Source organism: Longimicrobium sp. (assembly GCF_036388275.1).
Taxonomy (GTDB): Bacteria; Gemmatimonadota; Gemmatimonadetes; order Longimicrobiales; family Longimicrobiaceae; genus Longimicrobium.
The window spans coordinates 1-51,195 of record NZ_DASVSF010000052.1; the positions used below are offsets into that span (position 1 = coordinate 1).

General features: G+C 69.8%; 41 protein-coding genes and 1 pseudogene. 21 read left to right on the forward strand and 21 right to left on the reverse strand.

Annotated elements, in window-relative coordinates; all coding sequences use genetic code 11:
* Positions 1-159: 159 nt before the first annotated feature.
* From VF632_RS10210 to VF632_RS10230, 5 genes are all read right to left on the reverse strand, one after another.
* On the reverse strand, positions 160-2,205 hold the full coding sequence (locus tag VF632_RS10210) for a lanthionine synthetase LanC family protein (protein ID WP_331022778.1): 2,046 nt from the start codon (positions 2,203-2,205) through the stop codon (positions 160-162).
* Between the two features lie 49 nt (positions 2,206-2,254).
* Entirely contained in the window at positions 2,255-3,229 is a 975-nt protein-coding gene (locus VF632_RS10215) for a thiopeptide-type bacteriocin biosynthesis protein (RefSeq protein ID WP_331022779.1), read from the reverse strand.
* 759 nt (positions 3,230-3,988) lie between these two features.
* Positions 3,989-7,267, reverse strand: coding sequence for a lantibiotic dehydratase (locus tag VF632_RS10220; protein WP_331022780.1), 3,279 nt, complete (start codon positions 7,265-7,267; stop codon positions 3,989-3,991).
* Between the two features lie 480 nt (positions 7,268-7,747).
* Positions 7,748-8,455 (reverse strand): GNAT family N-acetyltransferase, encoded by a 708-nt coding sequence (locus VF632_RS10225; RefSeq protein WP_331022781.1) that lies wholly within the window; start codon positions 8,453-8,455, stop codon positions 7,748-7,750.
* Positions 8,448-9,266: an amidohydrolase family protein gene (locus VF632_RS10230; protein WP_331022782.1), complete on the reverse strand. Its 819-nt coding sequence runs from the start codon at positions 9,264-9,266 to the stop codon at positions 8,448-8,450. Before VF632_RS10230 ends, VF632_RS10225 begins: the two co-directional genes overlap by 8 nt.
* A gap of 150 nt (positions 9,267-9,416) precedes the next feature.
* Here VF632_RS10230 and can point away from each other — a divergent pair, with 150 nt between their 5' ends.
* From can to VF632_RS10245, 3 genes are all read left to right on the forward strand, one after another.
* Complete coding sequence (can, locus tag VF632_RS10235) at positions 9,417-10,061, forward strand: carbonate dehydratase (protein WP_331022783.1); 645 nt, start codon at positions 9,417-9,419, stop codon at positions 10,059-10,061.
* A gap of 113 nt (positions 10,062-10,174) precedes the next feature.
* Entirely contained in the window at positions 10,175-10,735 is a 561-nt protein-coding gene (locus VF632_RS10240) for an outer membrane beta-barrel protein (RefSeq protein WP_331022784.1), read from the forward strand.
* Between the two features lie 300 nt (positions 10,736-11,035).
* A complete protein-coding gene (locus VF632_RS10245) occupies positions 11,036-11,335 on the forward strand; it encodes a hypothetical protein (RefSeq protein WP_331022785.1) in 300 nt (99 codons plus the stop codon).
* A 368-nt stretch (positions 11,336-11,703) separates the two neighbouring features.
* Here VF632_RS10245 and VF632_RS28040 read toward each other — a convergent pair.
* Positions 11,704-12,071 (reverse strand): annotated as a pseudogene (locus VF632_RS28040) (virulence RhuM family protein); the annotation flags it as partial.
* A 37-nt stretch (positions 12,072-12,108) separates the two neighbouring features.
* Here VF632_RS28040 and VF632_RS10255 point away from each other — a divergent pair.
* The 6 genes from VF632_RS10255 (at position 12,109) to VF632_RS10280 (ending at position 16,201) form a co-directional block, all read left to right on the forward strand.
* Entirely contained in the window at positions 12,109-12,876 is a 768-nt protein-coding gene (locus VF632_RS10255) for an SDR family oxidoreductase (RefSeq protein WP_331022787.1), read from the forward strand.
* 124 nt (positions 12,877-13,000) lie between these two features.
* Positions 13,001-14,068 (forward strand): hypothetical protein, encoded by a 1,068-nt coding sequence (locus tag VF632_RS10260; RefSeq protein WP_331022788.1) that lies wholly within the window; start codon positions 13,001-13,003, stop codon positions 14,066-14,068.
* On the forward strand, positions 14,038-14,562 hold the full coding sequence (locus tag VF632_RS10265) for a hypothetical protein (protein ID WP_331022789.1): 525 nt from the start codon (positions 14,038-14,040) through the stop codon (positions 14,560-14,562). Before VF632_RS10260 ends, VF632_RS10265 begins: the two co-directional genes overlap by 31 nt.
* A gap of 40 nt (positions 14,563-14,602) precedes the next feature.
* On the forward strand, positions 14,603-14,791 hold the full coding sequence (locus VF632_RS10270) for a hypothetical protein (protein WP_331022790.1): 189 nt from the start codon (positions 14,603-14,605) through the stop codon (positions 14,789-14,791).
* Positions 14,792-15,117: 326 nt separating this feature from the next.
* A complete protein-coding gene (locus VF632_RS10275) occupies positions 15,118-15,570 on the forward strand; it encodes a hypothetical protein (protein WP_331022791.1) in 453 nt (150 codons plus the stop codon).
* A 106-nt stretch (positions 15,571-15,676) separates the two neighbouring features.
* Positions 15,677-16,201, forward strand: coding sequence for a phosphatase PAP2 family protein (locus VF632_RS10280; protein ID WP_331022792.1), 525 nt, complete (start codon positions 15,677-15,679; stop codon positions 16,199-16,201).
* A gap of 76 nt (positions 16,202-16,277) precedes the next feature.
* On the opposite strand, the gene VF632_RS10285 is transcribed toward VF632_RS10280, so the two are convergent.
* The 4 genes from VF632_RS10285 to VF632_RS10300 form a co-directional block, all read right to left on the reverse strand.
* On the reverse strand, positions 16,278-16,781 hold the full coding sequence (locus VF632_RS10285; RefSeq protein WP_331022793.1) for a GAF domain-containing protein: 504 nt from the start codon (positions 16,779-16,781) through the stop codon (positions 16,278-16,280).
* Positions 16,778-17,116 (reverse strand): hypothetical protein, encoded by a 339-nt coding sequence (locus VF632_RS10290; RefSeq protein ID WP_331022794.1) that lies wholly within the window; start codon positions 17,114-17,116, stop codon positions 16,778-16,780. Before VF632_RS10290 ends, VF632_RS10285 begins: the two co-directional genes overlap by 4 nt.
* A 51-nt stretch (positions 17,117-17,167) precedes the next feature.
* Positions 17,168-18,862, reverse strand: coding sequence for a M28 family peptidase (locus VF632_RS10295; RefSeq protein ID WP_331022795.1), 1,695 nt, complete (start codon positions 18,860-18,862; stop codon positions 17,168-17,170).
* A 503-nt stretch (positions 18,863-19,365) separates the two neighbouring features.
* Positions 19,366-22,620 carry a WD40/YVTN/BNR-like repeat-containing protein gene (locus VF632_RS10300; protein WP_331022796.1) on the reverse strand — a complete coding sequence of 1,085 codons (3,255 nt, stop codon included), beginning with the start codon at positions 22,618-22,620 and terminating at the stop codon, positions 19,366-19,368.
* A gap of 134 nt (positions 22,621-22,754) precedes the next feature.
* Here VF632_RS10300 and VF632_RS10305 point away from each other — a divergent pair, with 134 nt between their 5' ends.
* The 5 genes from VF632_RS10305 to VF632_RS10325 all read left to right on the forward strand — a co-directional run bounded on the left by VF632_RS10305 (position 22,755) and on the right by VF632_RS10325 (position 26,266).
* Complete coding sequence (locus VF632_RS10305) at positions 22,755-23,309, forward strand: PepSY-associated TM helix domain-containing protein (protein WP_331022797.1); 555 nt, start codon at positions 22,755-22,757, stop codon at positions 23,307-23,309.
* On the forward strand, positions 23,306-23,578 hold the full coding sequence (locus VF632_RS10310; RefSeq protein ID WP_331022798.1) for a hypothetical protein: 273 nt from the start codon (positions 23,306-23,308) through the stop codon (positions 23,576-23,578). The genes VF632_RS10305 and VF632_RS10310 overlap by 4 nt, the downstream gene beginning before the upstream one ends.
* Positions 23,579-23,652: 74 nt before the next feature.
* On the forward strand, positions 23,653-24,252 hold the full coding sequence (locus VF632_RS10315) for a DUF1003 domain-containing protein (protein WP_331022799.1): 600 nt from the start codon (positions 23,653-23,655) through the stop codon (positions 24,250-24,252).
* Between the two features lie 43 nt (positions 24,253-24,295).
* Entirely contained in the window at positions 24,296-24,529 is a 234-nt protein-coding gene (locus VF632_RS10320) for a type II toxin-antitoxin system Phd/YefM family antitoxin (protein ID WP_331022800.1), read from the forward strand.
* A 45-nt stretch (positions 24,530-24,574) separates the two neighbouring features.
* Entirely contained in the window at positions 24,575-26,266 is a 1,692-nt protein-coding gene (locus tag VF632_RS10325) for a dipeptidyl-peptidase 3 family protein (protein WP_331022801.1), read from the forward strand.
* 110 nt (positions 26,267-26,376) lie between these two features.
* Here VF632_RS10325 and VF632_RS10330 read toward each other — a convergent pair whose 3' ends face one another.
* Positions 26,377-27,066, reverse strand: coding sequence for a L,D-transpeptidase (locus VF632_RS10330; protein WP_331022802.1), 690 nt, complete (start codon positions 27,064-27,066; stop codon positions 26,377-26,379).
* A 392-nt stretch (positions 27,067-27,458) separates the two neighbouring features.
* Between VF632_RS10330 and VF632_RS10335 the strand changes: the two genes are divergently transcribed.
* Entirely contained in the window at positions 27,459-27,797 is a 339-nt protein-coding gene (locus tag VF632_RS10335) for a hypothetical protein (protein WP_331022803.1), read from the forward strand.
* A gap of 87 nt (positions 27,798-27,884) precedes the next feature.
* On the opposite strand, the gene VF632_RS10340 is transcribed toward VF632_RS10335, so the two are convergent.
* The 5 genes from VF632_RS10340 to VF632_RS10360 all read right to left on the reverse strand — a co-directional run bounded on the left by VF632_RS10340 (position 27,885) and on the right by VF632_RS10360 (position 34,806).
* Positions 27,885-28,454, reverse strand: a complete 570-nt coding sequence (locus VF632_RS10340) for a hypothetical protein (RefSeq protein ID WP_331022804.1) — start codon at positions 28,452-28,454, stop codon at positions 27,885-27,887.
* A 115-nt stretch (positions 28,455-28,569) separates the two neighbouring features.
* Positions 28,570-30,051, reverse strand: a complete 1,482-nt coding sequence (locus VF632_RS10345) for a SusD/RagB family nutrient-binding outer membrane lipoprotein (protein WP_331022805.1) — start codon at positions 30,049-30,051, stop codon at positions 28,570-28,572.
* 29 nt (positions 30,052-30,080) lie between these two features.
* Positions 30,081-33,194 carry a SusC/RagA family TonB-linked outer membrane protein gene (locus VF632_RS10350; protein WP_331022806.1) on the reverse strand — a complete coding sequence of 1,038 codons (3,114 nt, stop codon included), beginning with the start codon at positions 33,192-33,194 and terminating at the stop codon, positions 30,081-30,083.
* A 269-nt stretch (positions 33,195-33,463) separates the two neighbouring features.
* A complete protein-coding gene (locus tag VF632_RS10355; RefSeq protein WP_331022807.1) occupies positions 33,464-34,153 on the reverse strand; it encodes a DsbA family oxidoreductase in 690 nt (229 codons plus the stop codon).
* Positions 34,154-34,188: 35 nt separating this feature from the next.
* A complete protein-coding gene (locus VF632_RS10360) occupies positions 34,189-34,806 on the reverse strand; it encodes a nitroreductase family protein (protein ID WP_331022808.1) in 618 nt (205 codons plus the stop codon).
* A gap of 99 nt (positions 34,807-34,905) precedes the next feature.
* Here VF632_RS10360 and VF632_RS10365 point away from each other — a divergent pair, with 99 nt between their 5' ends.
* Positions 34,906-35,241: a helix-turn-helix domain-containing protein gene (locus VF632_RS10365; protein WP_331022809.1), complete on the forward strand. Its 336-nt coding sequence runs from the start codon at positions 34,906-34,908 to the stop codon at positions 35,239-35,241.
* Positions 35,242-35,349: 108 nt separating this feature from the next.
* Here VF632_RS10365 and VF632_RS10370 read toward each other — a convergent pair whose 3' ends face one another.
* Together VF632_RS10370 and VF632_RS10375 are read right to left on the reverse strand one after the other, a co-directional pair.
* On the reverse strand, positions 35,350-37,422 hold the full coding sequence (locus tag VF632_RS10370; RefSeq protein ID WP_331022810.1) for a tetratricopeptide repeat protein: 2,073 nt from the start codon (positions 37,420-37,422) through the stop codon (positions 35,350-35,352).
* A gap of 542 nt (positions 37,423-37,964) precedes the next feature.
* Entirely contained in the window at positions 37,965-39,401 is a 1,437-nt protein-coding gene (locus VF632_RS10375; RefSeq protein WP_349263989.1) for an NAD(P)/FAD-dependent oxidoreductase, read from the reverse strand.
* A gap of 327 nt (positions 39,402-39,728) precedes the next feature.
* On the opposite strand from VF632_RS10375, the gene VF632_RS10380 reads away from it, so the two are divergent.
* Positions 39,729-41,513 carry an ATP-binding protein gene (locus tag VF632_RS10380; RefSeq protein WP_331022812.1) on the forward strand — a complete coding sequence of 595 codons (1,785 nt, stop codon included), beginning with the start codon at positions 39,729-39,731 and terminating at the stop codon, positions 41,511-41,513.
* A 275-nt stretch (positions 41,514-41,788) separates the two neighbouring features.
* Here the strand turns inward: VF632_RS10380 and VF632_RS10385 are convergent, their stop codons facing one another.
* Entirely contained in the window at positions 41,789-42,574 is a 786-nt protein-coding gene (locus tag VF632_RS10385) for a L,D-transpeptidase (protein WP_331022813.1), read from the reverse strand.
* A gap of 155 nt (positions 42,575-42,729) precedes the next feature.
* Between VF632_RS10385 and VF632_RS10390 the strand changes: the two genes are divergently transcribed.
* Entirely contained in the window at positions 42,730-44,373 is a 1,644-nt protein-coding gene (locus tag VF632_RS10390) for a glycosyltransferase (RefSeq protein WP_331022814.1), read from the forward strand.
* Positions 44,374-44,454: 81 nt separating this feature from the next.
* Here the strand turns inward: VF632_RS10390 and VF632_RS10395 are convergent, their stop codons facing one another.
* Positions 44,455-45,717, reverse strand: a complete 1,263-nt coding sequence (locus VF632_RS10395) for a S8 family peptidase (RefSeq protein WP_331022815.1) — start codon at positions 45,715-45,717, stop codon at positions 44,455-44,457.
* A 619-nt stretch (positions 45,718-46,336) separates the two neighbouring features.
* On the opposite strand from VF632_RS10395, the gene VF632_RS10400 reads away from it, so the two are divergent.
* Both VF632_RS10400 and VF632_RS10405 read left to right on the forward strand, forming a co-directional pair.
* A complete protein-coding gene (locus VF632_RS10400) occupies positions 46,337-47,920 on the forward strand; it encodes a S8 family serine peptidase (RefSeq protein WP_331022816.1) in 1,584 nt (527 codons plus the stop codon).
* Between the two features lie 170 nt (positions 47,921-48,090).
* Positions 48,091-48,744 (forward strand): diguanylate cyclase domain-containing protein, encoded by a 654-nt coding sequence (locus tag VF632_RS10405; RefSeq protein ID WP_331022817.1) that lies wholly within the window; start codon positions 48,091-48,093, stop codon positions 48,742-48,744.
* Positions 48,745-48,751: 7 nt separating this feature from the next.
* Here VF632_RS10405 and VF632_RS10410 read toward each other — a convergent pair whose 3' ends face one another.
* Positions 48,752-49,936, reverse strand: a complete 1,185-nt coding sequence (locus VF632_RS10410) for a GGDEF domain-containing protein (protein WP_331022818.1) — start codon at positions 49,934-49,936, stop codon at positions 48,752-48,754.
* Positions 49,937-49,945: 9 nt separating this feature from the next.
* On the opposite strand from VF632_RS10410, the gene VF632_RS10415 reads away from it, so the two are divergent.
* A complete protein-coding gene (locus VF632_RS10415) occupies positions 49,946-50,635 on the forward strand; it encodes an HAD hydrolase-like protein (RefSeq protein WP_331022819.1) in 690 nt (229 codons plus the stop codon).
* The last annotated feature ends 560 nt before the right edge of the window (positions 50,636-51,195 follow it).

The window sequence follows — 51,195 nt, forward strand, 5'->3', positions numbered from 1 at the left end:
ATGAGCGGGCGCAGCAGCTCCCACTGCGAATCGGTCAAGTCTGTCGGATATCTGAGGCTAGTCATGCCAGCCGCATACACCGTCTACTTGTGCATGTTCGCACTTTGTTCGGTTATCTCAACACCCTCTCAGGATGACAGGCGTCGGCGTCACCCTCTACTACCGCGCCGCGCCGGCCAGGCCGCGCGCCAGGTTCACGAAACCCGCACGATACGCCTGGTTCAGCTGCTGCAGGACGCGCTCTTCCAACCACTCGCGGTTCACCTCGCCTTCGCCCCCCGACAAGGCGGCATTCACCGTGTCGATCAGCTCGTCGGCGGTCGCGGGCTCGCGGACGCTCTCCAGGATCACCGCGGCGAAGGGGCTCAACGAGCGCACCACCGGCCAGCCGCCGGTGAACTGGACCAGCCAGTGAACCTCGCCTTCGTCCTCGTCCCCCGGCGGGCCGGCGGCGTCCGCGGCGGCGCGGGCGGCCCAGTCCCACCGGGTGCTCACCACGCGGACCCGGGACGAAAGCTCCACCCGGCCCTCGCGCCAGTCCACCTCCGCCGCGGGAAGCCGGGCCAGCCCGTCGAGGTACTCCGTGGTGAAGTCCGTCACCGAACGGGCCAGCTCGTAGCGCGCACGGTCCACCGCAAACGCGTCTTCCAGCCGCTCGCGCCGCGCCGGATCCGCCACGTCGCGCACGCTTCCGGCGAGCGCCTCGTACACGGCCACCACGTCCGACGTGCGCGGGGCCGGGCCCATGGGCGCCAGCGGCAGGTCCAGCGCAACGCCCATCGCGCGGAATGCGGCCAGCGTGCCGCCGAAGTGCGCGGCGACGGTGCTCTCCTGCTCGCTTCGCCAGCCCTCCTCGCCCACCGTGCCTCCGCGCGACGCCGAAACGTCCGGCGCCTCCAGGAACAGCACGGAGGGCACCCGGGGGTGGGCCAGCCGCAGCAGGAAGTGCCCGATGCCGGCTTCGCCCAGCAGCAGCCCCGGGTCGGAGGCGGCGCCGAGGGTGCCGCAGGGCCAGGGCGACGCGTCCGCCCCCTCGTGGCGCTCGACGCCGGCATAGGCGCTCTCCAGCGCCGGCTCGCGCAGCGACTCGTCGCCCAGCACCTGGGCGGCCACCATCAGTGTTTCGGCGTTGCCGCCGCGGCCGTGGCAGAGCGAGTAGTTGCCGAGGCCGTGGCCGCCCACCGTGCCCACCGTGGTTGCGCAGGCGGCCAGCACCTCGTCGCGGTACAGCGGGTCGCCCAGCAGCTGCCAGGCGCGCACGCGGCTGAGGCCGATGCCCGGCGCCCCGTGGCACCACGCGCTCATGTAGCGCATGGGCTGCGGCTCCAGGCCGCCGCCGGAGCGCAGCAGGTCGCGCAGCTCGTCCACGCGCCCCTCGTACTGGTACTCGCCCAGCTCGGTGTTGCGCAGGTCGGGCCAGTTGCCGTGCTGGGGGTTGAAGAAGGCCCGCTCGTACAGGAACGCTTGCTCGGCGCCGTAGCGGTAGCGGCCGTCCCCCGTGGCGGCGTACAGCTCCAGCAGCCCGTGGCCGATGCCGGCCGCGCCGTGGGCGTAGCCGTTCAAATTGCGGACGGCGCTGTTGCGCATGGTGCCCCACGACCAGCCCTCGGGCTCGCGCGTGGCCGTCACCATCAACTGGTCGCCCAGCCCCCGCGCGATGCCCAGGGCCAACTCCGCGTCCACGTACCGGGTCAGCTGCAGCAGGGCGGGAATGGCCCCGCCGGCCCCGGCGATCACGTCCAGCCCTGTGTCGCGGCTCTCGTTGCCCACCAGCGGCCGGAGAAGGTCTTCGGCCTGGGCGTAGAACTCGGGGTGGCCCAGCCGCTCGCCCGCCCTCGCGGCCGCGTAGGCGATCCCCACGCGGCCGCTGTGGTATCCAAAGCTGGTATCCGGCAGCGACGCGCCCTGACGCAGGGCCAGGCGGATGGCGCCCAGCGCGGTGCGGGCCACGTCGGCATCGCCCGTCACCGCGTGCAGCTCAGCCAGGAACAGCGCGATCCCCGCCGTTCCCTCGTACACCGTGCCGGTGGCGGGAGTGGGGACGGCGCGGCGAGCCGCCGGGTTCGCGCGGTCGGGCTGCATCACGTGCCAGGTGCAGGCGTCGTCCGTCCACCGCGCGCCCTGCACCAGCCGCCGGCCGATGGCCTGTGCCGCTTCCATCAGCGCTTCGGTGCGGGGCTCGTCCGTGCGGTGCTGCGTATCCATCGAGAAACGGTCCTTGCGGGTGCGGAAAAGAAGGATCGGGCCGCGGGGCTCAGGCCTCGCCCACCGCGTCGGGGCTTTGGAGCGCGCGATGGACCAGGTATCCCAGGTAGCTTTCTTCCTGGATGGTGATGCCCAGGCGGTTGTTCATCATGTGCACGTAGCTGGGGACGATGCCCCACACCACCCGCTGCCAGTCGTCCGCCGGCTCCCCGGCCACCTGTACCCGGCCTTCGTCGAACAGGCCCCGCAGCTCGGCCCGGCGCGCGTCGAGCCCCTCGCCGTAGCGGTCCAGCGTGTCGGACAGCTCCTCGCCCTCGTCCATCCGCTCCCACACCTCGTTGACGTACGCCGCGAGGGTGTCGGCCTGCTGCTCGAAACCGCGGTCGAAGGCGCTGATGAACGTCTCGCGCCCCTCGTCTTCGCGGGCGAGCGAGCGCAGGTAGTTGGTGGAGTAGGTGTGGGCGAACGTGGTGGCGCGCTCGCGGGTTTCGCAGAAGACGTGGCAGGCCATGACGGTGGAGAGCAGCCCCTTGCCCAGCCGCGACGACCGCTCGCCGCCCATGCGGGCCAGCAGCGCGTACGCCGCGTCGCTGGAGTCCTGGAACATCCGCTCGGCGACCGCCAGCGCGTCGGGGCCGCCGTAGCGCTGCGTTTCAGGCTCGTACGCCACGCGCGCCAGGTGCGTCACGCCCGGGGGCTGGTCGTCGACGCGGCTGTACGAGGGCGTCTCGGGAAGCTCGTCCACCCGCACGCTCGGATGCGACGCGCGCACGTGCTCCACCAGCGCGGGCCACACGGTCCCTTCGAGCACGTCGGTGCGTCCGTACAGGCGCAGGCGCACGTGCGGCCCGTGCTCGCTGTAGCGGATGAAGAAGTGCTGATCGGCCCAGCCTTCGGCCATGCAGCGGCGGACGAACGGCTCGACGTGCTCGATGACTACCTGGTCGCACTCGGGGGCGTAGATCCAGCCGTTGATGAACAGGTAGACGCTCAGCCAGCCGTGCTCGTGTCGCGGTTCGGTCATGTGGCGTGTGGGTCGGTGGATCACTGGACGTGGGGCGCCGGGGTGCCCCTTCCCCGGGGTTGCCCCTCCCCGCACAAACTACGTGCGGAGAGGGGGGAACTTCATACCGGTTGAGGCTGGCTGTCGTCCATGCCTCGGCGGGGCCCCTCCCCCGTCCCCTCCCCCGGCAAACTGCGCCGGGAGAGGGGGGAACTTCGATTGCGCTTCGGCTGGTTCAGTGCATGCCCGGGCCGCCCCCCATCCCCAGCCCTTCCCCCGCAAACTGCCGCGGGGGAAGGGAGCCAGCCCGGTGCTATGGGCCGAAAGCGGTGCACGGGCGAGACGGGTGGAGGTCTGTGGCACTTCGACGCTGGCCCGCGCATGCCCCGGCTGCCCTCTCCCCCGGCCCCTCTCCCGCAAGCGGGAGAGGGGAGAATTCGATCGCGCTTCCGCGGGCCTGGCGCACCCGACTCCGCATGCAGTCCGCGAAGGCGGACTTCGGGCCGTCGTTGCCGCGAATTCATTCGCCCCAGCAGGGCCGAGGCCTCGCCCACGCCTGGTGTGTACCCCCTCTCCCACGCTGTTTGTGGGAGAGGGTGGCACGCGTGTCAGCGCGGCCGGGTGAGGGCCGCACGGCAGCCGAGGCCCCCGGCTTTGGTGACCGCTGCCGCGCCCTGGCTTGTTCGTGCCCGCGGCTAGATCCTTCGGCCCGCCAGGTACGGCGTTAGGGCGAGTGCGGTGTGGCTTGGCCTCAGGATGACAAGGCCCGGCTGCGTGTCACTAGCCGGTCGCCAGCGCCGGCTCGGATGCGGCCTCGGCTGGGGTCGTGGCGGTACCGGCCGGGAAGGCGAGCTGCACCACCAACTCCGTGACGAACCGGTCGTCGCCGTGGCGCGGCAGGCCGTCCCGGTCCGGCAGGCGTTCCTCGAACACCGCCTGGAACCGCTTGAGCCCCGTGCCGATGCGCCCCAGCATCGCCACCAGCAGCGGGTTTCCGAAGTCCATGAACTGCGGCTTGTAGAAGTCGCGGGACGCCTGCGTGGGCTTCGGCCGCTGTGCGGCGTTTTCATCCGCACCCGCGGCCGCCGGGGCTCCCGCTTCGCCCGCGGCAGGTTCTGCCTCGTGCTCCTGCTCGTCTTCGTGGGCTTCGGCCTCGGCGGCGCCTTCGTATCCCGGGATCTCGTCCACCACCTCAGGCGGCGCCTCGGCCTGGGCGGGCGCGGGCTGGCCCGCGGGCGTCGGGCGCGGCTCCGGGAGGGGGTTGATGCGGAAGTAGCCCGTCTCCGGAATCCCGCTCTCCCGCCGCCAGCGATTGATCCGCACGAAGAATTCGGCCGCGCTTTCGTCCGTGCGGCGCTGGGGAAGCAGCGCCCCCGGCACCGACCAGCGGCGCCGCGTCAGCACCAGGCTGCCTCCGAACGTCAGCCGAGGGCGGTAGCTGATCGTTGGCTGCGTCTGTGCGTGTGAGTGGACGGCATCGGCCGGGGCTGCTGCTGCGGCGACAGTGTCCGCGCCTGCATCGACCGTGTCCGCTCCTCCATCGACGGTGTCCGCGCCTGCAGCCACCGTGTCCGCGCCGCCATCGACGGTATCTGCCCCGCCATCCACCGTGTCGGCGCCGAACGGATTCGCAGCTACGGTGTCCGCGCCCTGGTCTACCGTGTCGGCTCCCTGATCGACGGTATCCGCGCCCTGATCCACCGTATCCGCGCCACCTCCGTCCTGCGCGAATGCGGCGGGGGCCACCTGCAGGCCTTCCACGGTGGCGGGGCGGGCGCCCTGGCCCTGCGCCGGCTGCGAGTGCGACTCGGGAACCGTGGGGGCGAACATCACCGGCGGGGTGAAGCGCGACAGCAGCTGGTACAGCGGCGGACGCATCCGCGGGTTCAGGAAGCCCAGGTCCACGGGGATCACCCGGCGGCCCGTGGGCCCGTGCGCCAGCCGCAGCGCGTACGGATCGTCAGGGTCGGGCTGCACCACGATCTCGCTGCTGGGAAGCTGTGCCTCCGTCGCGCCGCTCTCGCCGGTGGGATAGCTGATCTCCCAGCGCATCAGCGGCGGATGCAGGTTGGCGTTGAACTGCGCGTCGCCGCAGATTTCGGCCAGCATGTCGTCGGTGAGCGCCGCGTTCCACGTCCGCACGTTTTCCTGCACGTCGTCAGGCAGCATGTAGAGGAACCGCGAGAAGTACTTGCCGTACCCCGCCGTGTAGCTGCCGCCGTGCAGCACGAACGACGGCGCGCCGCCCTCCTCCTCCGCCGGCACCAGCAGGCCGAACGCGCCCATGGAGCGCGGCACGCCGCTCACCGTTTCCACCCCCGCCAGCGCCTGGCGAACGTCGTCCGCCGTCAGGTCGACGACCGCGGCATCCGGCTCCGCCGCCCAGCGCTCGCGGATGGCCTCGCCCAGCTGCGTGCGGGCGTCCGAGAGGCTGCGGACGACGTCCAGGCCGAACGGGTTGCCCACGTCGTATCCGCCCAGCGCTTCCCTGCGCGCCCCGGCGCGCTGCTTCGCTTCCTTCTCGACGTGCGCCTTGAAGTGCTCGCGGTAGAACTCCTCGTAGAACCGCAGCAGGGGCACGCCCTGCGAGTCGCCGTAGTAGGTCTGGTAGAAGTGCCGCATGGTGGCCTGCTCGGAGCGGGGCCACCCCAGGCTGGAGGTCAGCCGCGCCCACTCTTCCCAGGCGCCGAAGGCGCGCCGCACGCCGGGCGTGAGCGCGATCTCGGCGCCCGCGGCGGCGGTGGCGTCCTCGTAGAACGGCATGTCGCGGCGCAGCCGGCCGCTGATTTCCATCTCCCCCAACGCGGTTTCGATCAGCGCGTGGATCTCGTCGATCAGCGCGCCGCGCCCGTCCACCGGGGCGTTGCCGTACGCTTCCACCTGCTCGCGAAGGACGACCAGCAGCTGCGACGTGCGGCGGGCGTGCTCGTCGTCAATGCGGTCCAGCAGCTCGCGGAAGGGCAGGTCCCAGTCGGCGTCCTGCTCGCGGATGCCCGTGTGAAAGCGCAGGAACCCGATCTCGACCAGCTTGTCGAGGTACGCCTCGGCCTCTTCCGGCGTGGCCTCGATCTCCGGGTCGCTGCAGAGCGCGCCGATCAGGTCGCCCAGCGTGGGGCGCCCGGCCTGCGCGCACCGGCTGGCGATCAGGTCCAGCACCTCGTTCTCGGCCATGCGCTGAAAGACCTCGCGGCCGTCGATCGCCGTCAGGAACACCAGCCGCCCGTCCTCCTTGCGAAGGGTGGGATTGGGCTCGATGGCCAGCCGGTGCCGCACGGTCGGGCGGGTCTTCAGGTGATCGAAGAGCAGGCCGTACAGGAACTTGTTGATGCGGACGAAGCTGCGCTTGACGCGCGGGTCGCCGGTAAAGCGCATCCGCCCCTCGTCCTGGCCCCCGCCGGCCTCGATGAAGGTGCCGGGGATGACGGCGCAGAAGGTGGCGAACGGCGTGGCCTTGGCGGCCATCCGCGTGTAGTAGCGCAGCAGCCCGCGCTCCGTCTTCTCGTCGCGCCCGCTGAGGGTGCCGCGCTCGGCCGCGGCGTCGTAGCGGCCCAGGTTGCCGTACAGGGCGCGGCTGGAAACCATCAGCCCCTTCCGGAAGTCGCCGTAGCGCACCAGCTCGCGAAAGCGCCGGCGCAGGGCCGTGACCTCTTCGTCGTGCGCGGCGCCGATGGTGGCGTTCAGCTCGCGGGCGCGCTCCAGGTCGGCGACGAAGGCGCGCACCTGCTCGCCAGTCGCCTCGTCCACCGCCGCCAGTGCGTCGTTCACCTTTTGCGTGGCGGGTGCGCGGCCGTTGTACAGCTCGCGCTTGAGGCCCACCAGGCGATTGCGCACCGGCTTTTCCGTGGTGGCGCCGATGGCCTCGAACAGCATCTGCGACACTTCCTCGCGCCGCTCGCCGATGCGCGCCTCCACCTGGGCCAGTTCGTCCAGCAGCGACAGGGTGCGTTCGGCGCGAAGCGTGTCGACCGTGTCGACGGGCGCGCCCGACACGCGGCACACGAAGCGCGGGAACAGGGCGTCGGCCGTGGCGGCGGGCTCGTCCATCCAGGGTTCCATCATCCCGCGGACCGGTGTGCCGGGAGTGCCGGCGTGGAAAGAGGCGTCAATCGGCAGGCGATACCGGCGTGAGCGCCCGGCACGGAGACCGGGGTTGCACAGCGAACCTAATTACCCGCGTCCGAAGCTGGCAAGTACGCGAGCCGCCAACTTTACGACAGGTGTTTCGGACCTCGACTCCAGGGTCGTGCGTCGGACCGCCCTCTCGCGCACACCCCGTCATCCTGAGCCCCATGCGGGCCGGACCGGCCTGAACACCGCGCCTCGCGGGGCGGAGGATCTACCCTGGACTACCTCCAAGCCTGGGCGCCGCAGCATGAGGCAGCTCGCAATCCCGATCGAAGTTCTCCCCTCTCCCGGCGCAGTTTGCCGGGGGAGGGGTGGGGGAGGGGCCTCCCGCGGCATGCAGGGCAGCCCGTCGAACCACCTCGATACTCCGTCCTCCCTGCCCTCCGGGTGAGCCCCGCGTCCGTCCATCCCGGGCTAGTCGCCCTCGCCCAGGACCTCCTCGAAGTTGGCGTGCACCCCCACGGTTTCCCGCCCCTCCAGGTCGCCCAGCATGAAGCAGAAGTTGTCGCTGTGCAGCGGAAAGCGCAGGCGGTAGGCGCGGCGGTAGATGTTGTACAGCAGCCGCAGCACCTCGTCGGCGCCCAGCTCCGTGCGCGGATCGGATACGGGCTCGCGGTACAGCACGTAGCGCGCGTGGCCCCGGCGCGACTGCCAGGGGTGGAAGTACGGCATGTCGAAGGGAATCGCCTCGCCGTCGCGCACCAGCGTCTTCAGCCACGGGCTTTCCTGCCGCACCTCGCCCACGATCCACGCCAGGTCGTGCCCGGTGGTGCGCAGCGCCTCGTCGCGCATGGCCTGCACCACGTGCGCGCGCAGGCGGCGGCCCAGGTGCGCGCCGCGCTGGTCCTTGCGCACGGCCAGGTAGGTGATGAACCCCGCGTTGACGCCCTTCAGGTACACGCCGGCGGCGGCCGCCATCGGCTTGCCGTCGTCGTCCAGGTACGTCAGCAGGTGGTAGTTGCCGCCCGACGGCATTCCCAGGCGCGCTTCCTCCAGCTCCGCCAGCAGCTCGCCCACGGGCTGCACGTCCCCGATGGCGTGGGCGATCAGCTCCAGCGCCTGGCGTGCCAGCGGCTTCCGCTCGTCGTCCAGCACCACCAGGCGCCCGTCCAGGTCATCCATCGGCCCGCTCCTGCACGGGGATGCGAAAAACCCGCGCGGCGTTGCGCCACATCATCCCCTCGCGTTCGTCGTCCGTGGTCTCGAGCTTGGCGGCGAACGCCAGGTAGCTGCCCATGTCGGAGATGGGCCAGTCGGTGCCGAACATCAGCTTCGATGGATTGTTGATGAAGGCCAGGGCCTCGTCGATCTTTCCGGTCACCATCCGCTCGTACCGCGGCTCGAAGGTGCCCAGGGTGAGGCCCGAGATGTCGCCCAGCACGTTCTCGTTCTTGTACACCACTTCCATGGCGTCGACGAACCAGGGATTGCCCATGTGGCAGAGGACGAAGGTGACCTCGCGAAAGTCCACGGCCACGTCGTCCACCTCCATCGGGTGCGTGTAGCGAACCTTGGCCTTGGGGTTGAAGGTGTCGCCCGTGTGCACCATCACCGGCACGTCGAAGTCGCCCGCCAGCTCGTAGATGGGGTGCACCACGCGGTCGTACAGGTGAAAGGGCTGGTAGCCGGGATACAGCTTGAGCCCCTTGATGCGCCGCGTTTCCAGCAGCCGGCGCAGGTGCATCACCTGGTCGCTTCCCAGGTGCGGCACGCTCACGCCGGCCACCACGCTGACGCGCGGGTCTCCCTCCATCAGATCAAGCAGCTCGTCCGTACTGGGCCGGTCGGCGTTGACGGTGTACGACGAGAGCACCACCGCGTGCTGCACGCCGTTGGCGTCCATGTCGGCGTGCAGCTGCGCGTAGCGTTCGGCCAGCGAAACGGGCTGGCTTTCGACGTAGCGGTTGAGGTGCGTGTGGCAGTCGATGATCAACGTGGTCCGGGTTGCGGGTGCGGGCTGGTTGGCTGGCAGGGAGCGTACCACCCTCGCAAGGGTGGGCCGGGGAGTGGATGCGGGATGGGGCACGCGCTATGTTGTCCACCAACCGCGAGGGATGGATACCACCGACCGACAGCAGACAGGATGCGCGTGCTGAACCGCCTTCTTACGCAGAACCGCGAATGGGCGCAGTCGATGACGGACCGCGACCCGGAGTTCTTTTCGCGGCTGTCGAACACGCAGTCGCCCGAGTACCTGTGGATCGGCTGCGCCGACAGCCGGGTGCCGGCCAACGAGATCGTGAACCTGCTTCCGGGCGAGCTGTTCGTGCACCGCAACGTGGCCAACGTGGTGGTGCACACCGATCTCAACTGCCTGTCGGTGCTGCAGTTCGCCGTCGACGTGCTGCAGGTGAAGCACGTGATCGTCACCGGCCACTACGGGTGCGGCGGCGTGCGGGCCGCGCTGCAGAACATGAAGCTGGGGCTGATCGACAACTGGCTGCGGCACGTGCAGGACGTGCGCGACAAGCACTGGGAGCGCCTGGAGCCCCTGTCGGACGACGAGCGCCTGGACCGCATGTGCGAGCTGAACGTGATCGAGCAGGCCTCCAACGTCTGCCAGACCACCATCGTGCAGGACGCGTGGGCGCGCGGCCAGGAGCTGTCGGTGCACGGGTGGATCTACCGCCTGCAGGACGGCGTCATCCGCGACCTGAAGATGACCATCACGAACCCCGACGAGCTGCTGCCCGTGCGCGACGCCGCCGTGGAGCGGCTGGGGGGATAGGCTTCCGCCGGGTGGATGGAACGCGGGCGCGCCCGGCGTGGTACGCCGGAAACCGATCCACGCCGCCGGTTTCCCTCCGGCGGTATCCATCCAGCTCCTTCCGGGAGAGCCACATGATCCGAAACCTGGTGAGTCTCGCAGTCCTCTCCATCGCACTGTCCGCGCAATCCGCATCCGCCCAGCTCTCCTCCAACCCGCCGGCGCGCTCCGACGGCCGCGGCTTTTCGCTGGGAATGACGCTGAGCGGCAGCAGGCTGAGCTCGGCCGTGGAGCAGGGCGCAACCCCCACCCGGAGCGGCCTGGGGCTGACGCTTCGCTACGGCGTCAGCGAAAAGGTGTCGGCCTTTCTGCGGTACGATTACGGCTACCAGCACGGGCAGACGGCGCTGGGCGCGCGCTACACCTTTGGTGATGCATCGCAGCGCCTGCGGCCGTACGTGGAGGCAGCCGCCAGCCGCGGCGTGATGGTGGATGGCGACCGCCACGGCGTGGGTGCCGGCATCGTCGCCGGCGCGGGCCTGGAGTACTCGCTGAGCCGCCGCGTGGCGCTGGATGTGGGCCTGTCGCACTCCGCCGGGCGGTTCTCCCGGATGGTGGCCCCGCACCAGGACCTCGGGCGCGGCAATGGATACTCGTCCACCGGCCTGAACGTGGGCTTCAGGCTGCGGCTGTAGAAAAACCCATCATCGGCGGATCACCCCAGCCCCGGACGCGCACCCGCGCGTGCGGGGTTTTTGCTCGGGTCGAACGTCGACGGAACGGTGCATGGCCAGCCAAGGACGCGTGAATACGGCCATAGACGAGAGATTCCGCAGGAGAACAGACCCCGCCGGCATGGCCGGAGCCGCGACTCGCACGCTGGCGTCAAGTGTAGCTCCACAAAGGACTTCCGCCAGTGCCGAACTGCAGCTATCGTGTGGAGCACGGTTCGGCACTCGGACCGCCGCGGAGGTGTTCAACATCGAGGAATGGACGTGTCGCCGATCATTCTGACAGAGATTTCGGGTACGAAGCGGCGTCTGCGCTTCCGAGACGGAGCCCGGGCTTTTCCCGTCGCCCAAGCGGACGGTCAACTGCTGGTGGTTCACGACGCCGAGTTGGACATCCACGCCTACGGCCAGACCTGCGCCGATGTGCGCTCCGACCTCGTGGAGCAGATCGAAATGATGTGGCTGGAGTACGCGGAGGCAGACGAGGCGCAGCTTACCCCGGGTGCTGCGTCGCTCGGCAGACTGCTTCGCGAACGGCTGGCCGTGCAGGGTGACGATGCGTAAGCAGATCGACGTAGAGGCGGCTCTCCGGCGGAAAGGATTTCGCCAGGTAGACACGCACCACCGCTACTTCGTATATCACACCCAATCAGGGCTCAAGTCCAGGATCAGGACGAAGACGAGCCACGGTGGGCGGGATCTCAACTTCTCGCTTCTTGCGCACATGGCAAAGCAGTGCGGAGTTTCCCGGAACGAGTTTCTGGATCTAGTCGATTGCCCTCTCGACCAGCAAACGTACGAGAAAAAGGTGGCGGGCAGCCTCTGAGCGTTACCCGCACATTCATCGATCCCCCTCTCGAATGGCACTGCAACCCTGCCGCGAATGCGGGGCAAGCGTCAGCACCGGGGCTGTGTTCTGCCCGCGCTGCAGTGTTCTGCAGCCGCTCGTCGTCCATGGTGAAGCCCTTCACCAGGTATTCGCGCAGCCGCTCCGTGGCCCACTGCCGAAACTGCATCCCGCGGGCGGAGCGCACGCGGTAGCCCACGGCGAGGATGGTGTCGAGGCTGTAGTGCTCGATGGACCGCGTGACGCGGCGTTGCCCTTCCGTTCGAACTATTCGGAATTTCCGAACATTTGCGTTTTCCGCCAACTCGCCTTCGGCGTACAGCGCTTTCAGGTGCTCGTTGATGGCGGGAACGGTCACCTGAAACAGCTCCGCCATCAGCGCCTGGCTCAGCCACAGCGTCTCGTCGTGAACCGGCATTCCACGCGTGCCCGGCCCGGTGATTGCCACGCGATGGGCGCTCATCCGCCACTGCCAAGGGAGATCGACGGAATGCTGCTGAACGGAAAGGTGGCGCTGGTGACCGGCGCCTCGCGGGGGATTGGCGCGGCGATCGCGCAGGAGATGGCGGCGCACGGGGCCGCCGTGGGCGTCAACTACTTCCAGAGCCCCGGCGCGGCGGCCGAGGTGGTGTCGTCCATCCAAGGCGCGGGCGGCCGGGCCGTGGCGCTGGCGGCCGACGTGCGCGATCCGGCGGCCGTGCGGGCGATGGCGGACCGGCTGGCGGAGGCGTTCGGCGGCGTGGACGTGCTCGTCAACAACGCGCTTTTCAACTATCGCTTCGATCCCGTCGCCAACCCGCGCTTCGAGATGATGGAGTGGGGCGGCTTCCAGGAGCAGATCGACGGCACGGTGCGCGCCGCCGTGAACACCTGCCAGGCCGTGCTTCCCCACTTCCGATCGCGCGGCGGCGGGCGCATCGTGAACATCCTCACCAACCTGATCACCCATCCCGTGGTGCAGTACCACGCCTACACCACGGCCAAGAGCGCCCTGCTGGGCTTCAGCCGCAACCTGGCGGCGGAGCTGGGGCCGGAGAACGTCACGGTGAACATGATCGCCGGCGGGCTGATCATGACCACGGCGGCGTCGGAGCCCACCACGCCCGAGGTGCAGGAGATCGTGCGCGGCGCCACGCCCCTGCGCCGCCTGGGCGAGCCGCACGACATTGGCCGCGCGGTCGTGGCGCTGGCGTCGGACCTGATGGGCTTCGCCACGGGGCAGTACGTGGCCCTGGACGGCGGCCTGACCATGCCCTGACGCAGAGGGCTGCGCCGCCGCCCCTTTCAGGACGTGAAGATCCCGCTATTGACGGCCCCCGGGGAGGGAACTTACGTATGGGACACGCTCTGATCGCGCGTCCCCCTCCCCCCACCTGGCCCGCGTGCAACCCCTCCCGACCTACCCGCCCAGGAGGAACCCCGCCCGCCACTGGGCCGCGGCGCTGCTGGTCGGCGGCATGGCCGCGTGTTCCGAGGCCGAGGCCGGCCCCCAGGCGTGGCCCACGCGCACGCTGGACGAGGTGGTACGCTGGGGGCCGGAAATCCGGCTGCAGGAAAGCGAAACGGTGATCACCGTGGCGCCCGTGCTTCACCACGATCCGGGGGGCGGGTTCCTGGTGGCCGACCGCCGCGAAGCGCAGGGCCGGCTGTACGACCCGGCCGGGCGGCTGCGGGGCCAGTTCGGCGCACGGGGAAAGGGACCCGGCGAGTTCGACGGGCTGGTGGCGGCGCTGCGGCTTTCGTCGCGCGAAATCGCCGCCGTCGACATTTCGGGGAAGCTGGCGCTCTACGACTCGTCGGGGGCGCGCCTGCTGCGCACCTGGCAGACCGGAGTCATGCCGCTGTACGACGCCGAGGTCGTCGGCGACTCCCTGCTCCTGCTGGTGGGCCGGGGCCGTGACAAGGCCGGTCCGCTGCTGCACGTGTTCCATCCCCGCACGGGGCGCGTGCTCCGTCGCTTCCATCCCGACCCCGGCTCGCCCGGGATGGCCCGCGGAAGCTCCATGACGGCGGGCTTCGCCGACGCCACCGTGTACGGCGACACCATCGCCCTCGTGCACTCGCTCAGCGACACCCTTTCGCTGTTCTCTCCCACGGGTGTGCCGCTGGGCCGGATCGCCATCCCCTTTCAGCATTTCCGCTCTCCACCCGCCAACATGCCGCGGCGGCCCACGCGCGAGCAGACGCACGCCTGGCTCAGCACCTTTTCGCTCGCCTCGCACGCATTCCGGACGGCTGACGGCGGCTGGCTGATCCAGTACCAGGACCGGGACGGCCCGGCCATCCACTGGCGGCTGCTGCGCATGTCGGCCGGCGGCCGGCGGCTCTTCGAACTGCGAGACACGCCGCAGCTGCTGGCCACCGATCCGGAGAGCGGTTTGCTCCATTTCGTCCATCCTGCCTCGGAGGTGCCCAGCGTATGGGCCGTCGCGCAACTAAGGCCGCGCTGATCGCCACCGGCCTGGCCCTGGCCGCGCTGGCGACGGTGGCGGTCACGGGCCGGGCGCGGGCCGCCCCGGTACCCGGCGACACGTTTCCGATCGCGGCCGGAAAACCCGGGCAGCCGGTGATCGCCTGGGTGTTCCGGACCGAGGACTACCTGACCTGCGCCGCCCCGGCGGCCGAGCTGCGGCGGGTGCAGGCGTCGCATCCGGAGGTGGCCGTGGTCGCGGTGGCCGTGGGGGCGACGCACCAGGGGTGGGTTCCGGCGTTCTTCCGCCGCGAGCGGGTGAAGGCCGAGCTGGCCTTCCTGGACAGGTCGGCCTATCGCGACCGGTTCGGAGCGGCGCGAACGCCGGCGATGTACCTGCTGAAGGACGGCAGGATCGAACGGATCTTTTTTGCGGGCGACTCGGAGTCGCGCGTGGCGGGGCGCCTGGCGGGCATCCGTCCGGCGCTGCGGGAAGCATTGGCGGGGCAGGGCGGGACGGGGGAAGCGCAATGACCGTGAGGTTCTTTTTCACTACTCGTGACCAGGATACCCAATGATCTCCAAGCTGAAGCGGGCACGCTGGATCATCGTGGCGGCTGCAGGGCTGCTGGGCGGCATCGGTTGGGCCGCGGACCGCGCGTACGCCGTCGAGGGCGAGGGTTCGGAGCTGCAATACTGGGTGGACGGGAGCGGCGGGTACTGCGGCGGGAAGTGCAACCCCTCCAACGGAGCCTGCTGCTGAGCCGCTGACGGGGGTACGGCAGGCCGCGCATCCGCTTCCCCCGCCGCCGTCGCGGCGGCCTGCCGTACGCCATGCTGACGAAAACGCGGGGCGGAGCACACGTCGTGCTCCGCCCCGCCGCCCGTCCGATCATGACTCCGGCCACGGGCCAGTACGTGGCCCTGGACGGCGGGCTGATGCCCGGTGCCCGCCGAAACGGATACGATGGCACGCCTTTGTCCTGCATGAAGGCTACGGCCCAGGGGAGTTCGTGCTGCCTCGTGGACTTGTGGTCCCGTTCCTCACACGTCCGTGCCCACCTTTTTGGACGAACAGGAGACGCGCCGTTGGAGCACCTGTCTTTTTTCGCGATGGTCCTGGCGGCGGGGGCCGCGTTCGCGCAGCTGGAAATTCAGATCGAGGGAACGGCGGGGTGGGCCGCCGCCCTGCCCACCTGGCGCGTGGAGAACCGCTGGACGCGCCTGTTCTTCAGCGCCCGCCCGCTGACCGGCTACCACTTCTACGTGCACGTCTTCGTCACCCTGGTGGTTCACCTGCCGTTCGCGCTGGGCTTCGCGGCGCCTACGTGGAAGGGCGAGGCGCGCATCGTGGCTTGGCTGATCCTGTTCTGGGTGGCGGAAGACTTCCTGTGGTTCGTGATGAACCCCGCCTTCGGCCTGCGGAAGTTCCGGCGGCAGCACATCTGGTGGCACGCGCCCACGTGGGTGTGGATCATGCCGCGCGACTACTGGGTGTTCACCCCCATTGCGGCCGCCCTGTACCTGTGGAGCCACCGCTAGACGCCGAACCGCGGGCGACCCGGTGCGCCGCCGTTACGCGCGGGTGCCTTGCCCGTTGCCCCAGGCGCCCAGATTCACCTCCGTACCAGAACCCGGAGAGGAATCGATGACCGCGTGGATCATCAGGCTTCACTCGCACGACGAACGGGCGCTTCACGCCCTGGTTCTCCGCCGCCGCCGGCCCCTGGACACCGCCATGCGTGTGCTCACGCACGCCGGGGACGCGTGGGCCACCATCGCGCTGGCGCTGGCGCTGCTGCTGGCCCCCGATGCCGCGGTGCGCGCGGGGGGCGCCCTGGCTGCGTGGGCGCTCGTCCTTTCGCACGTGGGCGTGCAGGTGCTCAAGCGCACCGTCTCGCGGGCGCGGCCCTCCATGCCCGTGGGGTGCAGCGCGCTGGTGCACGCACCCGACCGGTTCAGCTTTCCTTCCGGCCACGCGGCTGCCTCGCTTTCCGTGGCGCTGGGGCTGCTCTCCATCGTCTCCCCATCGGTGGGCGTGGCACTGGTGGCCCTCGCGCTGGTGGTCGGGATCTCCCGGTGCTACCTGGGCGTCCACTATCCCGGCGACGTGGTGGCCGGCTGGGCGCTCGCCCTCCTGGGCCACATGGCGGGTGCCGCGCTTCTGGGCTGAGGAACATGACTGGACGCGCAACACGCCCGCCCGGCAGGTCGCCGGGCGGGCGTGCTCGTCTCCCCTGAGCGGTGCCTCAGCCGATGCGGCGCGCCTCGATGCGGCGGACGGCCTGGTCCGCCAGCTCGCGGAGCACGCCCACGTCTCCCTCGCTGAACGAGCGCTGCTCCAGCCCCACCACGCACAGGTTGCCCAGCACGAACCCGCGCGACGAGATCAGCGGAACGCCCGCGTAGCACCGCACGCCGTCCTGCGTGACCAGCGGGTTGTCGTGATGGTCGGGGTGCGTCTCCGCGTTCTCCACCACGAAGGCGTCGCGGGTGCGCACCGAGGTGGCGCAGAACGACCATTCCACCGGGTGCCCGCGCGTTTCGGCCAGCCACAGCCCCTCCGGCCCGTGCATTCCCGCCACGTGCAGCGCCTCGTCGAGCACCACGCTGATCAGCGACACGGGCAGCCCCAGGCGCGACGCGGCCTCGGCGGCTACGTCCTGCAGGATGGGGTCTACGTCGGACGAGAGCAGGTCCAGGTCGTGGATCTCCTGGAGGCGCTGCTCGTCGAAGAGCGGATCGGGGATCATCGCTGTCCTCCGGCCATGAGCGTGGCCTGGCTGGCGAGCCGTGCGTAGGTGCGCATGCGGATCTCGATGGAACGGGCCACCGTGGCGGTCGCACCGCCCTGCGTGGCAAGGGCCTTCACCACCTGCTCCAGCAGCGGCGCCCCGAACACCATCCCGGGAACCAGCCCCGCGGCGCGGCAGGCCGTGCCCCACCGCTCGGCGGCGCGCTCGGCGCCGAACACGCGGTGAAGGGCCGCCACCGCGTCGGACTCGGTGGGCTGCTGAAGCTTGTACCCCTGCAGGGGCGGAGGACGGTCGGGCGCGAGCATCGTTGGGGAACCCGGGAAACTGGTCATGGGCGGCATCCACACTCCGTGTACGGTGCGACGGCTTCGTGCGGATTCATCCTACCGCGATTCGCGAACCGCGCGGAACTCCGAGCCCGGCATCCACGTGGGCCATTCGCGCCCGTTCGCCACATCCAGCCCCACCCAAAAGGTAAGCTGCGTGTCGTCGACGATTCCCGCCATGTCCCAGTCGGCCTTCACCTCGTCGCTGGGCTTGTGGTAGTCGTCGCGGATGTAGGCGCCGCGCACGCGCTCGCCGTACCCCGGGTCCGGGTGCACGTAGTCGGTCCCGGGAAAGAGGAACGAGAGCGCGGGAACGCCGCCGCGCGCCAGCTCCAGGTGGTCCGCGCGATAGAAGTAGCCCTTCTCCGGCTCCGGATCCGGCACCACCGTGCGCCCCTGCCGCGCGGCGTACCGGGCCAGCAGGTTCTCCAGCGTGGTCTGCCCGTAGCCCAGGCTCACGAGCGACCGCGTGCGCCCCCACGGGTTCATCGCGTCCATGTTGATGTCTGCCAGCGTGCTGTCCAGCGGAATCACGGGATGCGATGCGTAGTAGCGCGCGCCCAGCAGCCCCGCCTCCTCGGCCGTGAAGGCGACGAACACCAGCGACCGGCGCGGCGCGGGGTTCATCGACTTGTAGGCGTTGGCCAGCGACAGCATCCACGCCACGCCCGTCGCATCGTCCAGCGCGCCGTTGTAGATGGAGTCGCCGCCGATCGCCCGGCCGATGCCGAAGCTGTCCCAGTGCGAGGTGAACAGCACGCCCTGCCCGCGCACCTGCGGATCGGAGCCAGGGATGCGCGCCACCACGTTGTGCGAGGCCACGCGGCGGACGGTGTTGCGCACGTGAAAACTGGCCCGCGCGCCGAGCGCGACGGGGCGGAACTCGCGCGTCCGGGCCGCCCGCTCCAGCGCGGCGAAGTCGTGGCCCCCCGCGCCGAACAGGCTTCGCGCGGCCTCCAGCTGGATCCATCCTTCCACCGGCACGTGCGGCCGGGCGCCCTCCACCTCGAAGCGCTCGCGCACGTTGCCCTGCACCACGCTCCACGGGTAGCCGGCGGGCCCGGTCTGGTGCACCAGGAGAACGGCGGCGGCGCCGCGCTCGGCGGCGATGTCGTACTTGTAGGTCCAGCGGCCGTAGTACGTCATCGCGGGGCCGCGGAACACCTGGGGATCGAGCCGTGTGGTGTCGCGTGGGTCGGGAACGGGCGGATCGCCGACCAGCATCACCAGCGTCTTGCCGCGCACGTCCACGCCCTTGAAGTCGTCCCAGCCCAGCTCGGGCGCCACCACGCCATAGCCCACGAACACCACCTCGGCATCGTCCACCCTCACCAGCGAGTCGGGGCGGAGCGACCAGGTGACTATGTCGTCCAGCTGCCGCCACGGGATGGAGCGTCCGCCGGCCTGCACCCGTGCCTCCACCCGTGACGTGGTGGCCACCAGGGGAACGCGCTGCAGGTAGCTTCCGCCGGGCATGCCTGGCTCCAGCCCCATCTCGCGGAAGCGCCGGGCGATGTAGTTGATGGTGGAGTCCTCGCCCGCGGTCGCCACCGCGCGCCCCAGGAACCGGTCCGACGCCAGCTCGCGGATGTCACGCAGCAGCATCTCGCCGCTGATCCCCGCCGCGGCCGCTTCGGCCGCTTCGGCGGCGGGGGACGCGATGTCCGCCATACGCTGCGTAGCCGGCGCGACGGAGCATCCCGCGCTGGCCAGGAGGATCAGTGCGCCGAATCCGTACGTCCGTGCCTTCATCCACGTCCTCGGGAGAGAGTGTAAGTCTTTGCCGCGCCACACCTTGTCATCCTGAGGCCCATGCGCACCGCAGCTGCCCGAACACCAACCCACGCGGGCCGAAGGATCCAGCCGCGGATACGTACCAGCCGGGCGCGGCAGCGGTCACCAATCCGGAGGCCTCGGCCCTGCTGGGGCGACTGAAGTCGCGGCTCCGACTGCACGAAGTCCGCCTTCGCGGACTGCACGCGTGGTTGGTTGCGCTTCGGGAGGCCTGGTGCTCGGGCAGGCGCCCCCCATCCTCAGCCCTTCCCCCGCAAACTGCGCGGGGGAAGGGTGCCAGTCGAGTGCGTCGGTCCAGCCGGAAGCGCAGTCGAATCTCCTCTCCCCCATGGGGTTTATGGGGGAGAGGCCGGGAGAGGGGGGCGGCCGCGGCATGCGAGTAAGGTGGTCGAACCCCGATCGCCGTCTCCCCTCTCCGCACAGCAGCACCGTGCGGGGAGGGGCCGGGGGAGGGGCGCCCGTCACCAGCGCCGTGCTTCTCCTTCCTCCTCTTCCTCGTCGCCGCCGGTCCTCGATGTCCCGGCGGCGCCTTCCTCCACGCGCAGCGGCGTGCGGGATACCGGCGGAAGGCGCTTGGCGCGCAGCAGGCGGTTGAATGCCTCCAGATCCTGCGCCCACACCTGGTTCAGCGCCGAAAGCTCGCGGTCCAGCTGCGCCGACAGCGCCGTGAACACCTCGTACGACTGCGCCGTGGGCGCGGCGTCGGCCTCTTCCACGTGGCTCATCAGCGCCGCCAGCTTGTTGTTCAGCCGGATCGGGTAGTTCAGCGGGTCCTGGTTGCTCTGGTTGCGCACCTGGTACAGCCGCTCCTCGACCTCGGCCGTGCGCGCCAGCAGCGCCTCGCCCGCCGTCTTCACCCCCGCGTCCTGCGTGCGGCCCAGCCGGTCCTGCACCTGCTGGCGCACCCCGCGGATCAGCAGCACGGCGTCGTTGGCCTCGCTCACCCGGTTGCGGATCTGCATGGCGAAGTCGAAGCGGCGCTGCAGGTCCGCCAGCGACACGCCGGGAAGGCGCGGGTCCGTCCGCACGGCGAAGTCCTGGCGCAGCTCGCGGCCATCCGCCGTCAGCCGCACGGAGTAGGTGCCCGGCACTACCCGCGGCCCCGTCGCCGTGTCGGCGGCCCACAGGATCATCCCCGGGAACGAGGTGGGCCCGGGATGCCGAAGGTTCCACGTGAAGCGGTTCATCCCCACCTGGTTCGGCGCGAACCGCTGCGCGCGCGGCTGCTCGTCGTCCTCGCCCGCGCCGCCCGCCGCGCCCGCCCGGCGCGCCGAGTCCGGCCGCGTGTCGTGGGTGTACGAGCGGATCACCCGCCCCTGCGCATCCAGGAAGTCCAGCGTCACCCGGCGCGCCGGCTGGGCCAGCGAGTAGTAGACGGTCACGCCGCGGTCCACGCCCAGAATGGCCTCCGCCGGGCGGAAGAGCCGCGTTCCCGCCTGCCCTGCCGCCGCCGTGCGCCGGGCCGGCGGGGTGGACGCCTGCGCCGGCACGTCGTTCATCTGGCGGAGCAGGTGCGCCCCGCCGTCCAGAGCGTAGAACGAGCGGCCGTGCGTGCTGATCACGATGTCCGGTCCGCGCACCGCGATGTCCGACACCTGCACGACTGGCAGGTTCAGCCGCAGCGACTCCCACTCGCGGCCGTCGTTCCACGACACCCAGATCCCCCGCTCCGTGGCGGCGTACAGCAGCCCGGGGCGCGACGGGTCCTCGCGCACGGAGCGCAGGAAGTCGCCCTCGGGAAGGTTGCTGGCGATGGACGTCCACGTCCGCCCGTAGTCGTCGGTACGGAACAGGTACGGGCGGAAGTCGCCCAGCAGAAAGCGGTTGCCCGCCAGGTACGCCGTTCCCGCCCGGTGCGGCGAGGGCTCCATCGTGTGGATCTTGGTCTGCTCCGGCAGCGCGGCCGGCGTCACGTCGGTCCACGTCGCACCGCCGTCGCGGGTCACGTACGCCTTGCCGTCGTCCGAGCCCGTCCAGATCACCCCGCGCTCGCGGGCGCTGGGGCCGATGGTGAAGACGGTGGCGTACGTCTCTACGCCCGTCTGGTCCCGGGTGATGGGCCCGCCCGAGGGCCCCAGCGTGGCCGGGTCTGCCCGGGTGAGGTCCGGCGAAATGCGCTGCCAGCTCTGCCCCTCGTTGGTCGTCCGCCACACGTGCTGCGTGCCGGTGTACAGCGTGTTGGGATCGTGCGGGTCGAAGACGATGGGAAACGTCCACTGCACCCGCTCGCGCAGGTCCGACGCCGACTGGCCCATGGGGTTCTCGGGCCACACGTTCACGGGGCGGCTGGCCCCGGTGGATTGGTCGAAGCGGTCCAGCGAGCCGCCGTAGCACCCGGCGTAGTAGACGTTGGTGTTCGTGGGATGCGGGGCCACGTACCCGGACTCGCACCCGCCCGCCGCGAAGAAGTTGCGCCCCCCGGCGTTCAGGTGGTTCCATCCGCGGATGGGCACGCAGACGGTGCTGTTGTCCTGCTGGCCGCCGCACGCCATCGCAGGCTGGTGCCCGGTCAGGGCGATGCGGTAGATCTGCGCCGTGGGATAGTCCTGCTCCGTCCACGTCTTGCCGCCATTGACGCTGACGTTGCCGCCGCCGTCGTTGCCCTGCACCATCCGCTGGTTGTCGTCGGCGGCAATCCACAGGTCGTGGTTGTCGCTGTGCGGCGTGCGGATGGTGGTGGGGAACGTCTTGCCGCCATCGTCCGAGCGGAAGAAGCCCACGTTCATCACGTACACGCGGTCCTTGTCCTTGGGATCGGCCAGCAGGCGGGTGTAGTAGAACGCCCGCTGCCGCAGCTTGCGCTCGGTGTTCACCCGCTCCCAGGTGGCGCCCCGGTCGTCGGAGCGGAACACGCCGCCCGAGTCGTGCTCCACGATGGCGTACACGCGGGTGGGGTCCGCCGGGGAGACGGAGACACCGATCTTGCCGACGAGCCCCTCGCGCGGCATGCCGGGCATGCGGGTGAGCTCCGTCCAGTTGGCGCCGCCGTCGTCGCTGCGGAACAGGCCGCTCCCGGGGCCGCCGCTGGACATTCCCCACTGGTTGCGCCACGCTTCCCAGAGCGCGGCGTAGACGACGTTGGGGTTCTGCACGTCGATGGAGATGTCGACGCCGCCCGTGCGCTCGTCGCGGTGCAGCACGCGCGTCCAGGTCTGCCCGCCGTCGACCGTGCGGAAGATGCCGCGCTCGGCGTTGGGCCCGCTGTAGTGGCCGAACGCCGCCGCGTACGCGATGTCGCAGTTGGTGGGATGGATGCGGATGCGGCCGATGTTGCGCGACTCGCGCAGACCCACGTGCGTCCACGTCTTGCCGGCGTCGGTGCTCCTGTACACGCCGTCGCCCGCCTGGATGTTGCCACGCAGCTGCGTCTCGCCCGTGCCCAGGTACACCACGTCGGGGTTCTGCTGGCACACTTCTACCGCGCCGACGCTGCTGCTGCCCAGCTTTCCGTCGGTGACGGGGGTCCAGGTGGTGCCGGCGTCGGTGGTCTTCCACAGGCCGCCGCCCGTGGCGCCGAAGTAGTATTCCAGCGGCCGGGCGGTGCTGCCCGCCACGGCGATGGAGCGGCCGCCGCGGTTGGGGCCCAGGTTGCGCCACGCCACTCCGCGATACCGCACGGTGTCGGTGGGGGGCGGCGTGTTGCGCTCCACCTGCGCGGCGAGCTCGGGGGCGGCCAGCAGGGCGAGCGCGACGACTGCACTGCGAAGTCGGTGCATGGATCCAGGGGGTTCGGTGCCGGACTGCGGAGAAGGCACCCCGGCGCGGCGCCGGGGGATGCCCGCGCCGCCGCAGCTTTCTTGCCATCGCGCACGGGGTGTATTCCGTATACTCGTTCAGTGGAACATCGCGGATGCAAACGACGAAGACGGTGAGGACGGGGCCCGCCGAGCCCCGGCCGAAAGGGGGCAGGCGAGGGTGGGCACGGTGGATGTTCTACTCGCACCTGTGGCTGGGCGTCGCCACCACGGGCATCGTGCTGATCATCTGCGTCACCGGCGTGCTGCTGAACCACAAGCGCCCGCTGGGGCTGATGCCCAACGTGCAGAACCCGAAGGCCGGCGAGCTCCCCGCCTCGCTGCCCATCGCCGAGCTGGCGCGCCGCGCGGAAGGCGCCGTTCCCGCACAGGTGGCGGCGGCGGGCATCGACCGCATGGACGTGCGGCCGGGCGACGGCTTCGTGAAGGTGCGATTCGACGACCGCGCCGTGCACGAGGTGACGCTGGACCTGGTGACCGGGCGGGTGCTGCACGCGGGCGAGCGCAACGACGTGTTCCTGGAAAAGCTGCACTCGGGAGAGATCTTCGGCGAGCAGGGAATCCTGCTGAGCGACCTGGCCGCCGTGGCGCTGGCCATCCTGGTGATCAGCGGCTACTGGCTCTGGCTCTATCCCCGGAGCCGCGGATGATCTGGGGACTGCTGGCGGGCCTCTTCCTCGCTCCCGTCGCGCTGCTGTGGCTGGGCCACCGCCTGCGCCGGCGCGCGCCGGGGGCGCGGGCCGTGTTCTGGGGCGCCACGATCGGGCATTCCCTCGGGATCATCGCCACGCTCGCCGCCGTCCACTATCCCCCGGTGCTGTGGACGGACGGATGGCGCGCCGTCGCGGTGCACTGGTCGATGGTCGCGGGAGCCCTCCTCGGCGCCGCGGCCGGCGCGGCGGCGGGCCGGGGGCGGTGAAGCCCTGAATCCAGAGCTGGTTCGCGATTTGCCCTCCCCCGCGGCCCGGAAACCCGCGAACGAGAGGCAATCGGATGGTGGATCAGGAAGGGCAGGACGACGCGGCCGCGCGTCTGGAACGGCAGCGCGGCCTGGCGCGGGTGGTAGACCGCAACGTGCGGGCGCTGGTGGCCCGCCGCGCCGCCGAAGACCGGCGCAAGAGCACCTCGGAACGGGTAGCCGACCGCATCACGGGCTTTACCGGCAGCATGCGGTTCGTGTACATCCACCTGCTGCTGTTCGGCACGTGGATCGTGGTGAACGTGGGGCTGGTGCCGGGGCTGCCGCGGTTCGACCCGTCGTTCGTCATCCTGGCGATGGTGGCCTCGGTAGAAGCCATCTTCCTTTCCACCTTCGTGCTGATCAGCCAGAACCGCATGGCCGAGCTGGCCGACCAGCGCGCCGACCTGGACCTGCAGGTGAGCCTGCTGGCCGAGCACGAGATCTCGCGGATGCTGGCGCTGGTCCATCGGATGGCGGAAAAGCTGGGGATCGAAGAGGCGGCCGACCCGGAGCTGCACGAGCTTGCCCGGGACGTGCACCCCGAGGCGGTGCTGGACAAGATCGAGGAAAACGCCGACAACTTCGGCCGCGACGGCCAGCCGCGCCACGAGCAGAATCACGGCGGCGGCTAGGTTGACCGAGCCTCGTCGATTCGCTAACTACCCGGGAGCAAGCATGCGAATCGTGAGCATTCATGCCGCAGAAGCGAACCTCTCGCGGTTGATCGATCTGGCGTGCGCGGGTGAGGAGATCGTGATCGGGCGGAACGACGGGCCAGTCGTGAAGCTGGTTCCGGTCCGGACGTCCGCTGGGCGGCGTCAGCGAGGGTCGTTGGAGGGCGAGGTTGTCGTGCCGGATGCGTTCTTCGATCCCCTTCCCGCCCACGTGCTGGACCGCTGGGAGCAGTAGGCAAGCATGTGCCCACGGCTGAATTTCACTGAGACGAGGACTCCAATGCCCATTCGTAGAACATCCGCCGCGCTGGCGCTGATGGCCGTCGCGGCCTGCGCGCCCGCGGCGGTGCAGACCCCGCAGACGACGGCGCCGGTAGCCACCACCCAGCCTGCAGCCCCCGCCGCCGATTCCATCGACCGCAAGCTGGCGCAGTACACGTCGGTGCGCCTGACGACGGACCTGCCGCTGAGCGCGCGCGACCGGCAGATCATTCCGCTGCTGATCGACGCGGCGCGAGAGATGGACGCCGTGTGGCGCCAGCAGACGTACGGCAACCTGGACTCGCTGGTGGCCAGCATCCAGGACCCGCGGGTGCGGCGGTACGTGGAGATCAACTACGGGCCGTGGGACCGGCTGGCGGGGAACGCGCCGTTCCTGGGCGGCGTGGGCCCCAAGCCCGAGGGCGCCAACGTGTATCCGGCCGACATGACCAAGGAGCAGTTCGAGGCGGCCGTGGCGGGGGGCGGCGCCCGCGCCGACTCGCTGCGCGGGCTGTACACGCTGGTGCGGCGCGACCCGGGCGGGCGGCTGACGGCGGTGCCCTACAGCCGGGCGTTCCGGCCGAACATGGAGCGCGCGGCGGCCCGGCTGCGGCAGGCCGCCGCCCTGGCCGAGGACCCGGGCTTCCGGCGCTACCTGGAGCTTCGCGCCGCCGCGCTGCTGACGGACGACTACCAGCCCAGCGACCTGGCCTGGCTCGACATGAAGAACAACACGCTCGACGTGGTGATCGGGCCCATCGAGACGTACGAGGACGCGCTGTACGGATACAAGGCCTCGTACGAAGCGTACGTGCTGGTGAAGGACCTGGAGTGGAGCCAGCGGCTGTCGCGCTACGCCGCGCTGCTGCCGGCCCTGCAGCGGGGCCTTCCCGTACCCGATGCGTACAAGCGCGAAACCCCGGGCACCGACAGCGACCTGAACGCGTACGACGTGCTGTACTACGCGGGCGAGGCCAACGCGGGCTCCAAGACCATCGCCATCAACCTGCCCAACGACGAGCAGGTGCAGCTGCAGAAGGGCACGCGGCGGCTTCAGCTGAAGAACGCCATGCGCGCCAAGTTCGACCGCATCCTGGTGCCCATCGCCACCATGCTGATCGCGCCGGACCAGCGGCGGCACATCACCTTCGACGCCTTCTTCGGGAACACCATGTTCCACGAGGTGGCGCACGGCCTGGGGATCAAGAACACCATCGATGGCCGCGGCACCGTGCGCGAGGCGCTGAAGGAGCAGGCCAGCGCGCTCGAGGAGGGGAAGGCCGACGTGCTGGGGCTGTACATGCAGGTGCAGCTGCAGGAGATGGGCGAGCTGCAGGGCGACGCCATGGACAGCTACACCACCTTCCTGGCCAGCATCTTCCGCTCGGTGCGCTTCGGCGCGGCCAGCGCGCACGGGCGGGCCAACGTGGCGCGCTTCAACTACTTCAAGGAGCGCGGCGCGTTCTCGCGCGACGCGGCCACGGGCACCTACCGCGTAGACCCGGTACGCATGCGCCAGGCGATGAACGCGCTCTCGGAGCAGATCCTGCGCTTCCAGGGCGACGGCGACTACGCGGGCGTGCAGGCCTTCATGGCGCGCTACGGGCAGATCGGCCCCGAGCTGCAGTCCGACCTGGACCGCCTGGCCACGGCTGGGATCCCGGTGGACGTGGTCTTCGAACAGGGCACCGACGTCTTGGGCCTGCGGTAAAAAAGCATCACGCAGGGGGCGCAGAGGTGAAAAGAGAGGACGCAGAGGAGAATATCTTTCCCTCTGCGTCCTCTCCGTTTTCTCTGCGCCCTCTGCGTGATGCTCTTCCGTCAGCGCATCAGCGCGACGCGTTCCTCGGCGCGCGCACCGGCAACGGGCGGCACGGGAAGCAGGGGCGGCAGCCCGCCGCCGCGGCGGTACACGTCGGGGTGCAGGGTCAGCGCGCCGCCCCGCACCTCGTTCAGCCGGTACTCGATGCGCACGCGAACGCGCCCTGAGAGGGTGATCTCGCGCGTCTGGCGCGGGTTGTCGGCCAGGCGCTGCACGGCCGCGTCGCTTACCGGCGCCCCGTCGGCCCGCAGCACCAGGCGCGCCAGCTCCATCACGTCGGCGTTGCGCATGCGAATGCACCCGTGCGAGGCCGGCCGGCCCAGCGCGTGCTCGTTGCGCGCCGGCGTGCCGTGCACGTAGTAGTCGCGGAACAGGTGGATCTTCACCCGCCCCATCGGGTTGCTCCATCCGGGCGCCGCCGGCCGCTCGTCGCGCGCCCATGCCGCGTCGGGCGGGGTCCACGACGGGTTCCACACCATCCGCCGGATCGCGGCCTCGCCCGTGGGCGTGGCGTGCCGCGGCGTACCCACCGACACGGGATACGAGCGGATGCGCTCCCCGCCCTGGAACACCTCCAGCCGGCCCGCGGGAATGTTGACCACGATGTCCATGGGCCCCTGCGCGCGGGCGGGGGCGGTGGCCAGCAGCGAAATCAGCAGCCCGGGGACGGCCCGGCGAATGGAGAACATGGTTTCGGCTTCCGGATCAGGGTGCGTGGTGCCGCGTGTCGTGCCCCAAAGCTGCGGCACCAGGGGCGGACGCGCGCCGGTCATTTGACCCATCCCGCGCCCGTCACCCGCAATCCATACGTCGGCCGCCCCGGTCCAGTTTCGCCGCCCGACTGCCCGCCGAACATGAAGCTTGCCCCGGGCCCCGCGCCGAACGCACATTGCAAAACCGCCCGCCCTGGCCCGCGAAGTGCCGGTGAAGCCCGGGCGTCGCCCCTGTCCCCGGATGAGGAGGTGGTACCATGAGGTTCAGAACGTTGTTCGGCTGCCTCGTCGCGTTCCCGCTGCTCCAAGGTTGTGCCCACAACGCGTCCGGGAGGGACGCCGGCCGGCCGGAGGCCCACTCCCGCCGAATGATGGTCATCGAGGAGGCGCAGCTCACCCGTCGCGCCGGAACGCTGCTCAGCGTCATGCAGTCCGCCGCGGGCCCCATGGAAATCCGGGAAACGCAGGGCTGCCCGGAGATCACCATGCGGGGAAAGAAGCGGTTCCACGGCGCGGCGACTCCCAGCATCTACGTCAACGGGATGCACGCCACCAACACCTGCGTCCTCAGCGATTTTCTCGCGGTGGACGTGAGCCGGGTAGAGATCTACCCCTCCGGCGTCACCAGCCGTCCGGGGTACGTGAACTCGGCGGACGGCCTCATCCTGGTGTTCCTCGTGGGGTCCGGCGAAACCGCGGGACGCTGACGCCTTCCGGCAACCGCCGCCACCAAAACGGAAACCGCCGCCCGGCCATCACGGCCGGGCGGCGATTCTACGTACGTGCCAGGCGCTCTACCGCCCGCCGGAGCCGGCCGCGGCACGCTGGCCCACGAGCTCGGCGATGCGCTTTTCCAGCTCGCCGGTGGTCCTGCACCGGGTGGAAGGCCCGCTTACCGTCTGCGATGTCGCCTCGGCCGAAACCGAGCTCGAAACCTCGCTGCGGTCACCCACCGCCCGAACGTGGCTGACGGCGGCGAACTCCACCCGGTAGGTATTCGCGATCGGCAGCCCGCCGGCCCCGCTGCCGCAGTCGAAGTACGTCGACATACGCACGCCGGCCAGCCGGCCGCTCTCGGTTTGCGACCGAACCCCGAACAGGCGGCCGTTGGTGTCCAGGACCTCGCCGCGGATTCCCAGCTCGCGGTACACGGCCGGCAGCGCCCCCCAGGCCGCCTCCAGCGGCAGCGCGACCGTCTGCGACGAGACGCGGATCTCGGTATTGGTCGAAATGCTGAAGTCGCCGCCCTGGGTGGTAACGCGCGTCGTTACGGGAGCGGCCGACTCCACGGTTACGGTCCGTCCATTGGATGCCGCCGGGCCGCAGCCGGCCAGGAGCAGCGCGGACAACGCGAGAATGCGCATGGGATCACTCCCTTCGGGGGGGAAGGTAGAAGGGCGCGCGCGAAACCGCGCGCGCCCCTGGAGAAAGACTCGGCGCGGGGACTTCCTGGCGGAAGCCCCCGGCCGGCCGGTCACATCAGCTCTTGTCCCACCACACCTTGGCGGTCTGGGCGGTGCTCGCGCCCGTGATGCCCTGGCGCGTCATCGCCTCCTGCAGGTTCGTGGCGTTGAACGTCTCCTCCGAGAACGGATACGGGTACCGGGCGGGGATGCTGTTCTGCAGCACGGCGTCCGGCCCCGGACGGAGCACCGGGTTGTCCAGGCGCCGCACTTCGGCGTACGCCTCGAGCCCCTGCCCGTACAGCGCGATCCACTTCTGCAGGCCGATGAGCGGGCGCCAGTTGGCGGCGTTCCACATCACGCGGGGCTGGGCCAGGTAGGCCTGGGCCTCGGCCTCGGTGCCACCCCAGCGGACCATCGACGCGGTGACCGCCGCCTGGTACATCGCCTGGGCGTTGTCGGCGGTGAAGCCGCGAGCCGCGGCTTCGGCCCGCAGGAAGAGCACCTCCTCGTACGTCAGCACCGGCAGGCAGGCGGTCTGGGCCAGAAGCGCCGCGCCCGGCTGCGAAACCTGGGTGAAGCCGTAGTTGTTCGCGGCCAGCCCGGCCGGCAGCCCCTCGTAGTACATCTCGCCCGCGGCGAGCGTCCGGCCGCCGTACGTCTTCGTGGCGGTGATCGGCTGCGCGAACGCGGAAAGCCGCGGATCCGAAAGCGACTTCAGGGTGTCGACCAGCACACGGCCCACGCGGTAGTCACCGGGCCGGCTCTGCCAGTAGGTGAACCACGGGTTGCGGGTGGTCGAGGTGTAGCAGATCTGCGCGTTGTCGGCCGACGACGTGAACACGCCGCCCGGTCCGGCCAGTGCCGCCACGAACTCGGTGCGGGCCTTGGTGGGGTTCGCGTCCGCCATGCGCATGGCCATGCGCAGCCGCAGCGAGTTGGCGAACTTCTGCCACTTCGCCCCGTTGCCGCCGTAGATCAGGTCCTGGGCACCCAGCGGGTTGTCGCCCGTCTTGATCATCGCGGCCGCCGCGGTCACGTCCGCCAGCATCTTGTCGTAGATCTGCGCCTGGGTGTCGTACTTGGGCGTGATCACGCCGCCCTCGATCCCCCCGAACGCCTCGGAGTACGGCAGGTCGCCCCACATGTCGGTCAGGTTCTGCATGCCCCACGACTTCATGATGAGGCCGGCGGCCTGCACGTTGGGCTCGCCCTCGGCTTCGCCGAGCCGGGCGACCGTGTGGAAGTCCATCAGGTACCCGGAGTACGCCTCGCGGAACAGGAGGTCGGTGTCCGCGGAGCGGTACAGGTACAGGTCTTCTTCGGCGTACTGGATCTGGGCCAGGTGCTGCACCAGTACCGAGCTGTAATCGATGTTGAAGCTGGTCCCGAGCAGCCGGTCCGCCGCGTCCTGCTGGCCGTCGGTCAGCAGGAACCTGGCGGGAACCTCGGTCGGGGCGTTCGGATCTTCGTTCAGGTCGGTCAGGCCGTCGCACGCCGCGGCGCCCAGGGTCAGGGCGAGCATGGGTGCGAGGCGGACCAGGATCGAGTTCTTCATGGTCTTCGCTCTTTCGGGTCGGGGGCCGGTCACGGCGTGATGGTGATGTTCAGACCGATGCTCCGGCCGGACGGCAGCTGGCCGAATTCGAAGCCCTGCGAGTTGCCGGCGTCGAACGCGGTTTCCGGGTCGATGTGCGGCGTCTTGGTCCACAGCCACAGGTTACGGCCCACGATGCCGACGTTCACCTTGCCCAGCGGCGTGCGCGACACCAGCGACTGCGGAACGTTGAAGCTCAGGCGAGCCTCGCGCAGCTTGGTGTAGCTGGCGTCGTAGATGTGCGGCTCGTCCATGAAGTACATCATGAGCCAGAAATCCTCCGGGCACACCGGAGTGGTGTTCTCGGCGCCGGACTCGGTTACGCCGTCGAAGACGAAGCCCGGCTCGCAGGGGCCCTGCTCGCGGCCCGGGAGCGAGGTGTCGAGCACGCCGGCGAAGTTGCCGAACATGTTCGTCACCGAGAAGATCTCGCCGCCGACGCGGGTGTCGAACATGAAGCTCAGCTCCATGCCGCGGAAGCTGAACGTGTTGGTGAGCGAGCCCAGCCAGTCGGGCGAGTAGTTGCCCAGGTACACGCGGTCGTCGGCCTCCAGGGGAATGCCGTCCTCGCCGACCACGACCCGGCCCTCGTCGTCACGCTTGTAGCCCTCGCCGTACATCGAGCCGTACGGGTCGCCCACGCGCGCCTCGGTGGTCACGCCCCAGTACGAACCCACCTGGTACGTCGTCAGGTCGCCGTACAGGCTCTCGACCTGGCTGCGGTTGCGCGAGTAGTTGGCGGCCATCGACCAGCGGAAGCCGTTCGACCCGTTGATGGGGGTGGCCGTCGCGCGGAGCTCGAAGCCCTTGTTGGAGATGGCGCCGGCGTTCACCGCCTGCTGCAGGAAGCCGCTGGTGCCCGAAATGTCGGCCCGCAGGATCTGGTTGCGGGTGACCTGGTCGTAGTACGTGGCTTCGAAGCCCAGCCGGTTGTCGAAGAGCTTCAGGTCCGCGCCCACTTCCCACGCCTCGGTGAGCTCGGGCATCAGGCCGGCGTTGGGGATGAAGTCGCCCATCGAGTAGGCCGGCGTGCCGCTGAACGCGTCCTCGGCCAGGAAGGTGCCCTGCAGCTGATACGGATCGGCGTCGTCGCCCACCTGCGCCCACCCCGCGCGCACCTTGAAGAGGTTCACCGGGGTGCGGGAAAGGTCGAGCGCGTCCGACACGATCAGGCTGCCGGAAACCGACGGGTAGAAGTACGAGTTGTTCTCCTCGGGAAGCGTCGACGACCAGTCGTTGCGCCCGGTTACTTCCAGGAACGCGAGGTCGCGGAAGCCCAGCTGGGCCGAGCCGTACACCGAGCGGGTGCCCACGCGGTACAGCAGGTTCTGCGCTTCGACGGGCGAGGCGTTGTTGGTGGCCTTGAAGAGCCCCGGAATGGTCAGCCGGTCGACCGTGACGAGGTTGAGCTCGTCGGCGGAGTACCGGTAGTTGCCGCCCACGGTGGCCGCCAGCGAGAAGGTGCTGTTCAGGTCGCGGTCGGCGGTCACGAACACGTCGCTGTTCGTCTCGCTGCGGGTGATCAGGTCTTCGTCGAACGTGTCGTCCGGGTAGTTGATGTTGTCCGCGTGGAACATCCGCTTGCGGTGGTCCTGGTACCAGTCGGTGCCGGTCCGGGCCGTGGCCGTCAGCCAGTCGGTGAGGCCGTAGCTGAGCGACACGTTGCCGATGAGCCGGTTGCGGTCGTCCTCGTTGCGGTTGTGCAGCGCCAGCCAGTACGGATTGGTGTGGTAGTTGTAGTTCCAGTTGTAGTGCTCGCCATCCTTCATGAAGTCGCGAAGGAGGCGGGTGTCCACCGTACGGCCGAACCACGTGAACTGCTGCATGGGGTTGGTGGCCGAGTAGCCGGTGCCCGGGCGGTTGGCGCCCTCGGCGCGGACGTAGTTGGCCGAGGCCTCGGCGCGCAGGCGGTTGTTGATCTGGGTGCCGCCGTTCAGGCCGATGGTGTAGCGGCTCAGCTCCTGCCCCGGGTACATCGCCTCCTGGTTCATGTGGCCGATCGACAGGCGCACGTTCGCGCGGTCGCTGGCGGCCGCCAGGGCCAGGTTGTTCTGCACCGTCATGCCGGTGCGGAAGAAGTTCGAGACGTTGTCCGGATGGCAGACGAAGGGAGCCGGCGCTCCGTTGCTGAAGAACTGGGTGATCGGGCGGCCATCGCAGGCCGGGCCCCAGCTCTCGTCGACGCCGTCGAACGTGCCGGCGCCCGCGCCGTCCACGAACTCGAACTCGCCGCCGGAGCCCTGGCCGTACTGGTTCTGGTACGAGGGCAGGCGAAGCGGGTCTTCCCAGGTGACGTTGCTGGTGTAGCTGAGCTGGGTTCCGTCGATGCCGCGGCCCGACTTGGTGGTGATCAGGATCACCCCGTTGGCGGCGCGCGACCCGTAGAGGGCGGCGGCGTTGGGGCCCTTCAGCACCGTGACGTTGGCGATGTCGTTGGGATTGATGTCCTGCGCGGCGTTGCCGTAGTCGTAGCCGCCGTACCCGTCGAGCGTGGGCGACGAGTTGTCGATGGGCACGCCGTCGATGACGAACAGCGGCTGGTTGTCGCCCGAGAGCGACGTGGCGCCGCGGATGATGATGCGGGCCGAGCCGCCGGCGGGGCCGGCGTTGGTGGTCTGCACGCCGGCCACTTCGCCCGCCAGCGCGTTGACGATGTTGGTCTCAGGCGCGTCGGTGAGCTGCGACGCGTCGAGCGAGGCGGTGGAGGTCGTGACCGCCCGCTCCTCGCGGGTGATGCCGAGCGCGGTCACCACCAGCGCGTCGAGCTCCAGGACCGACGAGGCCATCTGGAAGTTCTGCGTAAGGTTGCCCCCGGGCGCAAGCGTAAGGCTGCGCGAAACCGTGGACAGGCCCTGGCGGGTGGCGGTGATGGTAACGCTCTGCCCCGCGCGCACCGCGGAGCCCGGAATGGTGATTCGGTACGAGCCGTCGGGGCCGGAGGTGGTGCCGACGTTCAGATCGGCGATGCGCACGAGGACTCCGGCCTGCGGGTCGCCGTCGGTGTCGGTGACGCGCCCCGACACGGTCGTCGCGTCCTGCGCAAGCGCGAGCATCGGTGAGGCGCACAGCGCCACCAATGCCAGCAGCCAACGAATGGTTCTCATCTCAGGGATTCTCCTGGACAACGTGGAAAAAACGTTTCGCGCGGCGAGGCGCCGCGCGGGGTAAGGCACGACGGAAGCTCCTTTCGGTGGAGTGGGGGTGGATAGAGGTGTGGAACGCGGTTCGAACGCTCGTTAAAGAGGTGGACCGTCCAACATAATCAGGTGCAGCCCAACATCGCAACCGTCAAGGCGCCTGGGGAGCGCCTGCACGCAGGGGCCCCGGGGCTGCGCCAGCCCCGGGGCCCGTGGAGGGAATGCCCGTCTTGTGTCTAGGCCGCGCAGCTCCCCTCGTCGCAGCGCTCGCCGCCGGCACTTGCACCGGATTCCTTCGCCTCGCCGGCCACCTGCTCCAGCACCTGCAGGAACGCCGAGGCCGGCTGGGCGCCCTGAACGGCGTAGCGGCCGTCGATGACGAAGGTGGGCACGGCGGTGATCCCCAGGCGCTGCGCCTGCGCGATCTCGTCCTTGACCTCCCGCCGGCCCTCGCCGCCTGCCAGGTAGCCCCGCACCCGCTCGCCGTCCATCCCGGTGCCGGCGGCCAGCGTTTCCAGCACGCCGGCGTCACCGATGTCGGCGCCCTGGCCGAAGTGCGCCTCCAGGAGCTTTTCCTTGAGCGCCTGCTGCACGCCGGAGCCGTATTCGCGCTCCGCCAGGCGAAGCAGCCGATGTGCATCCAAGGTGTTTGCGGCCATCGCGGAATCGAAGTCCATGACGATGCCCTCGGCCCGCGCCGTCTCCGTCACCTGCCGCGCCATCTGCGCGCCCTGCGGCCCGAACCGCTGCGCCAGGTACTGCTGCAGCGGAAACGCGGTGGCGGGGGCGTCGGGGTTCAGCTGGTAGGGCCGGTAAACGACCTCCACCTGGTCGGCCCCGGGAAGCGCCGCCAGCGCGCGCTCGAAGCGCCGCTTGCCGATGTAGCACCAGGGGCACGCCACGTCCGAATAGATCTCTACCTTCATCGCGGTTCCTCGTTCGTCGGTGCTCGCCCGGCACGTCAGGCGGCGCGGGCGATGCGCTCCAGCGCGTGGCGGTGGTGGGGGAAGCCCTCTTCGGTGCCGCGGCCGATGGCCACCAGCGCCGGGACGCGCGCGTTCTCGGGCAGGTTCAGCAGGCGCTTGACGGCTTCGGCGTCGAACCCGGCCATGGGCGAAGTCTGGTAGCCATGCGCCTCCGCCGCCAGCAGCAGGTACCCGAGGGCGATGTGCGCCTGCGCCGCCCCCCACGCCTCGCGCTGGTCCGGGCTCTGCCCCTGGAACGAGCGCAGGATGGTCTGCCGCGTGGTGGCGCGCTGCACGGCGTCCATCCCGGGGTGGATCGTCTCGTCGATGGTGGCCAGCGCGTCCTGCATGTCGCTGTACAGCACGATGACCGCGGGGGCGGAATGCACCTGCCGCTGGTTGAAGGCCGCCGCCGCCAGCTGCGCCTTGAGCTCGGGGGTTTCGACGATCACGAAGCGCCAGGGCTGCACGTTGAACGCCGAGGGCGCCAGGCGAACCACGTCCAGGATGCCGTCGAGGTCCTCGCGCGGAATGGGCAGCGGTTCGAACGCGCGGATGGAGCGGCGCTGCAGGGCCGCGTCTCGCACGTTCAACAGGTCGGTAGTGGTGCTCATGGCTTGCTCCCGGTGGAACTCGTGTGATATCTTTCCAGTAGCAACTATACAAAAAGAAGTTGATTGCGTCAACTGCGCCCTTCGTCTATCCTGGCAGCCATGAGCGACGCCACTCGTCTATGCCCGCACTTTCACCGCGCCGTCGAGCTGATCGGCCGGCGCTGGACGGGCGCCATCATCTTTGTCCTGCTGAACCAGCGCTGCCGGTTCGCGGGGCTGCGCGCGGCCATTCCCGAGATCACCGACCGGATGCTCTCGGAGCGGCTGCGCGAGCTGGAGGCAGAAGGAATCGTGGAGCGCAGCGTGATTCCCGACACGCCGGTGCGGGTGGAGTACGCCCTGACCGACAAGGGCCGCGCGCTGGCCGCGGCGGTGGACGCGCTGGGCACCTGGGCGCACGACTGGCTGGCCCAGGCGCCTGCTAATGCGGAGTAACTGCGGGTTTCACACGGAGGGCACGGAGGTCACAGAGGAACTGCAGGGGGGCCTCCTTCCCCTCCCCTCCTCCGTGTACTCCGTGCCCTCCGTGTGAGGCTTTCTGTTTCAGGGCGGGAGCTGAGCTTGGAGCCTGTCCGCGCCCGGATGCGCGGGGCTCACGCGGCGGAGGTCGGCGAGGGTGGACTTCGCCTTTTCGTACTGGTAGGTGAGCGCGTAGACGGTGGCGAGGTTGTACAGCAGGCTGGCGTCGCCCGGGGTGCGGGTGCGCTGCTGCTCCAGGCCGGGGAGGGCCTCGGCGGCGCGGAGCGCCTGCGCAAGGCGCTGGTCGCCGGGATCCAGCATGGCCGCGCGGCGAAGGTGCGCCAGCGCGGCCGCGTGGTCGTTCTTCCGCAGCAGGATCACGCCGATCAGCCGCAGGCTTTCGGAGCTCTCTTCGCGGGCGTTGGCGGCCTGGAACCAGCCCAGCGCTTCGTCGTAGCGCCCCAGTGTGTAGGCGATGCGCCCGCCGTCCAGCAGCGGGCGCGGCTCGGTGCGGTACTCCTGCGCCAGCGCGCGGGCCACGCGCAGCGCCTGCTCCCACTGGCCGGTCTGCTCGTAGTGGCCGCGCAGGCGGTCCATCGCTTCGGGCCAGGGGAGCGATCCGCCCACCATCGCCTGCGCGAGCTGCTCTTCGGGCGTGCGCGGCTGCAACGTGTCGACCAACGGCGTGGCCCGGGTGCCCCGCGGACGGAACGGCCATCCCGAGCGCACGCGGTCTGCCCGGAACACCCCCACCAGCGAGTCCGCCGCCGTCACCGGAACGGCGCGCCGCGCCTCCGCCGCCAGGACGGGGCGGGTCCACGGCCCGATCATCCGCCGCGCCCTCAGCGCCTCGTAGAACGCGTCGGCGATCAGGAAGTAGCCGTCCACGTTGGGGTGAAGGTGCTCCAGCATCAGCGTGCCCCCGATGGACCCCCCAGGCGCGGCCCGCTCCAGTGCGCGCTGCGTTTCCACCACCGTCGCCCCGTGGCGGGCGGCTTCTTCGCGGATCACCCGGTTCAGCGCTTCCGGCGCACGGAAGCGGAGCTGGTCGGCCTCCTTGGCGGCGCGGTAGTGAACGCGCGCCCGGCCGGCATCGCCCCGGGCGTTGTAGACCCGCCCCAACGCGTACAACGCGTCCGCCGCGGTGCTGTCCATCCGTACCGCCTCGCGCAGTGCACGCTCCGCCCCCGCAGGGTCGCCCCGCCCCATCGCCTCGAGTCCGGCACGGTAGGCGCGTCCCCACGCCGCTGAGTCCGTGCCCGGCGCAAGGCCGCTGACGAAGGGCGGCTGGTCGCGCTCGTTGCTCGCCACCGTGCCGATGAACACGGGGATTCCCGCGGCCCGGTAGCGGCCCAGCAGCTCGCGCAGGTTGGCGCGGAACTGCTCGACGCCCTCCCGGTAGCGCGCGGAGCCCAGGGGAATGCGCTGGTCGCCGGCCATCAGCTCCATCACCGTCCGCGGCTCGCCGCCCTCCCCCGCGGGCGCGGCGCCCCGGCCGAACAGGCTCCCCATCAGCTGGGCGATGCGCAGGTGCCGCAGCCGCAGGTACGCCTTCGTCAGCCACCGCGCGCGCCCCGCCGACTGCGACGAGCCCACGCCGAACACGCCGTAGTACTCGTTGTGCCCGGTGTAGATCATCACCGCGTCCGGCCGCTGGGCGATGACCTCGCCGGCCAGGTCCAGCAGCGTGTACGAGTTGACGGCGGTGAGCGCGGTGTTCACCACCTCGATGTCCCTGTCGGGAAAGGTGGCCTGCAGCCGCTGTTGAAGCATTCGCGAGGGCGCGCCGCCGTGGCGGTACGGAAACCCGGCCGCGGACGACTCGCCCTGGAAGATGATGCGGAACGTTTCCGGCCGCCGCTCCGCGCGAAAGAAGTCCAGGTGCGGCAGCGGGACGATGGTGCCCTTGGGAAAGTAACGCTTAGCGACGTCGGGGTTGGGATGCATGAACTCCGGGCGCCCCTCCGCCCGTACGAAAAGGGGATGGCTTTCACCATATCCCGCCACGCGCAGCCCCACCTCCAGCAGAAGGAGCAGGATGAACGGCAACGCGACGGTGATGGCGGTGAACAGCCGCCGCATCCCCGGTGAGAGTGGCGCCTGCTCGGCCGCGGGCGGTGCTTTCGGAGGCGCGGGGGCTCGCTTTTTCTTGCTCATCGGGCGATGGAGACGATGGCCTCACACGGAGGGCACGGAGGACACGGAAGGGGGGCGGCGAGGAGAGCGTGTGATGGGTGCGGAAGCTAGACGAGAAGCGGAGTGCCCGCAAACGGCGAGAGATCCGGGGGAGGGTGAACCCGCCGTACCTGCCGAAGCGCGATCGAATTCTCCCCTCTCCCGCTTGCGGGAGAGGGGCCGGGGAGAGGGCAGCCGTGGTATGCGGGCCCGTGTCGCAACGCCTGGACGTCGCGGCCTCAGCACAGGTGACCGCTGCCGCGCCCGGGCTTGGAAGCGCCCAGGCTAGATCCTTCGCCCCGCGAGGTAGGGTGCACGGGCTGGTAAGGTGCGCCTGGGGCTCAGGATGACAGACCGGTGCGCAGAGGCCGGTGTGACCCACGGCACTGGCTCCCTTCCCCCGCGCAGTTTGCGGGGGAAGGGTTGGGGATGGGGGGCGCCGAGGTCTGCGCCGAGTCCAGTCGAACCCGATCGAAGTTCTGCCCTCTCCGCACGTCGTTTGTGCGGGGAGGGGCGGGGCGCTCCTACGCGTGGTCGGGCGCGGTGATGGGATGCTTCAGCGCGGCTTCGGCGGCGTAGTAGCCGCACATCCCGTGTACCGCTCCGCCCGGCGGCGTAGAGGCCGAGCACAGGTACAGCCCCGGCACGGGCGTGGAATACGGGATCTTTCGCGGCGCCGGGCGAAAGAACACCTGCCGCAGCGTCATGGCGCCCGCGCTGATGTCGCCGCCCACCAGGTTGGGGTTGTGCCGCTCCAGCGCGGAGGGCGGCATCACGTTCCGGTGCAGCACCACGTCGCGGAACCCGGGTGCGTAGCGCTCCACCTGGTCTTCGATCGCCTTCGTCATGTCGACGTCGCACCCGAACGGCACGTGGCAGTACGCCCAGGCGATCTGCTTTCCCGCTGGAGCGCGCGACGGGTCGAACAGCGTCGGCTGCACCAGCAGCACGAACGGCTTTTCGGGAACCTTTCCCTCCAGCGGCGCGTGCTCCGACGCCGCGATCTCGTCCAGCGTGCCCCCCAGGTGCACCGTGGCCGCGCGCGCGCACTCCGGGCTGCGCCAGGGGATGGGGCCGCTGAGCGCCCAGTCGATCTTGAACGAGCCCGCGCCGTAGCGAAACCGCCCCAGCGCACGCCTGTAGCGCCCCGACAGGCGGTGCCCCGCCACCCGCAGCACCTGACGGGGCGTCAGGTCCAGCAGCACCAGCGGCACGCCCTGGAACTCGTCGACGTTGTCCACCGGCGCGCCCGTGACGATCTCTCCGGCCAGCGAGCGGAGGTACGAGGCCAGCGCATTCGCGATGCTTTGCGAGCCGCCGCGGGCGATGGGCCACCCCACGGCGTGCCCCGCGGCAGCGAGCGTCAGCCCGAAGGCGGCCGTGGGCGAGCGGGTGAGGGGCACCATGCTGTGGGCGGCGTTCCCCGCGAACAGCGCGCGCGCCAGCTCGCCCTGGAACCGGCGCTTGGCCAGCCCGTACGCCGGCCGGATTCCGTACACGCCAAAGCGCGCCAGCAGCAGCGGGTGGTCGGGAAACTCCAGCGGGCCCAGCACGTCTTCCGCCAGCACCAGCCAGCGGCGCACCCACGGGTTCATCAGCTTCTTCCAGGCGCGCGCGTCGGGGCCCAGCGTGGCGCCGGTCTCCTCCATCGACCGCTCCAGCATGGCCACCGTGCCATCGTCCTGCGGGTGCGCCAGGCAGGCCGGCGAGTGCACCCACTCCAGCCCGTGCTCGGCCAGCGGCAGCGCCCGAAAAAAAGGCGACGACACGCCCAGCGGGTGCACGGTGGAGCACACGTCGTGGTGAAAGCCGGGAAGCGTCAGCTCCTCGGTGCGCATCCCCCCGCCGATGGTATCCGCCGCCTCGCGCACCACCACGCGCCGCCCCGCCTGCGCCAGCGCGATGGCCGCCGCCAGCCCGTTGGGCCCCGATCCCACCACCACCGCGTCCGGACGTGCCATCCACCCCTCCCGGTTGCCCTCCCACACCACCCGGAACGCCGGCGGAATCGGCACGACGCATACCACGAGGGGCAACGGAAAGGCGCCTCCAACAGCAGCACCGCTCCCCTGCGCCAGATGTTGAAAGCTACCTTTATCGCACTCGACCCAGATTCGTTTGTGCAAGGAGGGATCGCGCCAGATCGCTCGCCGCTTATCGAGTGTGTGATACCTGACGAACTCTCGTTGAACGGTGCGGATGGAAGTAGATTGCGGCGAGCCGCTCACGCGTATGGAAGAATCAAGACCATGACCCGACGCACCTCTCATGAGCCGCCCGATACGCTCATGCAGCTGCTGACCAGACTCGATCCCGCGGAAGACGTAGAGGTCGAGTACAAGCGTGCCCACGGAGGAATCCCCCGCGACGTATGGGAATCCATCAGTGCGTTCGCAAACACCCGGGGCGGTTGCATCGTACTCGGCGTCAACGAGAGTGGCGGTTTCGAGGTGGAAGGCGTTTCCAATGCCGACGCGCGGCGGAAGGAGCTTTGGGATGCACTGCGAAATCCGCAGAAGCTCAGTAGCGCGGTATGCGATGAGCGAGATGTGTCGGTCGAGCACGTCGATGGCGCTGCGTTGGTGATCATCCGGGTTCCAGCCGTGCCCCGAACCGAGCGACCGGTATACATCAACGGAAATCCGTACCAGGGAACCTACGTCCGCCGTCACTCCGCGGATTACAAATGCGGCAAGCCCGAGGTCGATCGCATGATCCGCGAGGCTTCCGGTGACCACGCCGACCTGGTGGTACTGGAAGGATTCGGGCTTGCGGATCTCGACAGGTACGCGCTGTCAGGATACAGAAATCGCTTTCAGACGCACGATCCGGCGAATCCCAAGAACGAACTCGACGATTGGGCGTTCCTGAAATCGCTGGGTGGGGCAATGAAGGACCGACGCAGTGGGGTGGAAGCGCTGACGCGGGCGGGGCTCCTGATGTTCGGGCTACCGGAGGCGATCCGCGAATGGAGAGGACGGCACCTGATCGACTTCCGCTCGCTTTCGGGCACAACGGATGTCTATGAACGCTGGCTGGACCGCATCGCTTGGGAAGGCCATCTATACGGCGCCTTCTTCACCATCTTCCCCGGGCTAACCGTTAGCCTGCCGACTCCCTTCGAACTACAGGATGAAGTTCGAAGTGGGCAAACTGCGGTTCACACTGCACTGCGCGAGGCGCTGGTCAACCTGCTCGTACATGCCGACTACGTGGAGAGCGAAGCCTCGCTCATTCTGCGGTCACCAGACGGTTTCCTCTTCCGCAACCCGGGTACGTCTCGCGTCCCGGAAGACGACATGCTCATCGGCAACCGGTCAGATCCACGGAACCCCACGATCGCACGCATGTTCCGGCAGATCGGTCTTGCAGAAGAAGCAGGCACGGGGATTCCCAAGATCGTACAGCTATGGCGCAAGCTGGGCTTCCAGCTTCCGGATATCCATCAGAGCACGGAACGATACGAGTTCACCATCGAGCTGCGATACGCTCACCTCATTCCTGCGGACGATCGCAACTGGCTCCAATCCCTTGGCGATCATTGGACGGAAGAGGAGCAGCTGGCGCTCGTGCTCGCAAAACATGAGGGGATGGTCGATAACCAGCGCTTGCGCAGCCTCACGGGGGTACACCCGGCGGATGCGACCGCGGTACTCGGAAGATTGCGTCAGCGAGGGCTCCTCGACCCGCAGGGGGGCGGCTCGAAGACGTGGTACCAACTTTCTCCACACCTCCGCGAGGACGCAGGCCTTCCTGACAATTCGGAGCGCATCGGCATCTCGCCCGAGGAGTGGGATGAAATGGTAAACCTTGCCCGACCTCTGCGTGATGCCCTTCGGCAGAGGAAGCGCCCTGCACGATTGGAACGTGACCGCACGATCGTCGCACTCTGCAGGCGTATGCCGCTCGCCTTGGAAGAGCTTGAGGAGCTTCTTGGGTATACGAGGAGCGGGATGCGGGGCATTGTACAAGATCTCGTGAAACAACGAGCACTTCAGTACCGATACCCAGAACGTCCGACGCACCCTCACCAGCGGTACTTAGCTGGTGACTCGTCTCACGTGGCTAGTTGAAGGCTGTGCTCAGACGTTAGAGCTTGGGTTTAGACCTTAGCTTAGGAGTTAGACCTTAGAGCTTTGGGTTAGACCTTAGAGCTTGGGGTTAGACCTCAGAGCTTGGAGTTAGACCTCAGAGCTTGGAGTTAGACCTTAGAGCTTGGGGTTAGACCTCAGAGCTTGGGGTTAGACCTCAGAGCTTGGGGTTGGACCTCAGAGCTTGGGGAGACAATAGCGGCGGAGCCGGCGGGGGGATCATCCCGCCGGCTCCGCTCCATTGTTCCGCCCGTGTGTCAGGCCCCGGAGCCGCTCTTTTCTTTCTCCTTCTCACGCGAGCCGCTCTTGTCCTTCTCCTGCTCGCCCGACCCGCTCTGTCCCTTGTTGCTCTCTCCAGGCCGGTACGAGCTCTCGGTGTCGCCGCCGGAGACCACGCGGATGGGGATGGGGTTGGGGATGGCCACCTCCACCCGCTCCGTGCGATTGGCCTGCACGCGCTGGATCCACGCGTCGTCCTTGGCCGCGCCGCCGGACTGCATGACCATGCGCGCCACCCGCAGCCCGTCGGCGTTGGAGATGCGGATAGAGCCGTGCGACGCCGCCTTGCCCAGCGACTCCGGCTCGTTGGTGCCGTGGATGGAGCGCGGTGGATCGTACACCATCTGAATGCGCCCGAGCGGGTTGTCGGCGTCGCCCGGCTCCGCCACCTCTTCGTCCTTGGCCCACTCCTCGTCCGTGGGCGGCGTCCAGCGCGGGTTGAACACCACCTGGCCGACGGTCCACTCGCCCGTGCGCGTGGGCCACTCGTCCGTGCCCACGGCGATGGCGTGCGTGCTGACTACCTGGTCGTTGCGGTACACGTACAGCTTGCGCTCGCCCACGTTCACCTCCAGCCGCAGGTCGGGCGGCGGCATGGGCGGGGGGGCGGGCTGGGCCGCGGGGGTCTGGGCCTGCGGCTGCGCGGGCGCCGCGGCGGCCGCGTCGCCCGTGTTGGCGGGTTCGTCAGAGCTGTCCTTGACCGTGCATCCCGCCGTCATCAGCAGCGCGCCGGCCAGCGCCGTTCCTATCCAGCTTCGCAGCATCCATCGCTCCTTTTCGAGGTTTGCCGCAGGTGCCCAAGCAAGGCGTGCGCCGCCACGGCAGACCGCGGATCATCCGATGGGTTCAGCGCATCCATCTCTGGCCGCGTCCTTGCGACCGTGCGACGCGTCCCACCCCACCGCGCACGAGGCTTACGATGATCTGCATCCTTCACGGATACCTGCTGGAAGGCTCGGGAAGCAACCTGTGGACGCGCTCCATCGTGGAGTCGCTGTGCAGGGAAGGCCACAACGTTCACCTGATGGCGCAGGAGAACCACCCCGAGCGCTACTCGTTCATCACCGAGGCGCGCCGCTACCGGGGCGACGAGCCCGCGGAGACGTTCTACCGCGCCGACGCGGAGCACCCGGGGTGCTGCGTGCTTCACAAGCCGGTGCTGGGCGACACCCTGCCGGTGTACGTGTGGGACAAGTACGAGGAGTTCCCCAACGTGGTGCCGATGGTCGACCTCGACGACGAGGCGGTGGAGGCCTACGTGGACCGCAACGTCCGCGCGCTGCGCCGCATCGTCGCCGAGAACGGCATCACGGCCATCCACGCCAACCACGCGGTGCTGATGTCGGTGGTGGCGCAGCGGGTGAGCGAGGAGACGGGCGTTCCCTTCGCCGTGATGCCGCACGGAAGCGCGCTGGAGTTTGCCGTCAAGCGCGACGAGCGGTTCCACCGGCTGGCGCTGGGCGCGTTCACCTCCGCGCGGCGCGTGTTCGCCATCGGCGGCGAGATGCGCGACCGGGTGCGCGGCATCCTGGGCGCGGTTCCGGACCTGGAAGCGAAGTTCTCCGAGCTTCACCTAGGCGTCGACACCAGCCAGTTCGAGCCCATCGCCCGGTCCGAGCGCCCCGGCAACGTCGCCCGGCTCGCGGAGGCGCTCGCGGGGATGAAGCGCGGCCGCGTTCCCGCGCAGGAAACGGAGATGCTGGGCCGGCTGCGGGGCGACATGACGGTGGACGAGCTGCGCGCCGTGTTCGCCGATGCTCAGCGGTACGAGGGCAAGACGCCGGACGAGGGGCTGGAGGCCAGGCTGAACGCGGTGGACTGGGCGAGCGAGCCCACGCTGCTCTTCGTCGGCCGGCTGATCAGCAGCAAGGGAATCCAGAGCGTGGTCGCCGCCCTGCCGCTGATCCTGGAAAAGCGGCCGGACCTGCGGGTGATCGTCGTGGGGCACGGCCCGCTACGCGAGGTGCTGGAGGCGTTGCTCTGGGCCCTGCGCGAGGGGGAGCGGGCCCTGGTGGACCTGATCGTGGCCCACGGCCGCGTGCTGGAAGGGTCGCCGGAGGGCGAGTCCGAGGGCGAAGAGCTGACGCAGGTGGCGCTGTACCTGGAGCAGCTGCGCGAGCGCGGGGAGCTGGATGCGTACTACGCCGCCGCGCAAAAGCACCTGCGGCCGGAAACAGTGCTGTTCACGGGCTACCTGACGCACCGCGAGCTGCACCACCTCTTCCCCTGCTGCGACGCGGCCGTCTTCCCCTCCGTGGTCAAGGAGGCGGGGCCGCTGGTGTTCCTGGAGGCGCTGGCGTCGGGCGCCTTTCCCCTGGGCACCTACTTCGCGGGGATGAAGGCCAGCATCGACTCCGTGGCCCAGGCGCTTCCGGCGGAGGACGCCGAGGCGATGAAGCTGGACGCGGCCCCGGAGCGCACCGTGGCCGACATCGTCCGCCACGTGCCGCTGGCGCTGGAGATGGGCGAGCGCCACAAGGACGCGCTCTACCGCGTGGCCCGCGACCACTACGACTGGCGCAGCGTGGCCCGCAAGCTCTTCACCGAGCTGAACGCGCTGTAGCCGCTCTCCGCACTCACGCACGAAGAAGGGGCCGGCGCATCGCGCCGGCCCCTTTCGTTCATCCCGCAACCGGCCAGAGGCCTACTTGCAGGTGCCCTTGTTCTTGTTCTTGGGCGTGCAGGGGGTGGAGCCGGTCTCGGTGGGCGGAATCACCGGGGTGGGCACCAGGCTGTACACCACGTGGTTGTTGGTGCTCAGCGAAAGCTGCACGACCGTCCTGGTGCTGGCGTCGAACAGGGCCTGCTTGACGGTCGCCGGCGAGGCGCCCGGCGCACCCTGAAGGTACAGGGCCGCCACGCCCGCCACGTGCGGCGAGGCCATCGAGGTGCCGCTCAGCGACTTGGCGCCCGTCGCGCTGGCGAAGTCGGCCGACATGATGCCGCTGCCCGGGGCAAAGAGGGTCACGCAGCTGCCGAAGTTGCTCCACACGGTGCGGGTGTCGGTCTTGTCGCTGGCGCCCACCGTGATGGCCAGCGGGTGCCCGCCCGGCGAGCCGTTGCAGGCATCGATGCCCACGCCGCCGTTGGGAACGCCGTTGCCCGCGGCCAGCGCCAGCGTGACGCCGGCGGCGATCAGGTTGCTGGTGGCCTGGTCCACCGAGGCGCTGCGCTGCGGAACCAGCCCGCCGATGGACATGTTGGCCACCGCCGGAAGCCGCCCGTTCTGCGCGATCCAGTCCATGCCGGCGATGATGCCCGAGAACGAGCCGCTGCCGGCGCAGTCAAGCACGCGAACCGCCACCAGCGACACGTTCTTGGCCACCCCGTAGGTGGAGCCGCCCACCGTGCCCGCCACGTGGGTTCCGTGCCCGTTGCAGTCGCCGCCGCGCATGGTGGCGCTGTCGGCCATCACGTCCACGCCGAAGGTGGCGCGGCCGCCGAACTCGGCGTGGTCGTAGCGGATGCCGGTGTCCACGATGTACGCGGTGACGCCCGCGCCGGTGCTGACGTAGTTGTACGTGGTGTTCAGCGGAAGCGCCCGCTGGTCGATGCGGTCCAGCCCCCAGGTGGCGGCCGCCTGCGTGGTGTTGTACGCGGTGGTGCGGCCGTCGGGCTCGATCCTCCGCACGCGGCCGTCCAGCTTCAACGCCTCGAGCGCCACGCTGCCGATGTTGCCCGCGAAGCCCGTGAGCACGCTCTCGTACACGTAGTCGGGGCGAATGCCGTACTGCAGCGCAATCGGCAGCGGATCGACGTCGTCGCTGAGGGTGACGATATAGCGGCCGGGGATGATGCTGTTGTCCTGCAACAGGTTCACGGGGCCGGCGGGGGCCACCGGGCTGGTCTGGTCACCGCAGGCCGCGAGGGTGGCGGCAAAGGCGGCGAAAGCGAACGTCCGGCGCATGCGTACTCCTGGAAGAGATGGGGACCATCGGCGGCGCGCCATGCGCCGCGGTCGGCATCCGGTAAAGGCACGGCGTGTACCGGATGGACACACAAGCGCAAGCAACGCTCCAGCAACGACTTACAACTTTGCACCTTTTACCGGGGTCAGGTCATTGCCCTGTTTTTGTGAAACATTGTTCAGCATCACGCCTCAGAATAGAGCAGGAGAATCGCTATTCTACGCACTCGCCTCCTCGCCACCGTCGCGTTCCAGGTGTGGATGTGCTTGTCGCATAACCATTTGCCTGCGCACGGCGAACAAAGTCAACAATTAGAGGCGAGATCAATGCAGGTGAGGGGAAGAATATTCGGCAAGCCTGCTACACTTTCGGCGTTCAGCGAGTCGAGGGAGGATTTCGTCTTTTACGAAAACCTTGCGCGCGGGATGATCCCCTCGTAGAGTGCAGGCACATAATGCGACGCGATTGATATCTGGAGCCGGCCCGCGTTCCGCCGATCGAAGAAGAGCTTTTCCGGGCGGCCGACACCGTCCCGTTCCTGGCCCGGGCACTCACCCCGGGACGGGCCTGGAGCGTCCATGCACCCGGGGTGCATTCGGAGGGAAGGGCAGTATGCTGATGCGCAGCAGGCACCTCTTTGCGGCCGTGGCGTTCTCTCTCTCGCTCGCGGCGTGCTCCGACGACCCCACCGCGCCCGACCTGGCGCCCGGCGCGCCGTCCGAGGCCCGGCAGGCGGGGCGCGGCAGGCAGGTGATACCCGACCGCTACGTCGTCGTCTTCAACAAGGACGTGTCCGACGCGCCGGGGCTGGCCCGGCAGCTGGCGGCGGCGCACGGCGGCACCGTGCACCACACCTACCAGCACGCCATCAAGGGCTTCTCGGCCACCCTGCCGGCGGCCGCGGTAGAGGCCATCCGCCGCAATCCCCGCGTGAAGTACGTGGAGCAGGACCAGAAGGTGGGGCTGGTGGCCGCCAGCTGGGGGCTGGACCGCGTTGACCAGCGCGACCTGCCGCTGGATGGCAACTACTCCTACACCCGCACCGGCGCCGGCGTCACCGCGTACATCATCGACACGGGCATCGAGACCTCGCACTGGGACTTCGGCGGACGTGCGTGGGGCGGCTACGACGACTTTGGCGGCAACGCCGAAGACTGCCACGGGCACGGAACGCACGTGGCGGGAACGGTGGGCGGCGCCAACTACGGCGTGGCCAAGTCGGTGAGCCTGGTGGCCGTGCGCGTGCTGGACTGCGGCGGCTGGGGCAGCTGGAGCGGGGTAATCGCGGGCATCGACTGGGTTCGCTACACGCACCCCACGCCGGCGGTGGCCAACCTGTCGCTGGGCGGTGGCTACATGCAGGCCGTGAACGACGCCATCCAGAACCTGGTCTGGTCGGGCGTCACCGTGGCCGTGGCCGCGGGCAACGGCTACGGCGACGACGCGTGCTGGTACTCGCCCGCCAGCTCGCCCGACGCGCTGACGGTGGCGGCCAGCAACCAGTGGGACGGGCAGGCCTACTTCAGCAGCGTGGGGCAGTGCGTAGACCTGTACGCGCCGGGCGAGGACATCACCTCGGCCATGCTGTACGGCGGCACCACCAGCATGAGCGGCACGTCGATGGCCTCGCCGCACGTGGCGGGCGCGGCGGCGCTGTACCTGGAGGGCGACCCGTGGGCCTCGCCGTACACGGTGAACGCCCACATCGTGAACACCGCCACGCCCAACCGCCTGTCGGGGGTAACGCCGGGCACGCCCAACCTGCTGCTGTACACCGGGCAGGGAACGCCTCCGGCCAGCCGCACGGGGATCCACCGCCTGTACGCCAACTCCAACGGCGACCACATGTACGGCGTGGACCCGTGGGAGGCGTACGGATGGTACCACCTGGAATTCCAGAACTACTTCTGGCTGAACAACGCGGGCGACGGGAACCACTCGGCGTTCTACCGCTGCTACAACATGTGGACGGGTGACCACTTCATGTCCACCGACCCGGGGTGCGAGGGCTACACCAACGAGTACCTGCTGGGCTACATCGCCAACTGGCAGGTTGCCGGCACCACTCCCCTGTACCGCCTGTACCAGCCCAGCACCGGCAACACGTTCTACACGACGGACTACTGGGAGGGGCAGAACGCGCAGTGGTACCTGGGCTACTACGACCAGGGCGTCGCGGGCTACGTGTACACCAGCCCCTGACGGCGATCCGCTGATTCGGGAGGGGACGGACGGCCCGGCCGGGGATGCTCCCGGCCGGGCCAATCCTTTTTCCGACGCCCGCGAGTTTGCGCAGACGGGCCCCGCGTCCCAGTATGACGGCATGCGCAACAGGATGCGCCGGTTGTGCTCCCTCGTCCCAAGCCGCATTCGTGACCGAGCCCCACCCGACCACCGGCTCCGAGGACCGGGTCGCTTCGCAGGCCACTGAAATCCGCCAGCGCCTGGTGAGCCAGGCGCAGCAGAACGTGGACGAGGTGCTGCGGGCGCTGGCTGCCCAGGCGCCCCCCGCTCCCATTGAGCCCGAGTCCGCGGCCGCCCGCGAGGCGTTCTCGCGAACGTGGTCGGAGCTGGCCGACGTGCTGCTGGACCCGCGCACCGGGCTGGCCAGCCGCATCCTGTTCTGGGACCGGCTGCGCCACGCGGCCGCGCGCCACCGGCGGCACAAGCTGCTGTTCGGCGTGCTGTACGTGCGGACGTCGGACGACAAGGAGGCGCACGTGCCCGAGCTGGCGCGGCGCCTGGGGGTGAGCCTGCGGGAAATCGACACGGTGGGGTACGCGGGGGGCGGCGAATTCACCGTGCTGCTCGACGGGCTGCACGCCGCGGAAGACGCCCAGGCAGTGGCCGAGCGGATTCAGCGGGAGCTGGCGTCGGCGGTGCAGGGCGGCGCCGTGCCGCTGAGCGCCAGCATCGGCGTGGCGGTGCCCGCGGGGAACAGCGACCCCGGCACCATCCTGTGGCAGGCCTACGTGGCCATGCAGCGGGTGGGCTCCGGGGCCGTGGGCGTGGCGCCGGCCGCCTGAGCCCGCCTCAGCCCGGGCGCGAGGCGAGCGCCGCGGATCCGTCCTCGGCTGCGGCCACCACGGTATCGCGGCCGGCGGCCTTGGCCAGGTACAGCGCGCGGTCGGCGGAGCGCACCAGCTCCGACGCGTCGGAGCCGTCGTCGGGCGCGGTGGCTACGCCGATGCTTACGGACAGGTGCGCCCCGCCCGCGAAGCGGTGCAGTGCCACGAACCGGCGCAGCCGCTCGGCCACGGCGCAGGCCGTGTCGGCGTCGGCGCCCACCATCACCACCGCGAACTCCTCGCCCCCCACCCTCGCCACGGTGTCGTGCACGCGCACGTGCTCGCGCAGCATGCGGGCGAACTCCTGCAGCGCCGTGTCGCCCGCCGGGTGGCCGAAGCGGTCGTTGTAGTGCTTGAAGTGGTCCACGTCCAGGATGGCCAGGCTCAGCGCGCCGCCGTGCCGCTCGCGCCGCGACGTTTCGGCGGCCACCACGTGGTCGAAGTGGCGCCGGTTGGCCAGCCCCGTCAGCGAGTCGGTCAGCGCCAGCCGCGACAGCTCGGCGCGCGCCGCCGCCAGCTCCAGCCGCTGTTTGCGGATGCGCGACAGCACCACGCAGGCGTACAGCGACGTCACCAGGAACACGCCGCCCACCAGCGCCTCCACCCCCAGCCGCGTGCCGGGAAGCCCCGCCCACACCACCGCGCCCAGGTAGCCGGCCGTCATCAGCGCGCTGAGCAGCGCGGCCGCGCGAAAGCCGATGTACCCGGCGCAAAAGATCAGCACCACCGGCCACACCACCAGCACCAGCATCCGCACCTCGGGCGCCGTGCGCACCATGGCGCTCAGCAGCAGCGCGGTGGCCAGCGAGGGAACCAGCACGAAGTGGGGGTCCCACCCGCGCCACAGCCGCCCGCCGCGAGCCAGGAGCACCCACACCGACCCCAGCACCACGCCCGCCACGGCCACCAGCAGCGCCCACTCCACCGTCGCGATGTGGGCGTATTCCATGACGTCGAGCATGGCGATCACCGCCAGCGCCAGCGCCAGGCCGCTGGTGGCGAGGGCAAGGCCGTGCTGCTTCTGGCGGCGGTCCTGGTCCATTGTCGTCCATGCATCGATGGGGTCCGGCACAAGCGACAGAAGTGTGGAAAGATACGTGCCGCGGGCGCGGCGCGGGGCGTGCGTGGCGGGCGCCGCAACCTTTTCCATGGAACGAGGATGCGGCGGCTGATTCTTTTCGACATCGACGGGACCCTGCTGGACGCGGGCGGCGCGGGCCGCCGTGCCATCGCCACCGCCATGGTGAAGGTGTACGGCCAGACGGGGCGGCTGGACGGATACCGGATGGGCGGGCGCACCGATCCGCAGATCGTACGCGAGCTGCTGGGCGGCGTGGGGGTCGGCGAGGCGGAGATCGAGGCCGGTTTCGATGCGCTGTGGCCGATGTACGTCGAGGGGCTGCGCCACGACATCACCGGCCGGGTGAAGGCGCTGCCGGGCGTACCCGGGCTGCTGGAGCGCATCCACGCGTTCCATCCGGAAACCGTGCTGGGTCTGCTGACGGGGAACGTGGTGGAGGGCGCGCGGCTCAAGGTGGAGGCGGCGGGGCTTCCCTTCGAGCGCTTTCGCGTGGGCGCGTACGGCTCGGATCACTGGCAGCGGCCGGAACTCCCGGCCATCGCCATCGAGCGCGCCCGCGAGCTGACGGGCATCGGCTACCAGGGCAAGGAGGTGGTGATCGTGGGCGACACGCCGTTCGACATCTCCTGCGGCGCGCACCTGGGGGTGCGCACCCTGGCGGTGGCCACGGGCGGGCACACGATGGACGAACTGGCAGCCTGCGGCCCCGACCACCTGTTAGCCGACCTGTCCGACACGGAAGCCGTCTGGCGCGCGATCAGCGAGTAGGCGCGCGGCGGAGCGGATGAATCCGCCACACACTACGTGAGTCGCGCCGCACCTGCCGAAGTCACACGATGTCATCCCGACGGAGCGGCCACGCCGAGCCTTCCGTCACACCGGAATCCGCAGCGACTGAGGGATCCGCCACACACACCGCCCTCCGCGACGCCGTCCTTTCGTCACGACTCCAGCGCCGTTCGGCCGTTGGCCGATGCACGATCGATGTGAGGTTTCCGGAGCAGTGTCGCGTCGCGCGCAGTGTGTGGCGGATCCCTCAGTCGCTGCCGTCATCGGTGTGGCGGACGGTATTCCGGGGCCGCTCCATCGGGATGACAGCGTGCGCGGCGGGCAGGCGGCGTGCGGTCGAATTCTCCCCCTCGCCCGCTTGCGCTACCCATTACCCACATCTTTGTATCGGGCCAGGGACGCACAAAACCAAGGTGACAGCAGGGGTTTGGCCCTCATCTGCGTCCACTCGGGAGACGGAGCAGCGCGCATTCCGGTGCGTAGACGCCACACACTCCTACGTCGACGACGGGTTTGACGCGGCCTCAAACCTACGCTCC

Excerpts from the sequence above, each read along its gene's own strand:
- VF632_RS10210 (WP_331022778.1), bottom strand. The coding sequence starts at position 2,205 with ATGGATACGCAGCACCGCACGGACGAGCCCCGCACCGAAGCGCTGATG.
- VF632_RS10215 (WP_331022779.1), bottom strand. The coding sequence starts at position 3,229 with ATGACCGAACCGCGACACGAGCACGGCTGGCTGAGCGTCTACCTGTTC.
- VF632_RS10220 (WP_331022780.1), bottom strand. The coding sequence starts at position 7,267 with ATGATGGAACCCTGGATGGACGAGCCCGCCGCCACGGCCGACGCCCTG.
- VF632_RS10225 (WP_331022781.1), bottom strand. The coding sequence starts at position 8,455 with ATGGATGACCTGGACGGGCGCCTGGTGGTGCTGGACGACGAGCGGAAG.
- can (WP_331022783.1), top strand. The coding sequence starts at position 9,417 with ATGCGCGTGCTGAACCGCCTTCTTACGCAGAACCGCGAATGGGCGCAG.
- VF632_RS10240 (WP_331022784.1), top strand. The coding sequence starts at position 10,175 with ATGATCCGAAACCTGGTGAGTCTCGCAGTCCTCTCCATCGCACTGTCC.
- VF632_RS10255 (WP_331022787.1), top strand. The coding sequence starts at position 12,109 with ATGCTGCTGAACGGAAAGGTGGCGCTGGTGACCGGCGCCTCGCGGGGG.
- VF632_RS10265 (WP_331022789.1), top strand. The coding sequence starts at position 14,038 with ATGGGCCGTCGCGCAACTAAGGCCGCGCTGATCGCCACCGGCCTGGCC.
- VF632_RS10270 (WP_331022790.1), top strand. The coding sequence starts at position 14,603 with ATGATCTCCAAGCTGAAGCGGGCACGCTGGATCATCGTGGCGGCTGCA.
- VF632_RS10280 (WP_331022792.1), top strand. The coding sequence starts at position 15,677 with ATGACCGCGTGGATCATCAGGCTTCACTCGCACGACGAACGGGCGCTT.
- VF632_RS10285 (WP_331022793.1), bottom strand. The coding sequence starts at position 16,781 with ATGATCCCCGATCCGCTCTTCGACGAGCAGCGCCTCCAGGAGATCCAC.
- VF632_RS10290 (WP_331022794.1), bottom strand. The coding sequence starts at position 17,116 with ATGACCAGTTTCCCGGGTTCCCCAACGATGCTCGCGCCCGACCGTCCT.
- VF632_RS10295 (WP_331022795.1), bottom strand. The coding sequence starts at position 18,862 with ATGAAGGCACGGACGTACGGATTCGGCGCACTGATCCTCCTGGCCAGC.
- VF632_RS10300 (WP_331022796.1), bottom strand. The coding sequence starts at position 22,620 with ATGCACCGACTTCGCAGTGCAGTCGTCGCGCTCGCCCTGCTGGCCGCC.
- VF632_RS10305 (WP_331022797.1), top strand. The coding sequence starts at position 22,755 with ATGCAAACGACGAAGACGGTGAGGACGGGGCCCGCCGAGCCCCGGCCG.
- VF632_RS10310 (WP_331022798.1), top strand. The coding sequence starts at position 23,306 with ATGATCTGGGGACTGCTGGCGGGCCTCTTCCTCGCTCCCGTCGCGCTG.
- VF632_RS10315 (WP_331022799.1), top strand. The coding sequence starts at position 23,653 with ATGGTGGATCAGGAAGGGCAGGACGACGCGGCCGCGCGTCTGGAACGG.
- VF632_RS10320 (WP_331022800.1), top strand. The coding sequence starts at position 24,296 with ATGCGAATCGTGAGCATTCATGCCGCAGAAGCGAACCTCTCGCGGTTG.
- VF632_RS10325 (WP_331022801.1), top strand. The coding sequence starts at position 24,575 with ATGCCCATTCGTAGAACATCCGCCGCGCTGGCGCTGATGGCCGTCGCG.
- VF632_RS10330 (WP_331022802.1), bottom strand. The coding sequence starts at position 27,066 with ATGTTCTCCATTCGCCGGGCCGTCCCCGGGCTGCTGATTTCGCTGCTG.
- VF632_RS10335 (WP_331022803.1), top strand. The coding sequence starts at position 27,459 with ATGATGGTCATCGAGGAGGCGCAGCTCACCCGTCGCGCCGGAACGCTG.
- VF632_RS10340 (WP_331022804.1), bottom strand. The coding sequence starts at position 28,454 with ATGCGCATTCTCGCGTTGTCCGCGCTGCTCCTGGCCGGCTGCGGCCCG.
- VF632_RS10345 (WP_331022805.1), bottom strand. The coding sequence starts at position 30,051 with ATGAAGAACTCGATCCTGGTCCGCCTCGCACCCATGCTCGCCCTGACC.
- VF632_RS10350 (WP_331022806.1), bottom strand. The coding sequence starts at position 33,194 with ATGAGAACCATTCGTTGGCTGCTGGCATTGGTGGCGCTGTGCGCCTCA.
- VF632_RS10355 (WP_331022807.1), bottom strand. The coding sequence starts at position 34,153 with ATGAAGGTAGAGATCTATTCGGACGTGGCGTGCCCCTGGTGCTACATC.
- VF632_RS10360 (WP_331022808.1), bottom strand. The coding sequence starts at position 34,806 with ATGAGCACCACTACCGACCTGTTGAACGTGCGAGACGCGGCCCTGCAG.
- VF632_RS10365 (WP_331022809.1), top strand. The coding sequence starts at position 34,906 with ATGAGCGACGCCACTCGTCTATGCCCGCACTTTCACCGCGCCGTCGAG.
- VF632_RS10370 (WP_331022810.1), bottom strand. The coding sequence starts at position 37,422 with ATGAGCAAGAAAAAGCGAGCCCCCGCGCCTCCGAAAGCACCGCCCGCG.
- VF632_RS10375 (WP_349263989.1), bottom strand. The coding sequence starts at position 39,401 with ATGGCACGTCCGGACGCGGTGGTGGTGGGATCGGGGCCCAACGGGCTG.
- VF632_RS10380 (WP_331022812.1), top strand. The coding sequence starts at position 39,729 with ATGCAGCTGCTGACCAGACTCGATCCCGCGGAAGACGTAGAGGTCGAG.
- VF632_RS10385 (WP_331022813.1), bottom strand. The coding sequence starts at position 42,574 with ATGCTGCGAAGCTGGATAGGAACGGCGCTGGCCGGCGCGCTGCTGATG.
- VF632_RS10390 (WP_331022814.1), top strand. The coding sequence starts at position 42,730 with ATGATCTGCATCCTTCACGGATACCTGCTGGAAGGCTCGGGAAGCAAC.
- VF632_RS10395 (WP_331022815.1), bottom strand. The coding sequence starts at position 45,717 with ATGCGCCGGACGTTCGCTTTCGCCGCCTTTGCCGCCACCCTCGCGGCC.
- VF632_RS10400 (WP_331022816.1), top strand. The coding sequence starts at position 46,337 with ATGCGCAGCAGGCACCTCTTTGCGGCCGTGGCGTTCTCTCTCTCGCTC.
- VF632_RS10410 (WP_331022818.1), bottom strand. The coding sequence starts at position 49,936 with ATGGAAAAGGTTGCGGCGCCCGCCACGCACGCCCCGCGCCGCGCCCGC.
- VF632_RS10415 (WP_331022819.1), top strand. The coding sequence starts at position 49,946 with ATGCGGCGGCTGATTCTTTTCGACATCGACGGGACCCTGCTGGACGCG.